The 57,671-nt window shown below is 39.9% G+C and carries 54 protein-coding genes, 1 pseudogene and 2 riboswitches (2 of these 57 cut by a window edge); of the genes and pseudogenes, 38 read left to right on the top strand and 17 right to left on the bottom strand.

The annotated features are described in order from the left end of the window. Positions 1 to 794, bottom strand: the 5' portion of a protein-coding gene (locus JOC34_RS16130) for a PstS family phosphate ABC transporter substrate-binding protein (protein WP_205137808.1). Its footprint begins 172 nt before the window's first position; the window shows 794 of its 966 coding nt (coding positions 1-794); its start codon is at positions 792 to 794; its stop codon lies off the left edge, out of view. Between the two features lie 888 nt (positions 795 to 1,682). Between JOC34_RS16130 and JOC34_RS16125 the strand changes: the two genes are divergently transcribed. From JOC34_RS16125 to JOC34_RS16095, 7 genes are all read left to right on the top strand, one after another. Next, entirely contained in the window at positions 1,683 to 2,300 is a 618-nt protein-coding gene (locus JOC34_RS16125) for a DUF47 domain-containing protein (protein WP_205137807.1), read from the top strand. Between the two features lie 13 nt (positions 2,301 to 2,313). Further along, complete coding sequence (locus JOC34_RS16120; RefSeq protein ID WP_205137806.1) at positions 2,314 to 3,312, top strand: inorganic phosphate transporter; 999 nt, start codon at positions 2,314 to 2,316, stop codon at positions 3,310 to 3,312. Between the two features lie 140 nt (positions 3,313 to 3,452). Continuing rightward, a complete protein-coding gene (locus JOC34_RS16115) occupies positions 3,453 to 4,619 on the top strand; it encodes a TraB/GumN family protein (protein WP_205137805.1) in 1,167 nt (388 codons plus the stop codon). Positions 4,620 to 4,655: 36 nt separating this feature from the next. After that, positions 4,656 to 4,937 (top strand): hypothetical protein, encoded by a 282-nt coding sequence (locus tag JOC34_RS16110; RefSeq protein ID WP_205137804.1) that lies wholly within the window; start codon positions 4,656 to 4,658, stop codon positions 4,935 to 4,937. Between the two features lie 515 nt (positions 4,938 to 5,452). Further along, entirely contained in the window at positions 5,453 to 6,070 is a 618-nt protein-coding gene (locus JOC34_RS16105) for a TetR/AcrR family transcriptional regulator (protein WP_205137803.1), read from the top strand. Positions 6,071 to 6,116: 46 nt separating this feature from the next. After that, a complete protein-coding gene (gene spx / locus JOC34_RS16100; protein ID WP_205137802.1) occupies positions 6,117 to 6,536 on the top strand; it encodes a transcriptional regulator Spx in 420 nt (139 codons plus the stop codon). Between the two features lie 234 nt (positions 6,537 to 6,770). After that, positions 6,771 to 7,670, top strand: a complete 900-nt coding sequence (locus tag JOC34_RS16095; RefSeq protein WP_338062691.1) for a putative RNA methyltransferase — start codon at positions 6,771 to 6,773, stop codon at positions 7,668 to 7,670. Between the two features lie 56 nt (positions 7,671 to 7,726). On the opposite strand, the gene uraA is transcribed toward JOC34_RS16095, so the two are convergent. Beyond that, positions 7,727 to 8,992 carry a uracil permease gene (uraA, locus tag JOC34_RS16090; RefSeq protein ID WP_205137801.1) on the bottom strand — a complete coding sequence of 422 codons (1,266 nt, stop codon included), beginning with the start codon at positions 8,990 to 8,992 and terminating at the stop codon, positions 7,727 to 7,729. 340 nt (positions 8,993 to 9,332) lie between these two features. Between uraA and JOC34_RS16085 the strand changes: the two genes are divergently transcribed. Together JOC34_RS16085 and JOC34_RS16080 are read left to right on the top strand one after the other, a co-directional pair. Continuing rightward, entirely contained in the window at positions 9,333 to 9,893 is a 561-nt protein-coding gene (locus tag JOC34_RS16085; RefSeq protein ID WP_205137841.1) for a chromate transporter, read from the top strand. Next, positions 9,890 to 10,417, top strand: coding sequence for a chromate transporter (locus JOC34_RS16080; RefSeq protein WP_205137800.1), 528 nt, complete (start codon positions 9,890 to 9,892; stop codon positions 10,415 to 10,417). Before JOC34_RS16085 ends, JOC34_RS16080 begins: the two co-directional genes overlap by 4 nt. Positions 10,418 to 10,459: 42 nt before the next feature. On the opposite strand, the gene JOC34_RS16075 is transcribed toward JOC34_RS16080, so the two are convergent. Continuing rightward, positions 10,460 to 11,080: a TetR/AcrR family transcriptional regulator gene (locus tag JOC34_RS16075; RefSeq protein ID WP_205137799.1), complete on the bottom strand. Its 621-nt coding sequence runs from the start codon at positions 11,078 to 11,080 to the stop codon at positions 10,460 to 10,462. Positions 11,081 to 11,307: 227 nt separating this feature from the next. Between JOC34_RS16075 and JOC34_RS16070 the strand changes: the two genes are divergently transcribed. From JOC34_RS16070 to JOC34_RS16055, 4 genes are all read left to right on the top strand, one after another. Then, a complete protein-coding gene (locus JOC34_RS16070) occupies positions 11,308 to 13,506 on the top strand; it encodes an MMPL family transporter (protein ID WP_205137840.1) in 2,199 nt (732 codons plus the stop codon). 284 nt (positions 13,507 to 13,790) lie between these two features. After that, positions 13,791 to 14,690: a LysR family transcriptional regulator gene (locus JOC34_RS16065; protein ID WP_205137798.1), complete on the top strand. Its 900-nt coding sequence runs from the start codon at positions 13,791 to 13,793 to the stop codon at positions 14,688 to 14,690. 164 nt (positions 14,691 to 14,854) lie between these two features. Then, complete coding sequence (locus JOC34_RS16060; RefSeq protein WP_205137797.1) at positions 14,855 to 15,373, top strand: acyl-CoA thioesterase; 519 nt, start codon at positions 14,855 to 14,857, stop codon at positions 15,371 to 15,373. 24 nt (positions 15,374 to 15,397) lie between these two features. Then, on the top strand, positions 15,398 to 15,769 hold the full coding sequence (locus tag JOC34_RS16055; protein ID WP_205137796.1) for a hypothetical protein: 372 nt from the start codon (positions 15,398 to 15,400) through the stop codon (positions 15,767 to 15,769). 511 nt (positions 15,770 to 16,280) lie between these two features. Here the strand turns inward: JOC34_RS16055 and JOC34_RS16050 are convergent. From JOC34_RS16050 to JOC34_RS16030, 5 genes are all read right to left on the bottom strand, one after another. Beyond that, complete coding sequence (locus JOC34_RS16050; protein ID WP_239544498.1) at positions 16,281 to 17,375, bottom strand: sensor histidine kinase; 1,095 nt, start codon at positions 17,373 to 17,375, stop codon at positions 16,281 to 16,283. Continuing rightward, the gene (locus tag JOC34_RS16045; RefSeq protein ID WP_205137794.1) at positions 17,362 to 18,045 is read right to left on the bottom strand and encodes a response regulator transcription factor; all 684 of its coding nucleotides are present in this window, start codon (positions 18,043 to 18,045) and stop codon (positions 17,362 to 17,364) included. The genes JOC34_RS16050 and JOC34_RS16045 overlap by 14 nt, the downstream gene beginning before the upstream one ends. A gap of 39 nt (positions 18,046 to 18,084) precedes the next feature. Further along, on the bottom strand, positions 18,085 to 18,699 hold the full coding sequence (locus JOC34_RS16040) for a peroxiredoxin family protein (protein ID WP_205137793.1): 615 nt from the start codon (positions 18,697 to 18,699) through the stop codon (positions 18,085 to 18,087). An 88-nt stretch (positions 18,700 to 18,787) separates the two neighbouring features. Further along, positions 18,788 to 19,546, bottom strand: coding sequence for a cytochrome c biogenesis CcdA family protein (locus JOC34_RS16035; RefSeq protein WP_205137792.1), 759 nt, complete (start codon positions 19,544 to 19,546; stop codon positions 18,788 to 18,790). Further along, positions 19,546 to 20,169 carry a hypothetical protein gene (locus JOC34_RS16030; RefSeq protein ID WP_205137791.1) on the bottom strand — a complete coding sequence of 208 codons (624 nt, stop codon included), beginning with the start codon at positions 20,167 to 20,169 and terminating at the stop codon, positions 19,546 to 19,548. Before JOC34_RS16030 ends, JOC34_RS16035 begins: the two co-directional genes overlap by 1 nt. A 422-nt stretch (positions 20,170 to 20,591) precedes the next feature. Here JOC34_RS16030 and JOC34_RS16025 point away from each other — a divergent pair, with 422 nt between their 5' ends. Next, complete coding sequence (locus JOC34_RS16025; RefSeq protein ID WP_205137790.1) at positions 20,592 to 21,308, top strand: hypothetical protein; 717 nt, start codon at positions 20,592 to 20,594, stop codon at positions 21,306 to 21,308. A gap of 134 nt (positions 21,309 to 21,442) precedes the next feature. On the opposite strand, the gene JOC34_RS16020 is transcribed toward JOC34_RS16025, so the two are convergent. Both JOC34_RS16020 and JOC34_RS16015 read right to left on the bottom strand, forming a co-directional pair. Next, positions 21,443 to 22,201 carry an HAAS domain-containing protein gene (locus JOC34_RS16020; protein WP_205137789.1) on the bottom strand — a complete coding sequence of 253 codons (759 nt, stop codon included), beginning with the start codon at positions 22,199 to 22,201 and terminating at the stop codon, positions 21,443 to 21,445. A gap of 12 nt (positions 22,202 to 22,213) precedes the next feature. Continuing rightward, a complete protein-coding gene (locus JOC34_RS16015) occupies positions 22,214 to 22,549 on the bottom strand; it encodes a PadR family transcriptional regulator (RefSeq protein WP_205137788.1) in 336 nt (111 codons plus the stop codon). Positions 22,550 to 22,768: 219 nt separating this feature from the next. Between JOC34_RS16015 and JOC34_RS16010 the strand changes: the two genes are divergently transcribed. From JOC34_RS16010 to JOC34_RS15930, 18 genes and pseudogenes are all read left to right on the top strand, one after another. Beyond that, a complete protein-coding gene (locus JOC34_RS16010) occupies positions 22,769 to 23,809 on the top strand; it encodes a lactonase family protein (RefSeq protein ID WP_205137787.1) in 1,041 nt (346 codons plus the stop codon). Positions 23,810 to 24,057: 248 nt separating this feature from the next. Beyond that, a complete protein-coding gene (locus JOC34_RS16005) occupies positions 24,058 to 24,963 on the top strand; it encodes a hydroxymethylglutaryl-CoA lyase (protein ID WP_205137786.1) in 906 nt (301 codons plus the stop codon). 183 nt (positions 24,964 to 25,146) lie between these two features. Next, positions 25,147 to 25,338: pseudogene (locus tag JOC34_RS22015) on the top strand (helix-turn-helix domain-containing protein); the annotation flags it as partial. A 3-nt stretch (positions 25,339 to 25,341) separates the two neighbouring features. Then, positions 25,342 to 25,713 (top strand): cupin domain-containing protein, encoded by a 372-nt coding sequence (locus JOC34_RS16000; RefSeq protein ID WP_239544496.1) that lies wholly within the window; start codon positions 25,342 to 25,344, stop codon positions 25,711 to 25,713. 178 nt (positions 25,714 to 25,891) lie between these two features. Further along, complete coding sequence (locus JOC34_RS15995; RefSeq protein WP_205137785.1) at positions 25,892 to 27,208, top strand: DUF5068 domain-containing protein; 1,317 nt, start codon at positions 25,892 to 25,894, stop codon at positions 27,206 to 27,208. Positions 27,209 to 27,396: 188 nt separating this feature from the next. Next, complete coding sequence (gene tnpA / locus JOC34_RS15990; protein ID WP_205137784.1) at positions 27,397 to 27,792, top strand: IS200/IS605 family transposase; 396 nt, start codon at positions 27,397 to 27,399, stop codon at positions 27,790 to 27,792. 11 nt (positions 27,793 to 27,803) lie between these two features. Further along, entirely contained in the window at positions 27,804 to 28,919 is a 1,116-nt protein-coding gene (locus JOC34_RS15985) for an RNA-guided endonuclease TnpB family protein (protein WP_205137783.1), read from the top strand. Between the two features lie 439 nt (positions 28,920 to 29,358). Next, positions 29,359 to 30,408, top strand: coding sequence for a 2,3-butanediol dehydrogenase (locus tag JOC34_RS15980; RefSeq protein ID WP_205137782.1), 1,050 nt, complete (start codon positions 29,359 to 29,361; stop codon positions 30,406 to 30,408). A 268-nt stretch (positions 30,409 to 30,676) separates the two neighbouring features. Continuing rightward, positions 30,677 to 30,997, top strand: coding sequence for a nucleoside triphosphate pyrophosphohydrolase (locus JOC34_RS15975; protein ID WP_205137781.1), 321 nt, complete (start codon positions 30,677 to 30,679; stop codon positions 30,995 to 30,997). A 70-nt stretch (positions 30,998 to 31,067) separates the two neighbouring features. Beyond that, positions 31,068 to 31,170: riboswitch (SAM riboswitch) on the top strand. Positions 31,171 to 31,305: 135 nt separating this feature from the next. Then, a complete protein-coding gene (gene metA, locus JOC34_RS15970; protein ID WP_205137780.1) occupies positions 31,306 to 32,214 on the top strand; it encodes a homoserine O-acetyltransferase MetA in 909 nt (302 codons plus the stop codon). 83 nt (positions 32,215 to 32,297) lie between these two features. After that, entirely contained in the window at positions 32,298 to 32,849 is a 552-nt protein-coding gene (locus JOC34_RS15965; protein WP_205137779.1) for a DJ-1/PfpI family protein, read from the top strand. A gap of 137 nt (positions 32,850 to 32,986) precedes the next feature. After that, positions 32,987 to 34,498, top strand: a complete 1,512-nt coding sequence (locus JOC34_RS15960) for an FAD-dependent monooxygenase (protein ID WP_239544494.1) — start codon at positions 32,987 to 32,989, stop codon at positions 34,496 to 34,498. A gap of 33 nt (positions 34,499 to 34,531) precedes the next feature. After that, positions 34,532 to 35,389 carry a Cof-type HAD-IIB family hydrolase gene (locus JOC34_RS15955; protein WP_205137778.1) on the top strand — a complete coding sequence of 286 codons (858 nt, stop codon included), beginning with the start codon at positions 34,532 to 34,534 and terminating at the stop codon, positions 35,387 to 35,389. Between the two features lie 248 nt (positions 35,390 to 35,637). Next, positions 35,638 to 36,558, top strand: a complete 921-nt coding sequence (locus JOC34_RS15950; protein WP_205137777.1) for a hypothetical protein — start codon at positions 35,638 to 35,640, stop codon at positions 36,556 to 36,558. A 49-nt stretch (positions 36,559 to 36,607) separates the two neighbouring features. Then, a complete protein-coding gene (locus JOC34_RS15945; protein WP_205137776.1) occupies positions 36,608 to 37,225 on the top strand; it encodes a DUF4129 domain-containing protein in 618 nt (205 codons plus the stop codon). A 97-nt stretch (positions 37,226 to 37,322) separates the two neighbouring features. Beyond that, the gene (locus JOC34_RS15940; RefSeq protein ID WP_239544493.1) at positions 37,323 to 38,465 is read left to right on the top strand and encodes a DUF4350 domain-containing protein; all 1,143 of its coding nucleotides are present in this window, start codon (positions 37,323 to 37,325) and stop codon (positions 38,463 to 38,465) included. Continuing rightward, the gene (locus JOC34_RS15935; RefSeq protein WP_205137775.1) at positions 38,462 to 39,391 is read left to right on the top strand and encodes an AAA family ATPase; all 930 of its coding nucleotides are present in this window, start codon (positions 38,462 to 38,464) and stop codon (positions 39,389 to 39,391) included. Before JOC34_RS15940 ends, JOC34_RS15935 begins: the two co-directional genes overlap by 4 nt. Next, positions 39,342 to 40,700 carry a DUF58 domain-containing protein gene (locus tag JOC34_RS15930; protein ID WP_239544491.1) on the top strand — a complete coding sequence of 453 codons (1,359 nt, stop codon included), beginning with the start codon at positions 39,342 to 39,344 and terminating at the stop codon, positions 40,698 to 40,700. The genes JOC34_RS15935 and JOC34_RS15930 overlap by 50 nt, the downstream gene beginning before the upstream one ends. On the opposite strand, the gene JOC34_RS15925 is transcribed toward JOC34_RS15930, so the two are convergent. Next, positions 40,678 to 41,658, bottom strand: coding sequence for a stage II sporulation protein M (locus tag JOC34_RS15925; RefSeq protein WP_205137774.1), 981 nt, complete (start codon positions 41,656 to 41,658; stop codon positions 40,678 to 40,680). The two genes, JOC34_RS15930 and JOC34_RS15925, sit on opposite strands and share 23 nt — an antisense overlap. Before the next feature lie 492 nt (positions 41,659 to 42,150). Between JOC34_RS15925 and JOC34_RS15920 the strand changes: the two genes are divergently transcribed. From JOC34_RS15920 to JOC34_RS15895, 6 genes are all read left to right on the top strand, one after another. Next, positions 42,151 to 42,939, top strand: coding sequence for an RDD family protein (locus tag JOC34_RS15920; protein ID WP_205137773.1), 789 nt, complete (start codon positions 42,151 to 42,153; stop codon positions 42,937 to 42,939). Positions 42,940 to 43,174: 235 nt separating this feature from the next. Further along, positions 43,175 to 43,318 carry a hypothetical protein gene (locus tag JOC34_RS15915; protein ID WP_205137843.1) on the top strand — a complete coding sequence of 48 codons (144 nt, stop codon included), beginning with the start codon at positions 43,175 to 43,177 and terminating at the stop codon, positions 43,316 to 43,318. Positions 43,319 to 43,425: 107 nt separating this feature from the next. Continuing rightward, the gene (locus JOC34_RS15910; protein ID WP_205137772.1) at positions 43,426 to 44,061 is read left to right on the top strand and encodes an endonuclease III domain-containing protein; all 636 of its coding nucleotides are present in this window, start codon (positions 43,426 to 43,428) and stop codon (positions 44,059 to 44,061) included. Positions 44,062 to 44,236: 175 nt separating this feature from the next. Beyond that, a complete protein-coding gene (locus JOC34_RS15905) occupies positions 44,237 to 47,665 on the top strand; it encodes a hypothetical protein (protein WP_205137771.1) in 3,429 nt (1,142 codons plus the stop codon). Positions 47,666 to 47,737: 72 nt separating this feature from the next. Further along, positions 47,738 to 47,843: riboswitch (SAM riboswitch) on the top strand. A gap of 79 nt (positions 47,844 to 47,922) precedes the next feature. Beyond that, on the top strand, positions 47,923 to 49,038 hold the full coding sequence (locus tag JOC34_RS15900; RefSeq protein WP_205137770.1) for a 5-methyltetrahydropteroyltriglutamate--homocysteine S-methyltransferase: 1,116 nt from the start codon (positions 47,923 to 47,925) through the stop codon (positions 49,036 to 49,038). A gap of 389 nt (positions 49,039 to 49,427) precedes the next feature. Continuing rightward, positions 49,428 to 50,537 carry a glycerol dehydrogenase gene (locus JOC34_RS15895; RefSeq protein WP_205137769.1) on the top strand — a complete coding sequence of 370 codons (1,110 nt, stop codon included), beginning with the start codon at positions 49,428 to 49,430 and terminating at the stop codon, positions 50,535 to 50,537. 50 nt (positions 50,538 to 50,587) lie between these two features. Here JOC34_RS15895 and JOC34_RS15890 read toward each other — a convergent pair whose 3' ends face one another. The 6 genes from JOC34_RS15890 to JOC34_RS15865 all read right to left on the bottom strand — a co-directional run. Further along, complete coding sequence (locus JOC34_RS15890) at positions 50,588 to 52,018, bottom strand: cytosine permease (RefSeq protein ID WP_338062690.1); 1,431 nt, start codon at positions 52,016 to 52,018, stop codon at positions 50,588 to 50,590. A gap of 191 nt (positions 52,019 to 52,209) precedes the next feature. Next, a complete protein-coding gene (locus tag JOC34_RS15885; RefSeq protein WP_205137768.1) occupies positions 52,210 to 52,914 on the bottom strand; it encodes a cysteine hydrolase family protein in 705 nt (234 codons plus the stop codon). A 439-nt stretch (positions 52,915 to 53,353) separates the two neighbouring features. Further along, positions 53,354 to 55,066, bottom strand: a complete 1,713-nt coding sequence (locus JOC34_RS15880; protein WP_205137767.1) for a GMC oxidoreductase — start codon at positions 55,064 to 55,066, stop codon at positions 53,354 to 53,356. 23 nt (positions 55,067 to 55,089) lie between these two features. Then, positions 55,090 to 55,836, bottom strand: a complete 747-nt coding sequence (locus JOC34_RS15875) for a gluconate 2-dehydrogenase subunit 3 family protein (RefSeq protein ID WP_205137766.1) — start codon at positions 55,834 to 55,836, stop codon at positions 55,090 to 55,092. Positions 55,837 to 55,941: 105 nt separating this feature from the next. Beyond that, positions 55,942 to 56,472: a hypothetical protein gene (locus tag JOC34_RS15870; RefSeq protein WP_205137765.1), complete on the bottom strand. Its 531-nt coding sequence runs from the start codon at positions 56,470 to 56,472 to the stop codon at positions 55,942 to 55,944. A 179-nt stretch (positions 56,473 to 56,651) separates the two neighbouring features. Then, positions 56,652 to 57,671, bottom strand: partial view of a GMC family oxidoreductase gene (locus tag JOC34_RS15865; RefSeq protein WP_205137764.1) — the 3' portion only. 720 nt of this gene lie beyond the right edge of the window; only the last 1,020 of its 1,740 coding nucleotides appear in the window; its start codon lies beyond the right edge, outside the window; the stop codon is at positions 56,652 to 56,654.

The following is a 57,671-nucleotide window of genomic DNA, read 5'->3' as shown; positions in this document are numbered from 1 at the left end:
CGAGTAAATGGCCCATAGTCACCATCTTCGGCAATGGTATCGAGCGTTGGCTCAACCGGTTCGTTACCGAAGTCCACATGAACTGCTTGCAACTTTTCTTTATTGTTTACATAATAACCAAATCCGAAAAACCCAATTGCATTTTTATCTTCTGCGATGAGATTAACGAGTGTTGAATATTCCTGTTGCAGGTTGATGTTACTTACTAAGTCTTTTTCCTCTAGTATGTTTTCGTAGAAGAACTCATATGTTCCATGGTTTTCATTTGGACCATACGTATTGATTGCTTCATTTGGGAAAGCCGGATCAATGTCCGACCATTTTGTAATGTTGCCATCAGCAAGGAAAATTTTCTTTAAATCATCCTCTGTGAGCTCGGTCGCCCAATCATTATCTGGGTGAATAACAAAAGTTAATCCGTCTAAAGCTACTTTCAATTCTTTTACCTCTATTCCAAGTTCTTCAGCTGTAGCTTTCTCTTCGTCCTTCATTTGACGAGAAGCATCGTTGAAGTCCGTTCCATCTTCTACAAGGAATTTATCAAAACCAGCACTTGTACCTGCGCGACTTACTTCAATTGACACATTTTCCTGCTCGTTTATCATATATTCTTCAGCTAATCTTGCCATTAACGGGTATACGGTTCCTGAGCCATCAATCGTAACATTACCTTCCATTTTTTCATCCGATTCTCCGCTCTCTGTCTTTGTTTCCTTTGCATTTGCCCCACATGCCGTCATTACAACCGCAAGCATAGCGATTACTAAAAACATGAAATACCTTTTGAATGTCATAAAAAATTGCCCTCCCTTTAGGCGCTTTTTAGTTGTAGAGAGTGTCTCTCTCAATTGCTATTCTAGCAGTTGATTATTAAGCCAGTATGAATTGATTGTAAAGGTTTTGTAAATTATGATAATGGTAGGAAATAATCACAACAGTAAAGCAAACCAGCGAAAATAAAAAGCCATTCTAGTAAATGGAATACGCGAGACTCCAGCGGGGTGAAAGGCGAGGCCGCTGAAGAAGTCCCTTACATCAGATTCTATTGTATAAAACGTTGATTTCCACTCCAGGCGGACGCTTTCCGTGGGCAATGCCTCAACTTCCTCGGAAGCATACCCCGCTTCCTGCGGGATTTTCGGACTATTGCTTTTCCCACTGGAGTCGCCGCCTTACGTTCCAATCAACCAGACTTGCTCATAACCATCGTTTTTCAGTGGCTTCGGTGAGACCCCGCAGAGCGTATGGTGAGGGCCGACTAAAACCGTTCTTTGCGAACAACGTCGGCATACCCCTTGTCGGGGCAAGGAGACTCATTAGCCGCTCGCGGAAAGCAAGTGTATTCCATTTGCGGTAATCGGAGCGTTATTTTGTCTCCACACCTTTTTCCAACCATACAATTGTTCATTTCAAGGTTGTAGAAAAAGACTTTTGTAACGTTACACTTGTATGCATTATTTCCCCTTATTAAAGCAAACTAAATATGATATATTAGCAAATAGGATAGGAAAATCTCTTTTGGGAAAAGAAAATGCACGGTAATAAAGGTAACTTTCATAGCACGATTGATGAAATGAAAAAAAGTCATGATTATGCTTTGTTGTTTGTGCAATATATGATAAAAAGGTATATAATTGTGAAATGCTCTATGTATTTCTTAGTTACAAAACGGAGGGTTTAATATGTTCAAGAAAAAGCCGGATAAATTTTTGCTTTATCTCGTCGATTTTGCGCAGCATTTGGATAAAACGGCAGATTATTTTATCCACTTTAAAGTTAAAGATACAGAAACGCTACATGAATTCGCAAGTACGATTAAACGTTATGAATCGGAAGCGGATGATAAGGTACATATGATTATAAAGGAATTGAATGATGCCTTTATTACACCGATCGAACGGGAGGATATCCTTCAGTTAACGATGAATCTTGATGATGTCATTGATGGCATGGAGGAGTTTACAGGCTGGATGGATATTTACGAAATTATGTCCTCCGATAGTTATATCGATGAATTTACGCATTACATATCGAAATGTGCAAAGGAAATTTTAACTTCAATTGAACTAATTGCAAAAGGTCGGTTAGCTGACGTTGAACCACATGCAATCAAGATTAAGGATCACGAAAGCAAATGTGATGATTTATATCGCAAATCAATGAAGAACCTGTTCAAAAAAGAAGATAATCCAATTAAAGTCATTCAATATAAAGAAATTTATGAAACACTGGAGGATATTGCGGACTACTGCCAAAACGTAGCCAGCACACTGCAAAGTATCATCATGAAAAATGCGTAATGAGGGGTAAGTTATGGACGGTTTATTTATAGTCATTCTATTAATAGTTATATTTGCATTGATATTTGATTTTATCAATGGTTTTCATGACACAGCAAATGCAATTGCTACATCGGTTTCAACAAAGGCGCTAACACCAAGAAGGGCAATTATACTTGCTTCCACAATGAATTTCATCGGAGCTTTAACATTTACAGGTGTTGCCCAGACCATTACAAGTGGTATCGCAAATCCATTTGAATTGAATAATGGGACTACCGTTATACTTGCAGCTTTGCTTGCGGCAATTGCTTGGAATTTGATTACTTGGTATTTCGCGATACCAAGTAGTTCTTCCCATGCCCTTATTGGAGGGATCACGGGTGCAGTTATTGCATCTGCTGGATTTGGAGCTATTCAATACAAAGGCTTCATTTCAATTCTTGAAGGCTTATTAATTTCTCCATTTTTAGCTTTTGCAGTGGGTTTTATTGTATATAGTATTATCAAAGTGATTTTTAAAAATAATAATTTGGCTAAGACAAACAAACGATTTCGGATGGTGCAGGTGCTGACTGCAGCAGGCCAATCCTATGCACACGGTACAAACGACGCACAAAAGTCGATGGGGATTATCACGATGGCATTAATCGTTGGAGGTATGCATGAAACGACGGATGTGCCGTTTTGGGTACAGCTTTCTTGTGCGACTGCAATGGCGCTAGGTACCTCTATTGGTGGTTGGAGAATTATTAAAACCGTTGGTGGGAAGATCATGAAAATTCGCCCAGTAAACGGTGTGGCTGCAGATTTAACCGGTGCAGCTGTTATATTCGGTGCAACGCTTTTTCACTTGCCTGTTAGCACGACCCATGTTATTTCGTCTTCCATCCTTGGGGTTGGATCATCACATCGGGTCAAAGGTGTGAACTGGGGTGTAGCTAAGCGAATGGTTGTTACTTGGGTTATCACTTTACCAATTTCAGCATTACTTGGCGGTGCGTTATATTTTGTACTGCTTCCATTTTTTTAAATATCTAAACAGAAAGATCTCCTTCGTGAGGTCTTTCTGTTTATTTGTCTGGGAATCGCTTTTTGTTTATCGTATAATAAACGGTGAGGCTTGTATCAATGTTTTTTACTGAGCTAAGACTTAAAAAAGGAAGGTAACCTATGTCTGGAGAAACGATTACAAGAATCAATATAGATGGCAAAGAAATTATCTTGATCGGAACGGCACACGTCTCAAGACATAGTGCAGAACAGGTCAAGGAAGTAATCGATTCTGAACGTCCTGACGCTGTTTGTATCGAACTGGACAAACAACGATATCAATCGATTATGGAAGGAAGCAAGTGGAAGGACATGGACATTTTTAAGGTCATTAAGGAAAAGAAGGCGACATTGCTTTTAATGAATCTTGCTATATCTTCTTTCCAACAACGAATGGCCAATCAATTTGATATTAAGCCGGGTCAGGAAATGATTCAGGGGATTGAATCGGCAAATGAAACAGGCGCCACGCTTGTGTTAGCTGACAGAGATATCCAGATTACTTTCTCCCGTATTTGGAACGGCATCGGACTGAAGGGAAAGGCTACACTCCTTATGCAGGTTATTGGTAGTATCTTTAGCAGGGAGAGCATCACAGAAGAAGATCTGGAAAAAATGAAAAATGAAGATATGATCAATGCCATGCTGCATGAATTTACGGAATCGTTTCCTAAATTAAAGGTCCCATTAATTGATGAGCGGGATCAGTATTTGGCACAAAAGATAAAAAAAGCACCAGGGGATAAAATTGTTGCCGTTCTTGGGGCTGCACATGTTCCAGGTATTAAAAAGCAAATTCAAAAAGAGCATGACTTAGAACGAATATCCAAGGTGCCACCTAAATCAAAGGTACCTAAGATGATTGCCTGGATCATTCCCATTCTTATTCTTGCAGTGATTGTTTATACCTTCATCGCCAATCCTGCTGCAGGATTGCAGCAGACCATTAGCTGGGTACTGTGGAATGGATCGTTTGCAGGGCTTGGTGCGTTGATTGCGTTAGGGCATCCACTCACCATTATTACTGCTTTTGTTGCAGCACCAATTACTTCTTTAAATCCACTTATCGCTGCAGGGTGGTTTGCGGGAATCGTACAAGCATTTATTCACAAACCCAATGTTGGAGACTTCGAAAACCTGACACAGGACGTTTTCAGTGTAAAAGGTTTTTGGCACAACAAGGTAACCCGTATTTTACTTATTGTTGTTTTGACAAACTTAGGAAGTACAATAGGAACGCTAGTAGGTGGAGCTGACGTCATTCGTTTATTTATAGAAAACTTTTAGTATAACGTATTGGATTGCAAATACTGGAGGGTTTGTATGGAATGGATCGCTAGGCAACAGTATGTAAAAGTACAACGGGAAGTAGACAGTATAGCGCAAAGAGATATTGAACAGGAACGTCTTATATATTTGTATCCAGATAGTGTTGTTACGGAGCATCGAAGCTTTCCAATTCAAGATGTGTTGGATATGTCTTACCGGAAAATTGCCGGTGAAGGCGGATTGCTTTATCTTCATACTGTTGGGGGCGTTTTTTCTTATACGGTGAAGACATCTCCGGCAAATTTTGTTAATGCATTTCGGAACAAATCAAAATAGAAATTAGGGGGCGTATGCAGATGGATGCTGCGCTCTTTTTTGTGTCTGGAGATTACAGATTTCATATGATAGTTTTCTTGATAATAACGTACAACACAGAACGATAGAAGCAAAAGTATTGTCAGCAATTCCATTACAATAAAATTTCCAAATAAATGGACATAGCACAAAAGTCATTTTATTTAAATTGATATTTCCCCAAAAAGTTCATATTGCGTTCATAATTTTATTATATACTGCTTTATGTTAGCCCAGAGAAGTGGGGTTCTGGGTTTATGAGGCATCAGCCAAAATAAATGCGATATATTTATGTTTGTTGGGAATTATAAAGGGAATTGATTATCACAGATTAATGGGCAGTAAAATGAACACACAGCATGGACACCCTTTTGACAAATTTAGAAAAGGTGTTATCGTTGATCACACTCTGAAGCATTGACAAATGACACGATGTCACTTATGATAAGGATAGTAATAAGTGACATCATGTCATTTGTGAAATTGGGGGAAGAGAATTGCCGAAGCAAACATTTTTTAATTTACCTGAAAGTAAAAGACAAACATTAATACAGGCAGCTCAAAAGGAATTTTCTAGGGTGCCAGTTTATCAGGCTTCTATATCTAATATTGTTAAATCAGCTGAAATAGCAAGGGGTAGTTTTTATCAATATTTTGAGGACAAAGAGGATATCTTCTTCTTTATATTAGAAGAACGTACAAAAGAAATCCAGACAAATTTTATGCTTAGTTTAAAAAAATATGATGGCGACATTTTTGACGCGATAACAGAAATGTTTCAATTGTTGATAAAGGGATTACCAAATCAAGAAAAAGGAAAATTTTATAAAAATGCCTTTTTACACATGACACACAAAATAGAAAGTTCATTCTCCATGATCTTTAGTAACAATGAAGAAGAGAATAACTTAGAGGAAATAAGCAAATTAATTAACCGTGAGTGTTTGAACATTACTAACGATCGGGAACTGTATCATATGATGCAAATTCTTACGACAGTGATGTTCCGAAATCTTGTTGAAAGATTTGCAAAGGAGCTTACCCAAGAAGAGGTGATCGCAAGCTACACAATTGAAATGAAACTGTTGAAAGAAGGCCTATATAAAAGGGTATAAATAAATTCGTACCAAATAATTTCCAAATAGGAATGGAGTGCTTTAAATGACAGTAACAGTTTATGGAGCAACTTGTGCCTCGTCAAGGAGATCAAAAGAATGGTTAACAAAAAACGGGATCAATTACATTGACCGCAACATCATCAAAAATCCGCTAACAGTAGATGAATTGCAGGAAATTCTTCGTATGACAGTAGATGGAACAGATGAAATCATTTCAACACGCTCAAAAACGTTTAAGGAACTGGATCTGGACATCGAGTCGCTTCCCTTACAAGAGTTGTTAGAGTTAATACATCAACACCCCAGATTATTGCGTCGTCCTATTATTATGGATGAAAAAAGATTACAAGTGGGCTATCATGAGGATGATATCCGACAATTTCTTCCTAGAACAACCCGTAGAAATCAGATTCTGGAATACTTAGGCTTGACACCGAATTATCTGCAACCAGCAAAAGGCTAATCGAATTTGCTTTTCATAGCTAGCGAGGTACATGGAGTTTACAACAAAACCGTGATTTGCGAATCAGTCACTAAATTCCCAAGTCTGGCAGTCGCTTAAACTGCTGGATATGCCGGGAGTGATTCGTTTTGAGCGGTATTTACTGGTTATCAGTTTATGTGTAAATTGATTATATTTATTCTGTTTTTTGCATACATGTGCTATGCTTGTTTCGGAATAAATGAGGTGTTGTTAATGTCGAAAATGAACAAAAAGGTAAAAAGTGCAACGTATGTAAGTAATTTTGAATCGGTGTTTAAATGTCCTGTTTGCAGTGCTTCAATGCATGTTGTTGCATTGGAAAGTCTTGTGTGTGAAAAAAATCATACATTTGATTTTACCAAACAGGGATATATCAACTTAATGATCAAACAATCGAAGACAAAATATGGTAAGGATCTCTTTACAGAGCGACATAGTCTCATTGCTGAGAAAGGCTTTTTTAAGCCGTTGATGGCCGCCATCACTGATATTATTAATACGCAAAAGAAACAGGGAAATGAGCAACTCTCCCTGCTTGATACTGGTTGTGGAGAAGGTTCTCACTTGGCAGACATTTGCGAGCGGATTTCTATTGGAGAAGACAGCTCGGTCATGGGTGCAGGGATTGATATAGCAAAGGAAGGTATCCTTAGCGCCGCAAAACATTACAGTAATATGATTTGGGCGGTTGCTGATCTTGCACACATACCATTTAAAGATCAGCAGTTTGATGTAATCCTTAATATTCTATCTCCTTCAAACTATACGGAATTCAATCGACTATTGAAAAAGGATGGACTGGTCGTTAAAGTCGTTCCCCGTAGCGGGTATTTAAAAGAATTACGAGAAGCTTTCTTTGCTGAGCCTGAAAAGCAGAACTATTCGAATGCAGAAACGGTTGCCAGGTTTCGTGAATACTTTGAAATAGTTGCTAGTTCAAGGGTTTTTTATAGACAAACGCTTGACCGTTCATCCATTCAATCTCTTGTTAAAATGACCCCGCTTGCTTGGTCTGCTTCAGAAGCACGTGTGGCTTCCTTTTTAGCAAAAGAAACGGCGGAAATAACAGTGGACTTAGAGGTGCTTGTTGGCCGGGAAATGGTACATAAATAACTGTCCTGCGATTTCCGGGTGGCACTGTAAGCCCACTGTTTGTACGCTGTTCAGGTCTACTCGTTTGATAGTTTCAAGAGATCGAGGAGCTTGAAAAATAAGCTTAGAATAACTGCAACAACGGTGGCGAGTCCCATACCACTTAAATCGACTGTGCCAATTTTAAGCGCGGCACCGCTAATTCCAATGGCTAGCACCACGCAAGTCAAAATTAAATTCTGCGAGTTACTGTAATCTACTTTTGCTTCAACAAGCATCCGAATACCACTGGCAGCAATAATCCCGAACAAAAGCAGGGATATCCCGCCCATGACAGGTGTTGGGATGGAGGAAATCAGAGCAGCTAACTTTCCACAGAAAGAGAGAATAACTGCTAATACTGCAGCTCCACCGATAATCCAGGTGGAGTATACACGCGTTATCGCAAGTACACCGATGTTCTCACCATATGTTGTATTTGGTGTTGAACCGAGGAAACTGGAAATAATCGTTGAAATCCCATTTCCGAATAAGGAACGATCAAGTCCAGGATCTTTAATCATATCCTTTTTTACAATATTACCTGTTACGACCAGATGACCAATATGTTCCGGTATTAATACAAGGGCGGCAGGTAAAATAATCAACATGTCGGAAATGTTGAACTTAATTTGGTAGTAGGTTGGGACAGATATCCAAGCTGCTTCTTTTACATTGGTAAAATCGACAATACCATAGAGAAAGGCAATCACGTAACCAGTGATAATACCGAGCAAAATTGGAATTATTTTTAAAAAGCCACGCATGGTAACCCAGTAAATAACAGTGGTTCCGAGTGTAAGCAATGAAACGGTTATCGCGATTGTATTCGGATTTGTTCCCTCTGCTTGTATTAACCCCGCCATATCTGCTGCGGTAGGTACAAGCTCAAGCCCAATAACAGCAACGATTGCACCCATTGCAGCCGGAGGGAAGATCACATCTATCCATGCTGTTCCCGCTACCCTGACGATGAGAGAAATAATCACGAGCGTTAGCCCAACAAGAAAAAACCCGCCCAATACATATCCATAGCCACCACCAGCATGGTTGGCCAACACCGCAGTAACTGGTGAAATAAAGGCGAAGCTGGAGCCAAGGTAGGCAGGGATTTTCCCTTTTGTAATAAAGATATAAATGAGGGTTCCAATCCCGTTCATCAGTAGAATGGTTGCAGGATCCACTCCGAACAAAATAGGCACCAGGACCGTGGAACCAAACATGGCAAATAAATGCTGGAAACTTAATGGTAAACTTTGTAAAAACGGTAGACGTTCATGAACTTGAATTTCACGTGGCTTCATTCTTTTCTCTCCTCGTATAAATAATAGGTCACTATAAATAAAAAAGCATCCTGCCATGTGAGACGGCAGGATGCTTCGTTGTATACAAATATAGATAGAGTCTATCCAACTGCTATGCAATGGGCACAACATTATTTATACGCGCACGATCCTTACCAGCCTCACGGGACTGTTTTAAAGGTCAAATGAATAACTTATTGCTATTATTATTACAAAAAAAGTTACAACATGTCAAGTTATTTCGATCCAAACTATTTAGTGAATTTGTTCTTTTTCTGGTAGACTGTAAGGAGAAACGAAGCGTATAGAATACTTGTAAACTATAAAGGAATGTGATTTTATCATGCAAAAGGATTTATTTATGGCCTTCTTCCGTGCGGGAATGCTCGGATATGGTGGGGGACTTTCAGCGATTCCGCTCATGCATAAAGAAGTCGTGAAAACATATCAGTGGATGGATGATGATGAGTTTGCGGATGTATTAGCACTTGCCAATACGCTTCCCGGACCAATTAATACAAAATTGTCGGGGTATATCGGCTGGCGTGTTGGTGGATTTTGGGGTCTGCTTAATTGTATTGTTGCCACCGTGATACCGACTGCATCGCTAATGATATTGTTGCTCACCGTGTTAAATGCTTATAAGGATGTATCATGGGTCCAAGGAATGGCCAAAGGTGTGTTGCCGATCGCAGGTGTCATGATTGGTGTATTGGCCTGGGACTTCATTAAAAAGTCCAAAACATTAATGGGCTGGACTTCTACCATTATATTTACGGCGATTAGTATCGTAGTCATGCAAGTGTTGGGGATTCATCCAGCATTTTTAATTATCGCACTTATCCTGTCCGCGTTATTTTCTAAGGAAAAGAAAGCAGAAAGTCAGGCGGGTGAATCATGATTTATTGGAAAATATTTCTAGCCAATTTCACATCGAATATATTGGGATATGGCGGTGGGCCAGCAACGATTCCATTGCTTGAGCATGAAGTTGTCAATCGCTATGGCTGGTTTACAACGAACGAATTCAGTGAGATGGTAGCGCTCGGTAATGGATTACCTGGACCGATTTCTACCAAACTAGCTGCTTATATTGGCTTTGAACAAGGCGGAGTTTTAGGATCCTTCATTGGTCTATTTGCATCTGTTGCTCCATCATTAATTATGATGATCGCATTGCTTGGACTGTTGTTAAAATTTAAGGATTCGCCGAAAGTGAAAAGGCTGACGCAAATTGTTCGTCCGACCATCGCAGTACTGTTAGGTGTCATGACATATGACTTCTTTTTTGATTCCTATACGCAGGTTGGCTGGCTTCACACAGGGGTCCTAATTGTCTGCGGATATTTCTTATTGGAAAAAAAGGGTATCAGTCCAGCCTATGTTGTGCTTGGGGCGCTCGTATATGGCGCTATATTCCTCTAATATGTTTGTATTGGAGGATTTGCGCCCTTGATGCATCTCGTATTATTCTTTGGAGATACCTCGCCAGAAGAAATCAATGATGTTTTCTGCAGTTTCCTCAATCGGCGGAGAAATAAATGTGCCCTCTTTCGTATTTCGATCGGTGTCGATTGTTAGCAGTGACATATAAGCGTGGGCTGCAAATATAGGGTCAATCTTTCTTACTTCACCCATCTTCATGGCGTCCTCTAATACATTTGCAATGACTTGGTACATTTGATCCTCTTCTTTTCGTATGGCTTGTGTTTGCGATTCAGATAATGTATTTTTTGTTCCGCGCATGATGCCATCGATATCGATGCTAATTGTTTCGGTTAAATAGGTGATTGCTAACTTTAAGAGTCGAGACTTAAGTGGCTTGTCTTCTACTAAGATTGTCATGATATGACCTCGAATGCGTTCCATCATTTTAATCATGGTCTCTGTATATAACACTGCTTTGGTGTTGAAGTAGTAATATACGGTAGCTTTTGTGATATTGCATTCTATTGCAACATCATCCATGGAAACTTCTGAATAGCTGTGATTAAGAAAAAGCTGTGCAGCCGTTTGCAAGATCAATTCATTGGTTGGTTGTGTTACTTTATGTGAAGGCGGTCTTCCTGGTGAGCGATTTTTTTTCATGCTAATATTCTCCTTGATCTTATTCGACCACAGTATATCATATTTTGTTAGAAAAATTATTTAAAGGATACCCATTGAATATTAACCTTCCAGTATATATAATTATAGTGAAAATGAGATACATATAAAATTTCCATATGTAAAAGCGATTTAAACTTATTTTTGATCATACAATAGTGATGGTTAAAAGTGCTGTTTCATTAGAAAGGATGATGGCATTGAGAAAAATGATCTCGCGCTGGGGTGATATCGTTGCAGGCCCAAAAACACGTTGGGCTAGCTTATTTATTTGGATTCTGTTGGTTGCAGTTGTATCGTTTATCTGGCCACAGGTGAATGATACGGAAACAGAATCCAATCAATTGCTACCGGATGACGTAATGTCAGTCGAAGCTTCGAAAATTTCTAAAGAACAATTTTCCGATGATGCGGGTACGCCATTACTATTGGTTTGGTACCGCGATGGTGGCCTGAAAGAAGACGACTTCAAAAAGGTTCAGGATTTATATGCACAATTGCAGGATAATCCACTGAAACAGCAAGCGTTTATCCCGCCTTTAGATAAAGCTCCTGCTGAAGCATTGATGGAATCTGCATCTGAGGATGGTGAGGCATTAACAACGCCGGTATTTTTTGAAAAAGATGCTTCAACCGAGCAGCTCGGACTGGCATTGGACCAATTACAAGACAGGATTGAAAGCAATGCAGGAAAGTCTATATTAAATGAGGATCTATCTGACGATGGATTACATTTGCGCTTTACAGGGCCTGTAGGAATTCAAACAGATGCTGTTTCTTTGTTTAGTAATGCAGATGTAACGCTATTGGTTTCAACCGTTCTTATTGTATTGGTATTATTGATTGTATTATACCGTTCGCCATTGCTTGCCATTGTTCCACTTGTTGCTGTTGGAATCGCCTATGGGCTGATTAGTCCGCTACTTGGATTAATGGCAGATAAAGGGTTGATCGTTGTGGATGCGCAAGTGGTTTCGATTATGACGGTGCTGCTATTTGGCGCCGGAACGGATTATTGTTTATTTCTTGTTTCTAGATATCGGGATGAACTGCGGATGGAGCCAAATAAATATGTGGCGATGCAAAAGGCAATTAGTGGAACTGGTGGGGCCATTTTGATCAGTGCCATGACAACAGCGCTAGCATTGCTTGCACTAGGGTTAGCGTATTATGCATCGTATGACAGGTTTGCTGTTCCGTTTAGTTTAGCCATATTTATTATGGGGGTTACCAGTTTAACGTTATTGCCCGCCATTTTGGCATTACTCGGTAGAGTTGCATTCTTCCCTTTTATACCTCGTACAGAAGCAATGACAAAAGCATTAGAGGAAAAGAAAGGCAAGCCCATACGTCGTTCTAAGTCGAAAAACAGATTTGGTAAATTATTGGGACGATGGGGTACGGAAAAACCGTGGATCATTATTATTACCTGTGTCGTGTTATTTGGTGGACTCGGTACATTTGTTATGAAGATGGAATTCACCTATGGGTTACTCGATTCGTTCCCTGAAGATATGCCTTCAAGGGAAGGGTTCTCAATCGTCGCGGATCATTATCCACCGGGAGAAGTGGCTACATCCCAAGTAATTGTTCAGACGGACGGAAAGGACATTTCGCTACAGGATGATCTAGCATCCATGTCAATGGTAGAAAAGGTAAGTGATCCACGAACTGGGTCAAAAGACGAATCCTTTCAGGAGTATGAAGTAACGCTTGCAGCGGATCCATATTCCAGTGAAATGGTTGAAAAGATACCAGATTTGAAAAATACAGTATCGAAGCAGCTTGCAAAATCAGGTGTTGAAAATGCAGACGATAAAGTGTGGATCGGTGGGGAAACAGCAACGCTATATGATACAGAGGAAGTAACTAGCCGTGATCAGACACTGATTATTCCAGTCGTGTTGATCGTTGTAGGTCTTTTATTGCTTGCTTATTTACGCTCGATTGTTGCGATGATTTATCTTTTACTAACCGTTATATTATCCTATTTTGCCGCACTGGGCTTAGGCTGGATTATTATTCACTATGGAATGGGAGTACCTGCAATGCAAGGGTTAATTCCGCTTTACACCTTTGTGTTCCTTGTCGCGTTAGGGGAGGATTACAATATTTTCCTTGTTTCAAACATCTGGAAAAAACGTGAAACCATGCCATTGAAACAGGCGATTTCGCAAGGAGTAGCAGAAACGAGCAGTGTGATTAGTTCGGCAGGATTGATTCTAGCCGGAACATTCGCAGTACTGGCCACAATGCCGATGCAAGTGCTTGTACATTTCGGAATGGTGACTGCGATTGGTATTTTACTGGATACATTTATTGTGAGACCCTTACTGGTACCTGCGATAACCACTGTTTTAGGAAGGTATGCTTTCTGGCCTGGACGGCTATGGAAGAAACATGATTAGTTACTATCTCTCTGAAATATATTCCCGATTGTGACGTGAAAAGAAAAAGTGTGATGATGGATTTTCTTTTTGACCACCGCAAATGGAATATACTGTTTGAAACAGATTGTCCTCGATTTTAGAGAGCAATCTGGTTTCTTTTTCTTGGCAGTTAAGAAAGCATAAATACTTTCTTACTGCTTTAGTTTTCTAAACAAACGGTGTATTTTCTTTCAAGCGCTTCTGTATGGTAAACTGTTATCAAGTATCTAAAGAGATAGCAGGATAAAAGGCAGGTGATTTTGATGGAAATCAGGCATTTGCAATATTTTATGGAAGTAACACGAACGGGCAGTTTTACACATGCTGCTAGCCAATTATACATAACACAACCCGCTATTAGCAGAATCATTAAGTCCTTAGAGGAAGAGGTTGGTGCAGCCCTTTTTCATCGATCACGAAAGCAGCTGACATTAACAGAAGCTGGACATGTGCTTTATAAATATGCGCAGGTCATTGAAGAGCAGCATCAGGAGATGCAAGCTGAGTTGGATGATTTGAAACATTTGAAGAAGGGACATATACGAATTGGGCTTCCCTCCATTGTTAATTCGTTTTTCTTTTCCCGACTGATGGCTTCTTTTCATAAGGAATATCCAGAAATCACTTTTCAGTTAGAGGAAGACGGATCAAAGCGCGTGGAAGAAAATGTGATGAATGACAAACTAGATTTTGGTGTAGTTGTGCTCCCTACGCAGCGTGATATTTTTGATTATTATGCCTTTGTAAAAGAAAAATTAAAATTGATCGTCCCGGCCTCGCACCATCTCGCTGATCAACAATCGATCCCCTTATCAGCCTTGAAAGAAGAAGCGTTTATTATGTTTGATAAAGACTTTGCCTTACGGGACAGTATTATGACAGCATGCAAGCACGTAGGCTTTGAACCAAGTGTCATATCAGAGACCTCGCAACTGGATTTCATCGAGGAAATGGTAGCTTCAAATTTGGGCGTATCTTTACTACCTGAAAGCACGTGCAATGCATTAACGAGCAATGTGCAGGCCATTAGTGTATCGGATCCAATGATTGACTGGGTGCTTGCGATTATTTGGAAAAAGGATCATCATTTAACCTATATGAAGAAGGAATTTATCCGCTTTGCCGAGGAAAAACTTGCACAAACAGCAAAGTGGAATGAATAAGAAGGTTTTCTCCGTGATTAAGGAGAAAGCCTTCTTTTGTAGTTAAGACGCTTTCATAACACTTTGTTATGTATCACATGTCGGATCGGCATTGTACTTCACACTGTTGGAGGGGCTATACTAATTGATGTAGTTAATGTCTATAAAGATAAGGTGAACGATATATGGAAGCAAAAAAAACGAAAGAAACAAGGATTATACAAAATGACCAAGTACTCATTAATGATTTAAATAATTATCACACATTATTCGGTGGTGTATTAATGCGAAAGCTGGATGCTTGTGCAACGCTTTCTGCCCGTAGACATGCGAGAGTGAAAGAATGTGTGACAGCATCAACTGATTCCGTCAATTTTATTGAACCGATTCGAGTAGATGATTCTGTTTGTATCGAGTCATTTGTTGCCTATACAGGAAGAAGTTCAATGGAAATATTTTGTAAAGTAATTGCTGAAGATATGATCACTGCCAAACGCAGAATCGCCGCGACTGCATTTCTGACTTTCGTAGCATTGGGTGAAAATAAGAAGCCTATTGCAGTGCCAGGTATTATTCCAGAAACAGAGGAAGAAAAATATTTATATGAAACTGGTGAAGAAAGAGCGAGGATTCGCAAGCTGAAACGGGAACAGCATAAATCACTTGTAGCAAAACTTACAGTTAAAAAGCCATGGGATGTATAAGCATAAATGAAAGGAGATACTAGTATGTTAACAACAACAAGTTTTAGTGAATTAATGCATGCGAAAAATGATATTAATGAATTGAAGGATACGAAACCATCGTTATTTAAGCAATTTATTCATATTATCCATCTTACAAGACAAATGCAATTTAAAATTCAATATATGGGTAATTTAATTATGGATGAAGATGCTAGTAAATTTCGTCCTACGCTGAAGGATGAATATGTACTAACTGTCTATCAAAAGGAAATTGCGCAGTTAAAGTCAAATGATCAAGCTACAGATTTGAAGCAATTGCTGTCAGATTACCGCGATATGGGATATGCGACATTAAGTGATTTGGCATTAGGTGTTAATCCAGAAGTGTTGGTTGGCCCGGCAGTAGTACGTTAAAATGATTCATAAAAAACCCCGATTGGTGCAGACCAGTCGGGGTTTTTTGAAAGGAAAGAAAGTATAAACGAGAGGTGTTATCTAGTCCCTGTCGCTACAGAAATATACTACGCTTTCCGCGGGCTTGCACTGAGCCTCCTCAGAAAAAGAAGCCCCCTTTTCTTGCGGGGTCTCAGCGACTACGCTTTTCCCGCAGGAGTCTACGTATATTTCTTTCGCTCTGGTGATAGTTGGTTCTTGATGGTTATCTATGTATGATTAAAAAGGTAAACAAGGCAAAAATCATCGCTTCTGCCTTTTTAGAGAGGGAAGGTTACCTTGGATTACCACGTGATGGTCGCGGAAGGTAGTCGACTCCTGCGGGAATAGCACGTGTCCGAAGACCCCGCAGAGTGGTTTTCTCGAGGAGACTGAGGCCGTGCCGCGGAAAGCGGCTACCTGGAGCGAACATCCTACTTGACGGGAGATCTATAGGGACTAAGTACCTTTCTTGGTTTTTCTAATGTATTGGTTAATTTTCTACATCATAAGGCAATTCCACCCAAAATATATTGTGATCTACAGTTGTATCAACGCCAATTTTACCATGATGGTGCTCTACAATTTCTTTTGTAATCGCAAGCCCTAATCCTGAACCGCCAGTATCGCGGCTGCGCGAGGTATCTAGCCGATAAAATCGTTTAAATACATGATCCTTCTCATTATCTGGGATGGGTTTGGCAGGACCTGTAATAGACATATAGTAACCATTAGCTTGTTTCCTTCCCGTCAACACAATGGGACCTGTTCCCTCATAATAGCGAATGGCATTATCAAGTAAGTTGCTGATGACCTGTTGCATACGCTCGACATGGATAGGTAGATGACAGGTATCCGCATCGATTTGTATTGAAATATGCTTCTGTTTCAGTGTCCATTCAAACATCCTGGCACACTGATTCAATAATTTCGATATCTCTGTGGCTTCCTTTATGACAATCGATTGGGCAGATAAGTGATCCCATTCCTTGATTTGCTCCAACTGCTCCACCATTTGCGACAGACGTTCAGACTCTTTGTGTAGAGAGGTAAATAGTGCTGCATCACCTACAATATTTCCATCTCTTAATGCCTGCAGATAGCCATTTAAGTTTGCTAAAGGCGTCCTGATTTCATGGGATAAATCGGTAACGAGCTTTTTTCGTTGTTGTTCATTTGAATGCAGTTGTTCGATTAGACCGTTATACTGGATAACCAATTGACCGATTTCATCCTGCTTGTACACTTCCACTGGATTAGGAAAATGTCCGCGCTTCAATTGTTTCGTTGATTCAATCAGTCCGTGTATCGGTTTAATCAGCCGCTTAGTCAGATAGAAGTGAAGCATGCTGCCGGCAATAACTGCAATAATCATGAATAGCCATAAATAGTAGAGAAGCGTCGTGTTAAATTGTTCCTGTCGCTGTGCGTCAAAATTGCCCACTCCCGCCGCAAGGAAGCAAGCCGTATTATAAATAGCCCAACCACTGATTGCGGTAGCTGTGATAATAATTAATGTATTCAATAAAGTTAAACGCCATAAAAGTCCTGAAGGTAATAGAGACTTCACACGTTTACGCGGTGACAAATTTATACCCCATTCCCCGAACAGTTTGGATGCGCTGTGGCTTAGCTGGATGATCTTCAATTTTTTCACGAAGTTTTTTGATATGCGCATCAATCGTTCGATCCATTACAGTATGTTCCGCATTTGGATAAATTTGCCCAACGAGCTGTTCCCGAGATAAGACCATGTTAGCATGTTGCATCAAATAATAGAGAAGATTGAACTCATATTTTGTAAGTTTTACATGTTGATCATAAAGTAAAACTTCTCCTTTTCTTGGCTTAATACATAAACCTTCATGTACGACCTTTTGACAAAACTGGCCTGTACGTCGTAGGACAGCTTCGACGTGTGCCATCAATTCATTCGGATCAAAGGGCTTTGTCATATAATCATCGGCTCCTAATTTTAATCCGGATATTTTATCATCAATTTGTACTTTGGCTGAAAGCATAATAATGGAAACTTCATTTCGCTCTTGCTCTCGGACCCAAATACAAAACTCCTCCCCACTAACCTTGGGAAGCATAAGATCCAATATAATTAAGCAGGGATGGTATTGGTGAAATACAACCTTTGCCTCATCACCATCCCTTGCCTCCACGACATCATAATTATTCTTTTCCAAGTATATCCGTACCAGATCGCGAATCATTTTATCATCTTCCACAACCATAATGGTTTGTTTCATTACGATCACCCCACCACCAGTTTACGCGATATCCGTGTCTTATTGCATCTTTTCGAATTCCTGTACCATCAGATCGTAATTCAGTGCGCCAAATGCTTTGTTATGAATCCGTCCATCAGAATCAATTAGGAATGAAGATGGAATCGGTTGAATCTGATATTGATCTGCTACAACCGTTTCCTCATCCAAAAGAACTGGAAATGTCAGATCGCGTTCATCAATAAATGCTTGCACTTTTTCTGTGTTGGACTCTGTTTCACGTAGGTTGACCGCTAAAATAACAACATCTTTATCCTCGTGGAATTTTTGCATGTCAGGCATTTCTGCGCGACATGGCGGGCACCATGTTGCCCAGAAATTCAGCATAACACGTTTACCTCTATAGTCTGACAGTTTTACGGTCTCCCCATCTAGTGTCGTTAGTTCGAAGTCCGGAGCGATCTGACCTTTATCAAGTCCTACCACATCTGATGCTACGACATCTTCCTCTTCCTCTTCAGGTGGTGGAGAAGTTATTTTATTGTCTGATGCCTCTTCTTCACTTTCTTGCTCCTTTGTAACAGTCGATTCTGATTTATCGGATGAACTTACAAAATCATACACTGCAAAGCCAAGCATTCCCGCGACAATTACAATAAGTATTGCCTTTTTCATTAACATCTACCTCCGTTATTATCTTCGTGGCGTTATTTCACCTCTAAAGACGATTGATAAGTGCTTCCAAGCCTCAACCAAGCCCATATTATCCTAATTTGGTTAACCAAGTGTCCTCGACAAGTTCTAATAAGAAAGCAGAGATTCGTGGCATTTGACCAGAAAATAAGACGAGACCCATCACAATCATTATGACTCCGCCTATTTTCATAATAATTTGGCTGTGGCGAACAATCCATCTCGTTGATCCAAGGAAAAAGGTCAGAACTAGAAAGGGCAATGCGAAACCCACGACATACATGGCTGTATAAAATACACCTTGTCCTGGATTACTTGCTGCCAGGAATAAGATTGACCCAAAGATGGGACCAATACAAGGTGTCCAACCAGCGGCAAACCCCATTCCAACAAAAAAGGTTCCTAGATAGCCAACAGGTTTATTGGAAGAATGGAAACGCCGTTCTTTCATTAATGCAGTAATATTTATCCAACCCCCAACAAAGAGTCCCATAAATATAATGAAGATGCCTGCAATACGTTGAATCAATAATCCGGAATCACCAACTAGTAAATTTTGAATCCACTGTCCTAAGAAGGAAGCTCCGACACCAAGGCTAATAAAGATGAGCGAAACACCTAGCAAAAAGAATACAGAGTGGCTCAGTAACTTACTGCGGATTTTAACATGCTTATTACCTTGTAGTTCTTTCACACTTATACCGGTTATATACGATAAATATGCCGGGAAAATCGGTAGTACACAGGGAGATAGGAATGATAATGCTCCCGCTCCCATTGCCAGGAACATGCCTACAACTAACATCGTATCTGTCTCAATTCCACCCATTAAGTGACCCTCTTTCTCTGATTAATAGTCAGTAATATTATATTCGTTATTAAAAGTAATCCTATAAACCATGAATCCATGATATAACCAAATACCGTCGTCAATGGCAATATAAAAGTTAATAAAAGCATACCTGTGCTCCAACCGATTATCATTATTGTTGTCACGATGGTGGATCTAATTCGATCCCGTATCAGTAAGCCTACAATAATGAGCACGGTCAATAATATCAGGTTCCCAATTGCATATGTATGGTCATACCAAACAAATTGAATAAATTCATAAACAAACGATGCTGATAAAAATACCGGTATACAGGCAGGGATGAAAGAAACCATATCCACTTTCCGGTAAAACTGTTTATAAGCAAGCGTTAGTACGCTAAATAAAACAGCCAGATAAAAGGCATGCGCATTGCTTGGATAGGCCAATATTGCCAGCGGATCTTTTACAAACAAAGCAAGATCTAATATGATTTTCCCTAACCAGATATAAATAACGAAATTAATCAGCTGAGAAATCATTTCTGAGATCATTTTTTTCTTATGTGACTTTGGTAAATCACTGATAACAAAGAACACGATAAAACCTACTGCCATGATAAGTATTCGAGCTGCTGCCATCGATCCCCCTCCAATTACAATGCTTTGTCCAATCTATTATATAGGAGCAATGTGAAGATTTGATGAAAATTTACTGTTTTTAGCCGACGAATCACGGGATATCGCATATTCTCTCTGCTGGCGAGCATTCATATATCATTTATAGATGCTCTGAGCGGCACGAATACACGTAGACTCCTGCGGGAATAGTGGCCAGAGTGAGACCCCACAGAACGGAATTCGAGGAGGCTCACGGGTCACCCGCGGAAAGCGAAGTGTATTCGTGCCGCGGACTAAATAGCAACAATCTTTTATAAAACAGTCAAATAAAACAGGAAAAATATGCAACAAACGTTAAAGCATACCCACCATCAAACGAATGTCCCATGCATGAGAAAACTGCATAGGATAATAGCATAATACAATGAGGAGATGTAATCAAAATGGGATTATTTATCAATAGCCTGGAGCATCCATATGTTTATAAAAATGAGGAAAAACTAACAGAACCCAATCAAGGGTACTTAAAAATAGATTATTTCTCAGAACTGCTAAAGAGACAGGAAAATGTGAACCATACTTTATTTTATTCTTACCATGACTTGAAAATGAAAAATCAATTACAGGAAAATGCACATCATCAGCAATGGAAAGAAATAAATAGCCAGCTGCAAAGGTTAAATAAAACTAATTTGCAGTATCAGCAATTGGCTGGTGATACGATTCATTGGCAAAATCAGTTAGATCAAAAAATGATAAAGTTGAATGAAACCTTGGAAAAGGAGGAACTGTTAAAACAGGACATTCTTGCTCAATTAGGAGAGCAAGCTGCTTTCAATAAACAAATGGCATCACAAGTGAATGAAGTTCATGGACTGCAACAACAAATTACCGCTCAAGACACTGATCAGGAAAGCATGCAAAAAGACGTGTTAGAACGACTCGAGAAACAAGAAGCAACAATGGAGAAAATCACAAGACAAATCGATCATTTCCGTTCCATCCTTTTCGAGCGAACGAACCATCTTGTAGAAAAAATGGAAAATAGCTATGATCTGACCGCCACGTTTTTTTATAAAATGATGACTGGATCCGATCAACCATTGACCCTCATGATGATGAAAAAAAGACAGAAGGAAAAGCAAGAAAAGCTGGAGTAAATAACTTTGATAATGAAAAAATAGAAGGATAGATAAAAGCGAAGGATTTTGCTATTGTCTATCCTTTTCGAGATGTCATGTCTATAGATGTAACGGTTAACCTCGCATACGGGTATCTAGTTGGAAATAGGCAATTAATCTTTACTCATTTTAAAGCTAATGAATAAGAAAACCGCAATGCCGCCGAGGGAAATAAACGAACTTAATAGTAATTGGGTATTTTCCTGCAACGCAGTTTGGTTTAAGATAACATCGGGCAGCGCAAAAAGTGCTGGAATGATGATTAATATCCATGTTTTAGCCCAGATAGATACAGCGATGATGAGAATCAGTGCCATGACACCAATTACAATCGAGCCTGCTAAGCCAAAATGAATGGTCGGTGTTTCAACCATGCGATTTAAATAAATCAAACCCACAAACAGAAGCATCGGAAAACCGCCCAAAACGCCAAAAATAAGTGCCTGTTTACGTATAGAAAAGTGATTTCCAGAAACATATTTTAGGCCAGTAAATGTAGCAAGAAGGAAAAGCCCTGCTATCAATAAATAACCAACTACTTCCAAAACGGAGTAGATAAGCTTACCTCTGCCAAGGTCGCTTAAAATGGTAATTGAAAAGCCTACCAATATAATAATCGGAATATATTTAAACCAAGCCATGTAGTCCACAGGCATTTCATTGGAAATTTGCTCCATGTATTCCTTCGGTGATTGACCAATAATACCTTCAATCGATTTTCCCTTTTTCTCTGCTTCCAGTAAATGATCTGTTAATTCTTCCACAACCTCTTCAATCTCATCTGTATTTTTTCCACTGGAAAATAAATAGACACGCAAATCTTCTAAAAATGTTTTGCTCTGTTGTGAGAGCGGTGTGTTGTGAATGTTCAAATGATCATCTCCTTATTTATCCGTCCCGTATTCGTGTGTAAGGACTTTATTTACATTGGATTGTAAATAATCCCAGCGTGTTATAAAGCGTTCTAATTCCTGTTCTCCCTTTTCAGTCAGTGAATAATACTTTCTCCGTGGTCCAGCTGTTGATTTCTTTAATGTAGAAGTTAGCAGTTGCTCTTTTTGCATGCGCATTAGTAATGGATAAATGGTTCCTTCGCTAAAAGTGTTAAATCCATAATGCTCCAGTTTCTCGGCTACTTCATAGCCATATACCTCTTTCTCTTTGATGATTGCGAGTAAACAGCCATCGAGTATTCCTTTCAGCATCTGTGTTGTTGACAAATAAATTCCACCTCATTTATTTACCTTGTATTACATAGTATACAGTCATAACCTATGTAATACAAGGTAGTATTTAAAGTTTTTTGCAGACTCATCTGGGATCGTTCACTAAGCGTTAACGGCCCATTTCAAAGCGCCCTCATATCTAAACGTTCGTATCCTCAACTGTAAATGCTATAATGGATACTATAAGTATTAATTTAGAAAGGAAGGGTACATATGGGAAAAAAATATATCGGTTATGCGGGCACTTACACAAGGGAAAATAGTGAAGGGATCTATTCTTTTGTCCTTGATACAGAAGCGGGAAAAATCAGTAAGGCAGAGGTTGCTGCAAAGGTTGGCAGTCCAACCTATTTGACAATCAGTGCGGATAATCAATATCTCTACGCTGTCGCACAGGAAGATAAGATGGGCGGTGTACACGCTTACCAGATTAATAATGAAACTGGCGTACTACAAATGATTAACGGACAACTCACAGAGGGCGCACCGCCGTGTCACATAAACGTTCGAAATAATGCAGTGGTAACCGGTAACTATCATAAAGGGACAATTGGATTGAATGCTGTCAATGAGCAGGGAGGCATTGAACCAATTACCACCATTAAACATGATGGAAGCGGTCCACATGAACGACAAGAAAAACCACACGTTCACTATGCCGGACATACACCAGATGGGAAATATGTTGTTGTCGCGGATCTTGGAACGGACGAGCTTGTAACGTACCAGATCAAGGATAATGAATTGAATCGGGTTCAAACACTTCGCGTAAAGCCTGGAAGTGGACCGCGTCATATCGCGTTTCATCCAAATGGAAAAACTGCCTATTTGATGACGGAATTGAGTTCTGAGGTGATGGTGCTGGACTACGATTCAGAACAAGGTTGTTTTACAGAAAAACAAACCATAAGTGCACTGCCAGAAGACTTTACAGAAACGAATGACGCGAGTGCGATTCATATTTCATCAGATGGTAAGTTCGTTTACACTGGCAATCGTGGTCATAATAGTATTGCATTATTTAGTGTTGATGACAGCAGTAATGAACTGACTTTTATTGAACATACAGCAACAGGTGGAAAATGGCCACGAGACTTTGTGCTGGATCCGAGCGAACAATTTATTGTGGCGTCCAACCAGCACTCAGGGAATCTTGTCTTGTTTGCCCGCGACGGGGAGACAGGCAAGCTAACAAAATTGGATTCGGAAGTACAAGTTCCTGAAGTAGTGTGTGTTAAATTCCGTAGTAATTAACAGCATATATGTAAAAAAAGTCTATCCCGGGAGAAAAATTGTCCGGGGTAGACTTTTTTTTGCTCAGCGGTTATTCTCAAACATTTGACATATTAACAATTTTTGTTATATATTGTATTCAACAAGGTTGAATTAAAATAAACACAAGTGAATACAATGATAAAGGTAAGTAATTCAGCAATCATGGGATCTGAATTTTTAAATAAGGTTAATTGAAAGCGCGTTCAAAAATGGATGGAGGGTTAAAGATGAGACGTTGGCCAGAATTTGTTCAGGTTAAAGAGGTCGGACCGCGAGACGGTTTACAAAATGAATCAAAAATGGTAGCAACCGCGGATAAGATTAACTGGATTAACATGTTGTCTGAAACAGGGGTGAGGGAAATTGAGTATTCGTCATTTGTTCATCCGAAGTGGATTCCAGCACTTTCTGATGCATATGAAGTCGGAAAAAAGATTAAACGTAACCCAAACGTTCGTTATTCAGCGCTCGTTCCCAACATGAAAGGTTTGGAGCTGGCACTGGAGGCCGGAATTGATGGTGCATCCGTATTCATGTCCGCAAGTGAGACGCATAACAAGAAAAATATCAACAAAACAATTGCAGAAACGTATCCGATACTCAAAGAAGTGATCGAGGAAGCAAAACAGTCAGGAAAACATGTTACAGGTTATGTTTCTACGGTCTTTGACTGCCCGTACGAAGGAGCAATTTCAACGGAACAGGTGATGCGCGTTTGTGACCAACTACTAGCGCTCGGTGTGGATGATCTTTCCCTCGGCGATACGATTGGTACAGCGGTTCCTTCGCAGGTTGTTCAGCTACTAGAGTCGGTGCTTAAGCGTTTGCCAGAAGAGAAGATTATTATGCACTACCATGATACTAGAGGAATGGCGATTGCAAATATCATGGCATCCATGGAACTGGGGATTACTCGGTTTGATAGTTCGATCGGTGGACTTGGTGGCTGCCCCTATGCGCCCGGTGCAGCAGGAAACGTAGCAACAAATGATGTGCTTTATCTGCTCGATGGTCAAGGAATAAAAACAGGGATTGATGAGAAAAAACTTCAAGAAGCAGCTCTTTTTATCCAGAACAAACTGGGAAAGGCACTCCCTAGCAAGGCGCTCGCCTATACTGCTGCAATACAGTGAATGCTATCATAGGCTTGCATATGAGATGAAAACGTCGTTGCTAGGTTTTTAAGATATACCATCATTTTCTGCTGGAATAGAAAATGATGGTTTTTCATATGGACATCTGCTCCATCTTGACGAAAAAGATACGCTAAACTATGCTATAAAGACCGATAAGCGAATCACCGGGAAAGGGAGGGAATAGCAATAGATCTACAACATATAGGGAAAAAAGTAAAACAAGCCCGTTTAGGAAATAAGAAAACGCAACAACAAATCGCAGACCAATGTGGCATTTCCAAAAGTCTTTTATCCAAGATTGAAAACGGCCAAACATCTTCTGCCGTAGCAACGTTATCTAAAATCAGTGATGCATTGGAAGTTTCTCTTTCCTGGTTGTTGGACGATCACCCCGAAACAGATCTTGTGATCCTTCCGAAATCGAATAGACAAATAAGTGCAGACGACGATAACATGGGTTATTCGTACGAATTGCTCGCAAATCGATCCAAGTTTTCCAATATTGAACCGACGATTGTGCATGTTACACCAAAGGATACCAATTTGCGAAACGAGCCATACACTCATTCCCAAGATGAATTTATCTATATTCTAGAAGGTGCAATTTATCTGCTATATGATGGCGAGGAACATTATATGGGAAAAGGGGATACCTCCTATTTTAAGGGAACAAAGACCCATCTGTTTGTTCCGGTAGATAATGAAGGTGCAAAGGTGCTGACAGTGTTTATTGATCATGAGGAATAGTAGTAAGTATTTTTAAATAGGAAAATAACAACGTCCTGGTAATTACCAGGACGTTGTTGTATAAAAAACCAGTTTGTATCAATGGAAAAAACCAATACAGGACCTTGTGCCTATATGAATAATTATCTGAATACGGTAATATTGTACTAATTGTATAATCTTGGAGGTTGGATGTAAAATGTCAAAAAGGTGGATCATGCTGTTCACTACAATGATTTTTGCTGCATTAATTGTAAGTGGTTGTGGCAGTGATAAGAAAGAATCAAAAGAAGAAAAATCTGCTGAGGCTGAAGAGACTGCCGCGGAAAAAGAAACAGAGGAGCCTGAGGCGGAAGAACCAGAAGAGGAAGATAAAGAGGAACCGGAAGAAAACGTAGAAGAAGACGCCGAAGGAGAAAGTAATGAAGAAGAAAGTTCGAATGACTTTTCAGAATTCATTAGCTATATGGAAGAAGAAACCGAAGGAACAGCTAAGGTGCTTTATGAGAACGATGAGCAGCAAGTGCATGAAGCGGATGACTTCTCTGTATCGCTGGATGGTTATACACTCGTTGAATTAAAAGATTTCCATACTGATTTTGAAATTCCTTTTAATGATCAAACAGATGGCGGGGTTATTATCGCCAAATATACTGTAACAAATGACACGGATGAAGATGCTTACTACATGCCAGCGCTTTATATGTCCTATACAGGTGCACAGAAGGATTATAACAATAATCAGTATTTGGTTCCTGAAGAAGAACAGTTGCCAACAAAATTGTCACCTGCCAACGACTATGCTATTAAAGCGGGTGAATCCATCACAGGCTATTATACATATCCATTTGGAGAAGATCATTTGAAAGAAGTATTAGATGCATCAACTGCAACAGTAGCAGTACCTGCACCGCATTCTAAAAAGGGTGACGTTAACTCTAATTTTGGAAAAGAGGGTAAGTTCACGTTAAGCCTGAATGAAGATGGTGCTGAAAAAGTAGAGGGAAATAAAGACTTCTACGCGGATGCTGTAACAGCGGAGGATATGGGTGATAAAAAGATGCTGAAAGAAAAAGATGGCATCGACGAAAGTGAAAAACTAGGAGACATTACTGTTACATTGGACGGCTACCAATTTACATCGTTCACTCCGAACGAAGTAGAAGCACCAAGATTTGAAAGCTTTGAAAATGGCATTGTCCTATTAACATTGAAGTTTGATCTTGATAATAAAAATTCATCAGTGATTGGTAAAAACTCTATAAGTTCAAAGCTAACAGTCAATGATGGTTCTCAGTACATGCTTCATGAAGGTATGCTGCTTAATTATAGGAACGATGATATCATTAAAGATGGAGAGTCTGGTGAGTTATTACAGATCTTCATTTTGGATCAAGAACAATATGAAAAGATTTGGAAAAATAAATCCTTTGAGGTAGAAATCGGTCCAATGAGGGATGATGATGCAAAAGATATATCTAAAGGTAAGCAAGCTACCTTTACTTTACCAGAATAATAGACTTATGAATGACTCCAGTATACTTGTTCTGGGGTCATTTTTTAACAGATTTCCGAAAGAAGTCTCCCATCTCAAGGAATGTGAAGGGCAAAAGCCCAATGAGTAGGTGGGAGACGAATTTCAGTTGGCGTAAGCCAAATCCCATGATATAATCAGTCTTAGATAGATAAAGGACTGATAGCTAAATGAAATTAGATAGTAATAATCATTCGGTGTTCCTGATGTACTATCATCTTGTGCTTGTTGTAAAGTATCGAGTAAAATTTTTGACGCTAAATTATCTTACTCTTCAAAAAATGTTTGTTGAAATTGGGATTAAGTACAATATCACATTAGTGGAATGGAATCATGATAATGATCATGTCCATATCCTATTCAAAGCACATCCTAATTCAGAATTATCGAAGTTCGTCAATGTTTATAAAAGTGCTAGTTCTCGATTGATAAAGAGAGACTTTCCATACATTAGAAAAAAACTTTGGAAAGAGATGTTTTGGTCAAGGGGTTTCTGCCTGCTTACAACAGGCGGTGCTCCAATAAATAACATCAAAAAACATATTGAAAGTCAAGGTCGAAAGTGAGGTGAATTGATATGACCAAACAAAACAAAGCCTTCAAATTTCGGTTGAAGCCAAATAAAAGCCAAGAAATATTATTATCGAAAACTTTCGGTTGTGTCCGATTTGTCTATAATAAAATGCTGGCAGAACGACAAAAGACTTACGAAAAATACAAAGCTGATAAGGAAATGCTTAAAAGGCAACAGTTTCCGACTCCTGCTAAATACAAAGGAGAATTTCCATTCCTAAAAGAAGTGGACGCCTTGGCTTTGGCAAACGCACAAATCAACTTACAAAAAGCCTATACAAATTTCTTCCAGGGACGTGCGGCAATTCCAAAGTTCAAAAGTCGAAAATATAAACAATCTTATACGACAAACATGGTAAACGGGAATATTCAATTGAAAGACGGTCATATCAAATTACCAAAACTAAAACCTGTAAAAATTAAACAGCATAGAGAAATTCCTGCTGATTATAAAATAAAATCCTGCACTATTTCTAAAACAAAATCTGGGAAATACTATATTTCGATTTTGACAGCATATGAGAAAGAAATTAAACCTGTAAACATTCAAAAGGCTGTTGGACTGGACTTTGCTATGGATGGTCTATATGTCGAGAGTGAACAAGGTAAGAAAGCCAATTACCCTCGTTTCTATCGACAGTCATTAGACAAATTAGCAAAAGAACAGCGTATCTTGTCTCACAGAAAGAAAGGTTCTTCACGGTGGGAAAAACAAAGACTGAAAGTAGCTCAACTACAGGAAAAAACAGCTAATCAACGTAAGAATTTCCTTCATCATAAGTCTAAAGAATTGTCGTCAAACTACGATGCTGTAATTATTGAAGATTTAGATATGAAAGGGATGTCGCAAGCGCTTCATTTTGGTAAAAGCGTTCATGACAATGGTTGGGGTATGTTTACCAGATTCCTCAAATATAAGTTAGAACAACAAGGTAAACAACTTGTCAAAATAAATAAATGGTTTCCATCTACTAAAAGGTGTTCTCGTTGTGGTGCTGAAAAACCAATGACACTATCTGAACGTACTTACCAATGTGCTTGTGGCTATGTGGCAGATCGTGACTATAATTCCGCCATCAACATCAAGAACGAAGGATTATGCTTATTAGCATTAGCATAAAAACAAAACTCATGGAACAAGAGGGTTAGCTCGGTCATTTTTCGTTAGCTAGTAAAAGTAACGATAAGTCGAGAAGCTCCCACTTCAATCAGCTCGTAAGCGTGATAAGTGGCGAGTAGTTCACACAATCATACATTTGGTAAAGTAGTTATGGTGTTGTTTTCTGAAGCGGATTTACAGGTGTATGGGGAAGCGTTGGATCGAGAAGAAAGAACAGGAAAACATTCTTAATTGATCGTAGTACTTACGTTTCCTACCGAAAACATTTATGACAACCCTGTACTAGCACGTCCTATGCGTCGAAAACCTGCCCTGAATAAAGTTTCACTTTATTATAAACACCGATAAAGAAATGCTAGAGCATACAAACTAGAATTAAAAAAAATAACGGCGTATAATAGACTTGTAAGCATATTAATTCTATTAGGAGGAATTTCTAATGAAGGCTGCTGTATGGCATGGTGAAAAAGACATCAGGGTTGAAGAAAAAGAATTGCAACCGTTAGAAGATACAGGAGTTAAGGTGAAGGTTGCCTGGGCGGGGATTTGTGGTAGTGATTTGCACGAATACCAAGAGGGACCCGTATTTGTTCCTGCTCAGAAAGCAGATCCATTAACAGGTGAGACCGCTCCATTAACAATGGGACATGAATTTGCCGGTGTAGTTGAAGAAGTTGGATCTAAAGTTACAGGCATTAAAGTTGGAGATAGAGTAACTATCAATCCTACGATAACATATGGAAATAAGCCGGAAGACCTCGATCCTTATGACGGGTTTAGCTTTATCGGCTTGCATGGAGATGGTGGTTTTACGCAATATGCGAATGTTCCAGAGAAAAATGTTTATCTTCTTCCAGAACCATTAACATTACAGGATGGAGCTTTAGTAGAGCCTACTGCTGTTGCTGTTCAAGCAGTAAAAGAAGGTGGTCTTCAGTTTGGTGATACGGTTGCTGTATTCGGTGCGGGCCCAATTGGATTGTTAACCATAGATGCTGCTAAGGCTGCTGGTGCTAGCAAGATTATTGCTTTGGATTTGTCCGAAACACGACTACAAAAGGCTAAGGAAATGGGAGCAACTGACATCATTAATTCAGGCGAACAAGATGCTGTAAAAGCAATTAAAGAAATTGTACCAGACGGCGTGGATGTTTCATTTGAAGTTGCCGGTGTTGGCCCGACATTTAAACAAGCGATCGATGCAACAAGAGCGCGTGGAACGATGGTCATTGTTTCTATCTTTGCGAGAGCGATAGATTGGAATCCTATTCAACTTACTAATACAGGCGTGAAAGTCACATCAACGATTGCATATACACCTACTAGCTTTCAGCAAACGATAGATTTAATGTCAACTGGACAATTAAAACCACAGGGTATTATAACGGATCAGATTCAATTGGATGATATCGTTGAAAAGGGATTTGAAACATTAACAAATGATAAATCCCAAGCAAAAATATTGGTTGAATTAAGTGGAGAAAAGTAAAAATATAAAACCTTGTTTCATAAAGATGACTTGGTTCAATGGCGTTTTATCCCCATCCAAGCCATAGCCGAAGTTAACTCGAAACTAGGGCGTTACCAATACCCTCGAATAATGGAGGAATCTATTATTCGAGGGTATTTATTTTGGCTAAGAATAAGATTATTCTAGTTCATGCAAGTTATTGTATATCTAAAATGTTACGATGAATAAATATGGTGTGAGATTAGAAGAATAGATTGAAACGAAAATAAAAAAGGAGATGATTTAAATGCCTACGTACAATAAACTAATCCGTGATAAAATCCCGGAGATCATTACAATGACTGGCAAACAGGCAAAGACTACTGTTTTGTCTGATGAAGATTATGTAAAAGAACTTCAAAAGAAAACGAAAGAAGAATTGCAGGAGTATTTAACTTCGGCAAATGACCAAGAGGCATTGGATGAATTAGCCGACCTGCTTGAACTCATTCACGCACTCGCAAAAATTCATGGCAGTTCTATAGAGGAAGTAGAAAAGGCACGTGAGGCTAAAGCAATCCAACGCGGTGGTTTTGATGAGAAAGTATTTTTAACAGAAGTTGAATAGGCAAGTCTGGAGTAATCATATAATTCACACCCCATAATCGGAAATATCTGTTATAATAAGACTAATTAAATAATTATCAAGAGTGGTTGAGAGTTCTGGCTCATTGAAACCACAGCAACCTACATAACGAAAGGTGCTACTACCAGCAAGGCAAAAGCTTTGAATGATAAATCGGTGAAACTCCTTTTTGCAATTCAAAGCGAAAAGGGGTTTTTTAACGTTGGCAATAGCTTCTACCAATTGCTCAATGGTTAAATAATCTCTATAGTGGATGCTATTATCTGAAAATAGTGAAAGGGGAGCTGTCAGTGCCTATTAACATACCGAAAGCACTACCTGCAAGAGAAGAATTAAAACAAGAGAAAATCTTTGTGATGGATGAGGATCGGGCAAGAACGCAGGATATTCGTCCGATGAGTATCCTTATTTTAAATTTAATGCCGGAAAAAGAGAAGACTGAGCTACAGCTTTTGCGGTTGTTGGGGAATACACCGTTACAAGTGAATATTACATTTTTAAGAATGGCGACACATGAATCGAAAAATGTAAGTAAATCTCACTTGGATACTTTTTACACAACGTTTGATGAGGTTAAAGATCGTCGTTTTGATGGTATGATTATTACGGGAGCCCCAATTGAACGTCTGCAATTTGAAGAAGTAAATTATTGGAAAGAGTTAACGAAAATAATGGATTGGACGAAGCAAAACGTTACTTCCGTCTTGAGTATTTGCTGGGGAGCACAAGCTTTATTGTATTATTATTATGGAATTGATAAATATGAGCTGCCGAAAAAGTTAACAGGTATCTATCAACATCGTGTTTCCGATCCAACGATCAAACTGGTGCGTGGCTTTGACGAGATATTCAATGCGCCACATTCACGGTATACAACGGTTTCAATGGAAGAGATAAAGGCAGATTCTCGATTACAGCTACTCTCTACCTCAGATGTGGCGGAAGCGTTCATTATTATGTCCACAGATGCGAAGCACATTATGGTCACAGGTCATTTAGAATATGACGCGACAACACTTGCCGAGGAATATATAAGGGATTGTGATAAAGGGTTGGATGTCGAATTGCCAGAAAATTATTTCCCGAATAACAATGCAGATGAACAGCCGATGAACACATGGCGGTCCCATACACACCTGTTGTTCTCTAATTGGCTCAACTATTATGTCTATCAGCAAACGCCTTATGTATGGGAGTAAGCAAGGTAGATTTACATGTTAAAAAAGAGGGAAATGCCAGTCCCGTATAGAATAGAATATAAAATGAATAGGGAGGAATTTCAATGTCTAAAAAGATTTTGATTCTTGCTGGTGATGCGGTAGAGGCTTTAGAAATTTATTATCCTTATTTTCGCTGTTTGGAGGAAGGCTACGATACAACAATTGCTGCATCTTCCGCGAAAAAGCTTCATACAGTGATTCATGACTTTATTGGTTGGGAGACGTATACAGAAAAGGAAGGCTATCTGATCGAGGCGAATGCTGGATTTGAAAACATTAACCCCGAGAATTATGATGGATTGATTATTCCGGGTGGACGTGCACCTGAACATGTTCGCCTAAATGAACATGTGCCAGGAATTGTTAGCCACTTTTTTGAAGCCAATAAACCAATCGCAGCTGTTTGTCATGCAGCTCAAATTTTAACGACTGTGAAAGAACATATGAAGGATCGGGAATTAACTGCCTATATTGCCTGTAAGCCAGAAGTGGAGGCAGTAGGATCTACTTATGTGGATGAGCCTTTGCATACCGATCGTAACTTAATATCCGGCCATGCATGGCCAGATTTGCCGGGATTAATGAAAGAATTTGTGAAACAAGTGAATTCGTAAATAAGTTAAACATGTAGAAGTAATTACCCTTTACGTATGTGGTGATTACTTCTTTTTTTATCTCATATATATCTGGTGGTGTTGACTGCTTATATTCAGGGAATAATACATGTAACAGATACAGGGGGGGATAAATAATGAATCCACAAGTACTTATTATAGGTGCTGGTCCAACAGGATTAGTGTTGGCAATTAGTCTTGCCAAACAACAAGTACCATTTCGAATCATTGATAAAAAAGACGGGCCAGGTCAAGCGTCAAGGGCGATGGTTGTCATACCGCGAACGCTAGAGTTTTATGATCAATTTGGATTTGCGAAAGACTTTATTCAAGGTAGCATTAAAATAGAGGATCTGTCTATTCGTGTGGAGGGCAAGGAGAAAGCGAGCTTCCATATTGGCAATTTAGGCGATGGATTGAGTCGTTTTACATCACCTGTTACATATCCGCAAGATGAGCATGAGCAGTTTTTGCTGCAACAATTGAATGAACTTGGCGTTCGTGTAGAATGGAATACAGAACTCCTTTCATATCAGGAGCAAACAACAGGTGTTGAAGTGACACTGCGCCAGAACGGGGAGCAAACGACATCCGTATTCCAGTATATTTGTGGTTGTGACGGGGCGAGCAGTGTCACACGTCACCAGATGGAGGCTGAATTTGAAGGGGGCACTTATGAACAGGAATTTTATGTAATGGATTTAAAGGGGGAAGGGGCCCCAATTGGGTATCATAAAATTGGAATGAGCATAGCGGCGGAGGAATTTACAGTGTTTTTGCCAGTTCGAAGCGGTGATACAACAAGGGCAATTGGTGTGTTGCCTGCCTATTTAAAAGAGAAGGAAGATGTAACTTCCGATCAAGTGGTATCCTTTATGGAGGGAGAATACCAGATAAAGGTTACACAGGTGAATTGGTTCTCTACCTACAAGGTGCACCACCGGGTGGCTGAAAGGTTCCAGCAAGGTAGAGCCTTCCTTGTTGGGGATGCAGCGCACGTGCATAGTCCGGTTGGTGGGCAGGGAATGAACACTGGGATCGGGGATGCAGTGAACCTTGGCTGGAAGTTGGCAGCTGTCTTGCAACAGCGGGGGAATACTTCTCTTTTGGATTCTTATGAGATCGAGCGGAAGAAATTTGCAAAAGTACTTGTGGATACGACTGATCAGGCGTTTAAACGTATCGTTTCAACAAGTGTCGTCAACAAAACGCTTCGCAAGCGGATTATCCCGTCCTTGATCCCATTGTTGAATCGTTCAGTAAAGGTGCGGGAAAAGTTATTTAACCTCATTTCGCAAATAAGGATAACGTATACGGATAGCCCGCTAAGCAGTGGAGATGATAAGCACAATCAGGCAGGAATTCGCCTGCCATATACAGCCTTGAATGTTGATACACTTCGTAGTCTGGATTGGCAGGTCCATATTTATGGGGAAGCCGACACGGAGCTGCAATATTTTTGCGAACAACAGCACTTACTGCTTCAAGCGTTTAACTATGATAAAGCTACTAAACAGGCAGGATTGGTGAAAAATGCATTGTATCTTGTACGTCCCGATGGACATTTGGGTTTTGTCTGCCAGAACCAAGATGTTCAGTTGCTTGGGGAATATTTGAACTTGTGGGGAATCAGTTCTTTTCGAAGATGATAAACAACATATTTTAATAGTAGGAGCGATAAAATGAAACTTATTGCAATCGATTTGGATGGGACATTATTGTCAGACGATGGTTCCATTAGTCAGGAAAACATACATACAATTCATGCAGTACAAAAGCAAGGGGATATGATTGCTATATCGTCTGGCCGTTCCTTTCAGGATACAGCCCAAATACTCCAACTAGCGGGGATTGACTGTCCGATTATGACAGGGAATGGGGCGAAATCATACCATGATGGGAAGCAGCTACAAACGCTAGCATTAACTGTTCCTGTTATTTCCGAGATGATATCCATTTTGGAACAGCGAGGATTGTACTATGAAATCTATACGAAAGATGGCGTTCTGATAGAAGAAGGCAAAAAGGAAATTTTAAATAATGAGATCGAACAATTGAAAAAGCGCACAACAGAATCTTTACAGTGGGCTGTCGATATTGTAGATATTCAGTTTAATCAGCATGGGTTAACATTCGTTTCTGATTACAAGGCGATAGATTTTACCAATAGTGAAGTATATAAACTTTTTGTACTATCCTTTGATACGCAGAAGCTCCGTAAGCTCAGGTCCGATTTAACAGAAAAAAAAGATATTTCTTTAACCTCCTCTGGCAATCAGAAGCTTGAAATCGGGCACGTAGAAGCAAGTAAAGGAAATGCACTAAAGCTGATGGCTGATTATTTGAAAGTCCCGTTGGAAAACACGGTGGCAATTGGTGATAATTTAAATGACCTGTCGATGTTTCAGGTAGCAGGTCAAAGTGTTGCAATGGAGAATGCAGAAGATGAAGTAAAGATGAAAAGTACCTATACAACAAAGGCCTATTATGAAGATGGTGTTGCTTATGCTTTGAAAAAGTATATTTTAAAAAATGAATGATTGACTGGAAAGCGAACAGCTCTTTGCACTGTTCGCTTTCATTGGCCGGTAGGAAAGTTCAGAAACATCATGAAATATAACGTGAATAATGATAACATAGCAAATATATACATTAGAAGACTTGGCATTTACCAAGTCTTTAGGTGAATGCCTTAGTTGCACTTTAGCAGATGACAGTTTTAAGCCATCTGAACAGGTGTGTTTTCATAACATCACGAAGATAATATAGAAGATACGGGGGTTTTGAAATGAAAGAAGAATTTAGTAAGCCAAAAGGATTTGGGGAAATATTGGATCATACATTTCGCTTATGTAAGAATCGATTTCCTGATTTCTTTATGATCGTACTCATTGTAATGGGTCCTATTTATTTATTACAAGCTATTATATTGTTATTATCCGGAACAAGTTTCGTGAGGGAAGTTGGCAGTGGCGAAATGTGGTTTGAACAAATCGTTTCCACCTTTGATGAAACGAGAGGTACTATTAATAACTTTGGTGCAGAGATAGGGAATTCTATTTCGATGCTATTGCTACTGGTGTTTTATCCGATTGCAGCAGCGGCTGTATTATTTGCGATCCAACGTCTGAGAAACGGAGAGGACTTTACCGCCGGAATTGTCATTAAAAAGGCATTCTCTAAATTCTGGGGAATCTTCGGTAGTAGTCTACTAGTCGGAATCATTGCGTTTGGAATGATCTTTGTTTCTATATTAGCCGTTATATTTATCGGTGTATTTGGCGCATTTATCGAACCGGTTACAGCTATTATCTTATCGATCATCCTGTTTTTAGGTGCTTGGCTTGTAATCGGACTGTTGTTCTCGCGCTGGGGTTTTTACCTTGGTCCTGTCATATTCGAGGGGGAAATTCCTGGAATGGGAAAAAGCTGGCGTTTAACAAAAAAACGCACATGGAAGGTACTGGGTCTTTTTCTGATGTTATTGCTTATTACTGGTATCATTGGTTATGTTGTTAATATCATTTTTGGGTTGTTTTTAGGTAATAGTGTATTATTTACTGTCATTGCGGGTGTCGTAAGCCTGTTTACAGCTATGATTTTCATGGTAGGTTATGCGGTCATCTATTTTGATTTAGTGACAAGACATGATGGTTCCGATTTGAAGGAAATGATCGCCGATTATCATAATCCAGATCATGTAGAGTAGTACGTAACCAATTTTTTATAACGTGTAAAACACGAATGGGTGATAAGGCATGGAAAATATAGATGAAACAAGAGAAAAGCTGGAAGGTATTCTAAGTAAAAGAGAATACCAGGTTTATTATGAAGATAATAGAAATTTCTTGGAAATAGGCTGGGATAAAGCAAAAAATTGGTTCATGGAACTGTTATCGAAATTGTTTTCTTCCTATGAACCATCGAGTGGTATGGTGGAGATAATCATGATTGGAATCATCGCCATTGTCATTATACTCGTTGGCTTGGGTGTATTTCTTGTCGTCCGTAGTAATAGACGAAAGCGGAAATTCCGCGATCGTCTACCACTGACGTCCAGGAACGAAATGAGCTGGTCATGTCACAATCATTTATCCGCGGCAGACGAACAAGAAAAGCAACAAAACTATCAATTTGCAACACGGCATATGTTTTTGGCACTTTTGCTTTATTTTCATGAAAAAAGCTGGTTAGAGGCAAGAAGCTGGAAAACGAATTGGGAGTACTATGCTGAACTAAAAAAAGTTAATCAGCAAAGCGCAGACCAATTTTATAATCTTGCACTGCTATTTGACGAAGTGGTTTACGGGGAACGGGTGATGCAAAAGGGTGAATATATCAAATACCGGGAAGCGGTAATGACATGGTTAAACTAAGATGATCTAAGGGAACCCTCAGAAGGATAAAGTGAAACTTCGTTCAGTGGGAGTTTTATGCCCGCCAAACTGCGATAAAAGGAGGTAGGAAACAAACTTGCAAACATCGACAACGAGCAGGAAAGTATGGCTGTGGTTGGTCGTACTGCTGCTGTTATTTATGGTAATGACTTATTTTACAGTTTCAAAAGAACCCGAGGAATACCCTGATTATGTTTCCGAATCGCCTTCTCCTACTGGGGTTAAAGCAATGTATACATATTTAGACAGTGAAAATATTCCTGTTAATAGATGGTCAGATTCGCCATCACTTTTAACCAAGCAGGATGAAGATCAAGTTCTCATTTTAATAGAACCCTATTTTATTCCTGACAGGCAGGATATGGAGGCGTATGAAACCTTTATGGAGGCCGGGAATACGATTTTGTTATTGGCAACGAATCCAGACGGTATATTTGGCTTAAAGACTTCTCCCGTTACAGCGGAACTTGATGAAGAAGAAGCGGTATATAATCAAGCGGGAAGGGAATTTCAGGCAGAAAAGAATTCACCGGTTCGGATTCAAATTAATGATGGTGACGAAGAGCTGTTATACGATGAGGTTGAAACGATGGCATTGAAGCGGCCCATTGGTAATGGAGAATTGATTGTTGCGAATGCACCAGAATGGATAACCAACGATAGGCTTTTATCTAAGGATCATCTGCCCCTCATCTCCATGCTTTTACCTGAAGATCTGCAAGACGGGTATACGGTGTTAATTGATGAGTATAGTCATGTAACAGGGAATGCGTCAACGATGAATGAACTATATCCAAAATGGTTGCTGACTTTTGCCTTGCAGGGAATATTATTCATCATCATTTTACTTGTGCATCAAGGTAAACGTTTTGGCCCGATCCGGGTAGCGAGGGAAGAGACCGTTCGATTTAGCGATGAACGAATCAGCGCACTTTCAGCCTGGTATCAGAAAGGAAAAAGGTACCATGATTCTTTGAATCTACAGGCTGATTATGTGAAGTTGTTACTGCAGGAGCGATGGGGTATTCCTTATCGTAAAGCATGGGTGGATACTGCGGAGCAACTGGAACGAAAGTGGAAAACAACCTCCCAAGCTGATATTGAAACATTTCTGAATGGGTTGTACCGTGTCTTAAGCAATGAACGGGTAAGTAAACAAGAATATCTAGTATGGTCGAAACGAATAGACGTGTTAAGGAAAGGGGTGGAGGAAGGATGAGAAGTGAATTAACATCCTTATTGGAGAAATATGAACAAAAAATTCTTGGTCAAACATTCAATTTGAAGCTCCTGCTTTCTGCTGTTTTAGCGGATGGTCATGTATTGATTGAAGGCGTTCCAGGTACAGGAAAAACACAAATGGTAAAAACGTTGGCAAACTTGTTGGGTGGAAAGTACAATCGTATCCAGTTTACACCTGACTTACTACCAAGTGATATTACGGGAAGTACGATTTACAATATGCAGGATAACACATTTCAAACCTTTAAAGGACCGATCTTTTCCAATATATTGTTAGCGGATGAAATTAATCGGACACCAGCAAAGACACAGGCGGCACTCTTGGAAGCAATGGAAGAAAAACAAGTAACAATCCAAGGGGAAACATATCCATTATCAGATGTGTTCTTTGTTGTAGCGACACAAAACCCAATTGAGTTTGAAGGGACATATCCATTACCGGAAGCGCAACAGGATCGGTTTTTATTTAAGCTTTATATCGATTTTCCTTCTTTTGAAGCGGAAAGGGATGTATTGAAACAGGTGATTGCGAACAGTACTGTTCTGGAGACATTGGATGCATTGATGGATATAGAAACATTTCGGTCGATTAGAGACGAAATCGAGCAGGTTACACTAAGTGATGATATCCTCAACTACATCATGCAGATCGTGAGAAAAACAAGAGAGTCAGAATCCATTCGGTTTGGTGCCAGTACAAGAGCTGCTATCTCTATTGGGAAGGCTGCACGCGCCTGGGCTTATTTGTCTGATCGTGATTATGTGACACCAGATGATATTAAGATTGTTGCAAAGCCAGCGCTGAGACATCGCATTCAATTATCTGCCCATATGGAATTGGAGGGTGTAACCATTGACCAAATCATTGAAGAACTTGTGGGCGCGGTTACTGTTCCGAGATAGGGGGATATTACCTTCAAGCAGGTTACTGGGTCTTTTTCTAGTTTTTTCGTTCGCTGTTACACTGGTTACAATTACTGGGGTATCATGGATGTGGGTGTTTATCGTAAATGGTCTTTTTTTACTTTTGACTTTCTTGGATTTATTGTATGCACCGAAGAAGCAGCAACTAACCTTTCATCGAACGATCCCCATGGAGTTGGAACGTGGGAATGTATATACTGTCAAAGTTGATATTCATAATTTGTCAACCTATGCTGTAAAATTCAAATTATTAGATGGTCTACCACAATCCTTCCAGACCGCTTTACCTTTGACTGGGAAGGTAGATAGACAAGCGACGCTGACCACATTCTATGAAATTACTGCCCCGATTAGAGGGAAATATGAGGTGCAGAAGCTGTATGTTCGTTATACCAGTTTATTAGGTTTGTGGGAAAAGCAAATAACGGTGGATATGGTGGATGAAGTAAAGGTGATTCCAGATTTAACTGATGCAAAGCAATACTTGGAAAGTGCACAGCAGTTTTTAATGTATGAAGGGTTGAAAATCCGCAAACAGAAAAGCGCGGAAGGGGAATTTTCCCAGATCAGAAATTATGTTGTTGGGGATGACCCACGTAAGATTAATTGGCGACAGACAGCGAAGTTGCAAGAGATAATGACCAATGAATATGAACCAGAGCACGGGAAGTATATTACGATATTAATTGACTGTGGGAGAATGATGGGGGCAGAACTGAAAAAAGGAAACCTGCTGGATAAGGTGCTAGAGGCTGCATTAACCGTAACGGCAGCGGCACTTAAAAACGGTGATTATGTGGCAGTACTTGCGTTTTCGAGGGATGTAAAGGTATTTGTCCCTCCCGAAAAGGGAATGGACCATATGCAAAGGATCCTACAAGCAATCTATCATCTTGAAGTGGATGCAAGTGAATCCAATTATCCAGCGGTTCTAAACTATTTGCAAACAGTTCAGAAGAAGCGGAGTCTCGTCCTCTTATTTAGTGATGTACATACCTTTCTTCATGAAGAAAGTGGTTTGTTGTATTTAAAGCGATTGCGCAGGCGGCATTTGTTTCTTATGATCGGTATTGAAAACAGGGACCTGTTGGATAAAACGAAGTTGGAACCAAACAATGTTCAAACAGCAATGATGAAAAGTATTGCCCAACAGCAAATACAAATAAAGAAGCGGGAAAAAGCGAACTGGGAAAGACAAGGTCTGTTAATGGTGGAGGCAACGGAAGAACGACTGGCAACCGCAGCCGTTTCCCATTATATCCATATTATGAATCAAGGCTTGCTTTAGTGTTGTGCTTCCGGAGTAACATGCTGCCAATCATGATATAAAGTATTAAACCGATAACGGTTAAAAAGGCAACGATATATTTTATTTCCAAGCTCAAGTTTGTTGGTGTAATGAACCCTTCAATGATCCCAGCAATAATGAATAGTGGAATGGTACCAAGAAAAAGCTGGACGGAGCGTTTCGCTTGCTGCTTTAATTGATAGCCTCGTGTGTAAGGACCAGGGACAAATAGTTTGTATCCCATCAAGAGACCTGCGCCTCCGGCAATGAAAATGGCAGTTAGTTCAACGATTCCGTGCGGTACAATGTATGCCCAAAACGCATAAGACTTCCCGTAATGCCAAAAGAACCCAGCAAGTGCACCGATCATGATTCCATTGTAAACCAATAGATAAATGGTTAATATCCCAAATGTAATGCCACTGGCGAAAGCTAGAATGGCTACCTGAATATTGTTTGTCATAATTTCGGTAGACATCAGTGCGGAATCTATCGACCCACTATTTGCGCCCAATTGATCCGGGTCAACAGATTGGCCTACATCTGTCGGAAGTATCGCGTAAAGATGGAGTGGATCGTTAAGCACAGAAATAAAGCTGGCAACCCCTCCAAACAGAAAAAGCAGCATGGCAATCAGGATAAACTTCCATTGCTCCAGCAACAGCCCGACAAATTTTGTACTGAAAAAATAGCGGACTTGCTTCATACTGGAAACCTGATCTTTATACAGTAGATTATGCGCTTTCCCGACTAATTCATTTAAATAGTCCGTAACATCTTCGTCGGGAAAATAGGTCTGCGAGTAGGATAGGTGGTGTGCTGCTTTTTGGTAAAGCGCATGAAATTGATCGATATCATGGCCTGTTATGTGCTTCCTGCTTTTAAGTAGTGTTGTAATGTAAGTTTCAAGCTGCTTCCAGCTGTCACGATGTTGTTTAACAAACTGTCTGATATTCAAATAGGCACCTTCTTTCTGTTAGTGGAACATCCCAGAAGTTCTTTACTCCTATTCTGCCTGAACGATTCATATATGTGCTAAAGACAGTTGATTTCCACTGCAGGCGGACGCTTTCCGCGGGCATGGCTTGAGCCTCCTCGTTCGCTTCGCTCGCTGTGGGGTCTCAAGGCTCATGCTATTCCCGCAGGAGTCGTCGCCTTCCGTTCCAATCAACGAGGTAGTGCTTTGAATTAGCGAATGATAAAATCATATATATTATGATTGAAATAATTCGATAGAAAGCAACCCGTTAAGAATATAAGAATGAAAACCTAGCCCAGCAACTGGAATACGCGAGACTCCAGCGGGAGAACAGGCCTCGATGAGATCCCGCAAAGCGAGCGCTTGAACGGAAAGCAATAGACTTGGCTGTATCCTAAGTTCAACTTATATATGCATTATACTTTGTATAGCTTAAAATAGAAACCGCTATAATAAAATGGGGTGATTATCATGAATGAGGAACAAATCGATATAAAAACACCGGAGTTCGTTTCACTAAAGTATAAATTAGCAGGGCTAGGGAGCCGAGGAGCAGCGATTATTATTGATCAACTGCTACTAACCATTGCGACTGTCGGAATTGTTCTTTTTTTATTTTTCTTGACGGATACATTCGAGACGACAGGGTCAACGATTCCTTTGGTGATTGCGCTTATTGCTATATTTATGCTTAATTATGGGTATTTTTTTATTGCAGAATATTTCTTTGGTGGAAAAACAATTGGTAAAAAAATGATAGGGATCAGGGTTATTCAGGAAAATGGACACAGTATTACATTGCTATCCAGTTTTATCCGCAATTTGTTACGGATCGTGGATATGTTACCGAACTTCTATGTTGTAGGAATGATTCTGGTCTTCTTTCACTCCAAGCATAAAAGGCTAGGAGATCTTGCCGCAGGTACGATTGTTGTACATGAAAGCAGAGCTAAGGGAAAGATAAAACAGACAGCGATCGAAAAGGAAATTGCATCACGCGGTCTTTCTGAAGATAGCTTGGAACTCGAGGAATGGGCACTAAGATCCCTTGGAACGAAGGAATGGAGGTTGATCAAAACTTATACGGATCGATTGTTGCAATTGCCGAACATCGAAGGCAGAGAATTAACAAATCAAATGGCTACCTTACTCTTTCCGAAAGTAGGATTGGAAATCGAAAACAGGACTAATGAGGAATTAGAAAATATGCTTTTGGTTTTGTATCTTAAACTCAAAAATGAATGGGAGTTTGAACTGTAGGATGTATTATTTATCGCAGTTTGGCGGGCAGTAAAATCCCCACCTCCAAAATATAGGGAACCGAAAATTTTAGGAGGGGGATAACTGCCCGCACAAGCCCGATTGGTTCAACTAACATTCAGTGGGAAGAAAACTCCCACTGAATGAAGTTTCACTTTATCGCAGCTGGTGCATAAAAAAGTAATATTTCCAGAAACTAACTTCTAACCTGTAAAGGGGAGGAGGGATTTTTTTGGTGAATAAGGAAAAAGAATTCAATAACCAATTTAAAGAAAATAAAAACAGTGGAGAGCAACGGAATGGGCGTAAAAGCCAATTCAAAAATCACAACGCCGAAAGCGGCGAGGAACCAAACGAATACATTAGTAAAAAAGATTGAACATAGACCGGGTGGTGTAAGCCCGGTCTTACTAATTTTATGAGAGAATATAACCGGTTGTGCTTAAACATTTACGCTGATCATGTTTTAGGGATGGGGGTTATCTTATGAATATCCAAGAGATATATGATAAATTATATGACCGTTACGGTCCACAACACTGGTGGCCCGCAGAATCGACATTTCAAATGATGGTAGGAGCAATACTTGTGCAAAATACGAGCTGGCGCAATGTTGATAAAGCGTTGATACAAGTGAATCCTTATTTAACGCCGGAGAGCATTGAAAATTTACCGACAGATCAATTGGCGCAGCTTATCCGATCTAGCGGCTTTTTTAACATCAAGGCGAAGCGAATTAAAGCATATTTAACATGGTTCAAAACATATGATTATGATGTAAATAAAGTGAAAGAGATAGATCAGCAGCAGTTACGGCGTGAATTATTAGAAGTTAATGGAATCGGTCGTGAAACGGCGGATGTGATGTTGCTGTATGCCTTTGATAAACCGGTATTTGTTGTTGATGCTTACGCAAGAAGGATATTTTACCGAATGGGGTTTGAGATGCCATCATCCTATGATGCGTTTAGAAGTCTGGTAGAAAAGGAATTGCCTGATAATCTAGCAATATATAATGAATACCATGCACTGCTCGTAGAACATGCAAAAGTTCATTGTAAAGCAAAACCAGTTTGCAACGGTTGCCCGTTACTGGCTATCTGTGAAAGAAGACTAGATTAATTGGTGGAAAAGCTCTTTGTCATGAAACCCGAAGTACATAAGGAAAAGCCATCTATTTATAATTAAACATAAAATACTTTTGTAATATATCGAAATCGGGGTGAATATTTGTTTCGATACTGATAGAATGTGCGTGAGATGTATAAAGATTCCCACTTCTGATTGGAGGGATTGAATGGACCGCCTAATGATGGAGACAAGGCAGCGTATATTGGAAGAAGAGTTAAAACGACTGGAGAAGGAAGGATATATTTCAACGGATGTTTATCAATCGGTTATGGAGGCGCACAATCAGTTTTATAAACAACTTGCAGAAAAGGAAAAAGTAGAACAGATAAAACAGCAGGAGACCATGAAGAAGCCTGTTGAACATTCGCCAGCCACTGCGAAAAAAGCTGAAGCGGTAAAAGAAAAGAAAAAGTTATCCCCGCAGGCAGTGCGTGAGCGGAATATTACGTGGTCACTGAATATCGGTGTCATTCTATTACTCATTGGCGGACTGGTCCTAGCGACAAGTACATGGGATACGCTTGTGAATTGGGAAAAAACAGGATTAATTGCACTTGTTTCGCTCCTGTTCTTTGGATTGGCTTATGTTACTAGACGCATATTGAAAATAGAGAAGACGGGATTCGCCTTCCATGTTTTAGGTAGTTTATTTTTGCCAATCGCTATTTTGTCAGCAGGCTACTTTGAATTGTTCGGCTCCTATTTCTCCTTTTATGGAGAGGGGCGCTATTTGTATGGTGCGGTTGGATGTTTAGTTGTTGCACCGGTTTATCTATTACTTGCAATCAGACTTGCTTCACGTTTATTTGTTTGGTTTACCTATATTACAATCAGTATATTTGCCAGTTTTATGATTGCAGCATTGTATTTGCCTGTAGATGGCTTTTACCTGGGCATTATGTTGTTTAATGTCGTGTTGATCATTGCCTATAAGTATTTGAGAACAAAGCAAATTTTTCAGCAATTTACGAGGGAATTTGTGGTATATATTCAGGCAAATTTAATTTTATCTACGCTATTAATGCTTGTTTTTTATAATCATGAATTGATGCATAGTGTGAATTTACTCCTGACAGCAGCATTGTATTTTGCCATGATGTTTGTCAGCCGACAAAAGGAATATCATTTTGTGTTTAGCGTCATGCTCGTTTATGGTGCTTATCAGCTAATTGAGTTCTCCGTTCTGCATGAGGTGGGTGCTATTGTATATGCATTACTTGGTTTTTCCTTTATCGTGATTCCAATGATGATACCCGAAAATGCATCCTTAAAAAGAGCGTTTAGGTATACCAGTGCCATCGTTTCTGTTTTGGCATTTTTCTATATTAGTTTAGAAGGTTTGCTGTTACGAATGAACGAGCCTTCGTTTGTTTTGCTGCTTGCTTATGTGATTATTTCCCTGAATTTTACATACCTTTCAGGCGTTGTTAAACAGCGGGTTTTTAACTATTTGAGCCCCGTTTTCTTTATCGTTGCCTTATATGAGCTGATTCTGCTTGGGCAGAAGTTACTTGACTATGGGTCATTGCATTTAGCTTTGTTTATTGCTGCCCTTTTGTTCTATATTGTTTTTGGTGGTCTGATGAAACTGGCATTTTTCCAACAAGTAAAGGAAAGTACACGAGACGTCGCTACCGCTGTTATGTTTGGGTGCATTTTCTTTGCGTTCGTGCTTTTTGATTGGTGGCAGACAGGTACCATGCTGCTACTTGTCAGTGTACTTGCGCTATTTAGCCATCGCTTGGAAACAAGAAAGGCCTTTGCGGTCCAACCTGTAGCTGCATGGGTGCATGCGGTGAGTTTGGGATCAGCTGTGACCGCTTTTTATGCAGCTACCCTGGAAAATGACTGGTCACTCGCATATGTTGAACCGATCGAAGCAGAGAATTTTGTTTTGGCCGGTGTCGTTGTCTTAGCAGCCAGTTTTTTATGGAAACAATTGAAACGAGAGACTTTTTATGAAGGCTCCTTTTTTACAGCCCAAGTTTTTTATGGCTTAGGTATTCTCCTTGTATTTACAGAAGGGGTCGATGCTGTATTACGTACTGCCGTTGTACTTGGTGGCGTGGGGATGACCTATTTACTGTATCAAAAAACAAAACAGATTTGGACGGCATACCTTATCAGTACGCTTTCCTTGTTATTCTACCTGACTGTCCTATATGCGGTTTATATCAATATGAATGTGCCGCTTGCTTTATATCACCAATTGCAATTTGTAATTGGTGGCGTACTGTTATTGGCGGTTGGATATCTGATCGGACAAAAGGATGCGGTATTAAAAAGTAGTTTCTGGTGGGTTGGTCATCTTTACTTACCCTTTGCACTCATCTATACTTATGTGTTTTATGGATCTGACGCGATCTGGGCATTTGGCATTGCAACGATTCTTTATGGATTCAGTTTGCGGTACGTGAAGCAAGAGGGATTGCTTAAGACGTTTCTCTATGCCTCCTTTACTTCCCTATGGCTGACGGTTTATTTAGCGATGATCGCTCTGGAAATGGTGGAACAACAGTACTATTCATTTTTAATCGCGAGTGCTGTGATCGCTGTGCTTTGGTATAAGAGTAAAGCCGACTGGCATTTAAGAATTGCCTATTACCTTGTCCCCTTTTCGATGGTTGGTTTAACCGCCTTTGTGCTAGCAAAACCTTATGAATGGGGATTATTTATTGTCATCCTGCTTTATGCTGTTGGATTACTATTTATCATGTATAAGCAAAAATGGGATGTATTATCTGTTGTTCCGCTCGTTTTGGTTTATTATGCGCTAAAAACGGTAAGTCAGACGGATCCATGGGCATTGGTTTATATCGCGTTATTCGGCATCTTGCTTACTGTGATCGGTTATTATCTCTATGCATCTATTTATCTGGAAAGGGAGGAAAAGGGTAGCCTTGATGTCATCGATTGGTATGCTGTGATTGGCTTGATTGTGTTTTGTAATTTGTATTTCCTAATGGAAGAAGCGTTATGGACAAAACTATTACCTGGCATTTTAATCGTATTGTATTTAGCCTTACAACGTAAGCGAATTCCATATGTTGCAAATAAATGGGTGTTATTTGCAGCCTGTGCTTATACGCTTCAGCCGTATTATGCATTGCTCGGTCATTTGCAAATCCCGAATCTGATTGAAATGGATTTGTATGTGTTGCCATGGATTATTCCAACTATTTTCCTTAAAAAAATTACCGATCCGCAATATAAATTGATTGCGAATCGGGTGCAGTGGATTGTCCTGCTTGTTGTTTCCCTGCTGCTTGTAAAGGATGGGCTGGAAAGTAATACGATCTATGATGCACTGATTATAGGTGGACTATCACTTGCATCGTTGCTTGCTGGCATGGCTTATCAAATAAAGTCATTTTTCTTCGTAGGTGCAGGTGTGTTATTGTTAAATGTATTTCTGCAGACGAGACCCTATTGGGGTAATCTGCCGTGGTGGATGTATCTCCTCCTTGCCGGTTCGATCTTGATTATTGTGGCCAGCTATAATGAATGGCACAAGCAGAAGGCTTCTGACGGTAAGGACACATTTATTGCTATATTTAATAAAAAGGTAGTACAAAAAATAAAAAAATGGAATTAGGGTTTTATTTTGAATTTTATCCTATCAATGTTATGCTTATAGCAATCAATTTTCAAACAATTAAATAAAGTGTTCTTATCAAGAGAGGTCGAGGAACTAGTCCTGTGACACCTCAGCAACCTGTATAAAACAAGGTGCTAATTCTAGCAAGTTGATGATAAAACTTGAAAGATGAGAAGATGACATCGTTTGTAACCGGGTCTCTTCTTATTGGAAGGGATCTTTTAGTTTAATTAAATTCGAGGGAGAAGATATGAATGACAGAGACAAAGACAATTCAAAAAGCACCATTTAAAGGAGATCATGTTGGTAGTTTTCTAAGACCGGAAAGGATTAAACAAGCCCGGATTAAAAATAAAAATGGTGAAATTACAGCCGCACAATTACGTACAATTGAAGATGAGGAAATTGTTAAATTGGTAGCCAAACAAAAGGATGCGGGACTGAAGTCCATTACAGATGGAGAGTTTCGCCGTGCCTGGTGGCATTTTGACTTTTTGGAAGGGTTAACTGGTGTGGAAGGATATGATTCGGGAAGTGGGATTCAGTTTAAAGGGATTGAAACAAAATCACGTGCGATAAAAGTTACAGACAAAGTTGCTTTCAATGATAACCATTCCATGCTGGCAGATTATGCATTTTTACACCAACATGTTGGGGATGATCATGTTGCCAAAATGACGATTCCAAGTCCGAATATGCTACTGTTGCGCGGTGAAATCGATGAATCAGTGTATGAAAATATCGAAGCATTGCTACCGGATCTAACGAATGCCTATAAGCAGACGATTCAAGCCTTCTATAATTTGGGGTGCAGATACTTACAGCTGGATGATACCTCTTGGGCTACTTTTTTATCAGAAGAAGGCGAGCAGTCGATTCGGGAAAAAGGATATGAACCAGAAGTACTTCGCCAGTTATTTTCCCGTGCAATCAATGACTCGATTGCAGATCGACCAGATGATTTGTTAATTACGATGCATATTTGTAGAGGGAATTATCGTTCGCACTTTTTCAGTACAGGCTCCTATGATGCCGTGTCAGAAACAATATTTAGTGCGTTGAATGTAGATGGACTTTTCCTTGAATTTGATGATGAACGTTCAGGCGGATTTGAGTCGCTCCGACATGTAAACCGTGATGATCTGCATGTTGTTCTCGGTTTGATTACAACCAAATCCGGCGAGCTGGAAGATAAAGACCAGATCAAGAAGCGAATTGATGAGGCAGCCACCTATTTACCTTTAGACCAGCTTTGTCTCAGTCCACAGTGTGGTTTCGCATCGACAGAGGAAGGAAACAATATCACGGATGAGGCACAATGGCGTAAAATCCGTCATGTTGTGGAAATTGCGCAAGACGTATGGAACTAAAAAATAGGCGAACAGTACCCAGTGCTGCTCGCCTGTTTTTTGTTTTACAGCAGTAAATCCCAACTATTGGAATATGTGCCAAAACTGTTGATTTCCACTGAAGGCGGACGCTTTCCGCGGGCATGGCTTGAGCCTCCGTGTGCTTCGCACTCCGGGGTCTCAAGGCTCATGCTATTCCCGCAGGAGACGCCGCCTTCCGTTCCAATCAACGATACAGTGGCTCGTTTTAACGAAAAACGGCATATCTTATTGTTCGGATTAAGATTATATTACCTTGTCTCTTGCCATAACATCATATTTAAGAAAGAGGATCAGATTGATTTCAGTGATTATGGGGAATAGTTATAAGGTGAACATGATATAGAATGTAAGAGAAAGGAAGTCTTGATATGACTGAGAGAATTTTCATTAGTCCAAGTAAATATGTACAAGGTAAGGATGCGATTGAAAAGATCGGCAGCCATTTAAAAGGAATAGGTGAGCAGGCAGTCGTCATTGCAGATAAAATTGTCTGGGATATAGCCGGACATAACGTAGTAAATGAACTAAAAAAAGGTAATATCTCCTCAGAAGAGGTTGTTTTTAATGGAGAAGCTTCAGAGAATGAAATGAAACGAATAGCAGAAGCTGGTAAAAAGGCAAATGCAACGATTGTAGTTGGCGTTGGTGGGGGTAAGACGCTTGATACCGCGAAGGCCGTGTCTGATGAACTGGATGCGTATACCGTTATTGTACCAACAACAGCCTCAACAGATGCTCCGACGAGTGCCCTATCTGTTGTCTATTCCGATGAAGGTACCTTTGAAAAATATCGTTTCTATAAAAAGAATCCAGATTTAGTGCTTGTTGATACAAAAATTGTAGCAGGTGCGCCACCTCGTTTTATGGCATCAGGGATAGCGGATGCCCTTGCCACATGGGTTGAAGCCCGTAGTGTAATTAAGGCCCAAGGAAATACGATGGCAGGTGGAACAACAACGATTGCAGCACAAGCAATTGCAGAAAAATGTGAGGAAGTTTTATTTGAATATGGTCATCTTGCGTATGAATCGGTTAAGGCAAAGGTCGTTACACCAGCATTAGAGGCTGTTGTGGAAGCAAATACATTGCTGAGCGGATTAGGATTTGAAAGTGGTGGACTAGCCGCAGCCCACGCCATCCATAATGGTTTTACAGCGCTTAAAGGAGACATCCATCATTTAACCCATGGGGAAAAGGTTGCCTTTGGTACGCTTGTTCAGCTTTCTTTAGAAAAACATTCCTTACAAGAAATGGAACGGTATATCGCGTTTTATATTAGTTTGGATCTTCCGGTTACGTTGGAGGATATTAAGTTAAAAGATGCCTCGCGGGAAGATATTATGAAAGTAGCTAAAGCAGCAACAATCGATGAAGAAACGATTCATCAAGGCTTTAACATAACAGCTGAGGAAGTGGCAGATGCTATATTTGCTACAGATCAGTATGCGAATGCTTATAAAGAGAAACTTAAAGGATAAAAAGTGGAATGAAAAAATGCCTGGAGTGCTGACTCCAGGCATTTTCTCGTTTATTTTTTTCTTCCGTAAATGGAAATGATGCTATAAAGGATACCCGTCAAGAAGATGGTCGGATACACTGCACCGGTTGTGTTTGTGAATAGTGAAAGTTTATTGGCCAACAAGTAAAAGATAACCCCAATGACCCAGACAATAATAGCTTTTAAATTGACGCCTTTATAATACCAGTACTTTCCATCTACCTTTTCCAAGCTTTCTATATCATATTTCTTTTTATTGACAAAGAAATAATCGGCAATCAAGATACCTAACAAGGCGCTTAAGGCCATGCCGATATAATCCAGGAAGCCCATAAAGGTATCGAGGAAGCTGGACATATAGAGTGGTACTAGCATGAGAAATCCTGAAAGAATCGTAACGAGCCAAATAGAATGCAATGGTTTAATTTTTTTAGTGATATTTGTTATGGAGACACCTGCAGCCATTAAATTAACCACATTGGTTGTTACACAAGCAACGATAATCATGAGTAATGCGACCCAACCAAGACCCAAGCTACTTACGAGAGAACTGGGATCTGAATTTTCCGGGTTAAACTCTCCTGTCGTTAATGCGACTCCGATCGTAGCAACAACACCGACAAAGACAAACCAGATCAATGCCGTAGTGGCCCCGAGTAAAGGAGCAACGGTTGCAGCTTTAGGTGTTCGGGTATAGCGTGTAAACTCTGCAACGCCTAACACCCATGCAAGGCTGAAGGCTGCCATTAAATCGATGGCTGTTCCAATTGGCATTTTACTTTCAGCAGGAGGCGTCCATTGCATGATTTCCGTAAGTGGATTTGTTTGAAATACAATCACTGTCATCCATATTCCTAGAAAAAGAATAATAACAATACCAATCCGCTCAACGATCTTAATCGATTTCCGACCTAGCGAGACGGCAACTAAATTTAAGATACTCATGAGAACAATACCTAAAATCATAGGTCCTGAACTACCAGGTTCTCCAAACGCTGGCCATCCAAATAAATCTTCAAAGATAAAGCTGATTGATATGACTGCAATAAAGGTGTTTACGACTGCCCAACCGATGAATACAATAGTGTTTAAAATAGTGGGCAGGAAACTGCCTCTTATCCCGAAGGCAGGCCTGGTTAATGCCATTGTCGAAACGCCGAATTTATATCCCATGTACCCTACGATTGCAAGCACTGCGTAGGCGATTGGATTGGCGACCAATGCAACGATTATCGCACCGCCAAAGGCTGCACCGGCAACGGATCCGCCTAGGTACCAGGATGCATTATTGGAATTCGCTCCGATCCATAAGAACACCATGTCCCAAAAGCCCATATTTCTTTGTCCTGCAGGGACTTTTTCTGTTGCATAGTATTCGATGGAATCTTCATCAAGATTATTTGTTACTTGGTCATGCTGTTCGGTTGACCTGGGGGGGATATCTCCCTTACTTTCGTTCACGTTTCCACTCCTCTATTTGTTTGCAAAATTAGTTTGATTTATTTGATCTTCGTGACGTCGCTAATACACGCACCTTTAAAAGCGTGCGCTTAGCTTCGAACGCAGAAGTCTTACCTTGTATTTATCTGCACCGGCCAGTCCAGTGGCAATATCTACCTAGGCTAGGAGATCTGTTGTAATAACGATTAAGATCATGGTTTCTTATGTGTCGAAATCCCATCTGAACCAGATCTTCTTGATGTTAATGTTGCAAATACTTCCCGAATGTTTTCTGGGGAAAATTGTAATTGATCCGGGGCAGTTGACTTCCAATTCGTGTGTTGCTCATCATGTAGTTTTTTTATAATTTGACTAGATTCATAAACTTCTAGATCATAAATCCAATTGGCCATCATCAACATGGCAGCCATATGTGCACCTTCTGTTGTTGTACCACAAATATCTTCGACAATATTAATTTGGTAATCGCGGTAGTAAGCATCAAGCGCGGTTGATAAAACACAAACATCAGTAAGTACCCCACCAATAATCAGATGTTTAATACCTAAACTTTTCAACATAAGTTCTAAATTGGATTCAAAAAAACCACTGTAGCGATATTTATCAATAATAATATCATTTGGTTTCGGTTTTATCATATCTGCAATTTCAATCGTGTGAGAATGAGCATGATAATAGAGTGGCTCTCCTGCTTCATTGACAGGCTCGCTGTTAGCAAGTCCAATTGCGTCTGCACGATTGATGTGGCGTGTATATATAATCGGGATATTTTCCTTGCGACACGCTTCTATCAGTTCTGCTGTGTGCTTGAGAATTTTATCCATGCCCGCTACATCTGAAGTACCGCCTTCTTTTTGTAAATCAATTAACAGTAATGCTGTCTTATTTACATCCAATATGCTTTTCTCCCCTCGCAAAGTTCCATATGAAGATAATGTGCTTCTTTTCGGAAATGAATACAACGTTTATGAGCATAACGTAAATCGACAATTAGGGCAAATGATCTTATGAAAAAAGAAGTGTGATCCGGGGATCTTTCTGTAGGTTTTGTTTTTTTCTCGCATTTAATAGAAACTCTACGTATGTGCTTGATTGTTTTCCACTGTATAGTATTGTTGCTAAATACCATGTTAGCGTAGTGTATTTCCAGAGCGGTGCGTTATGTCGCAGGTTTATAGATTTTGTGTTTTGAACTCGGCTTATCACCTAGTCTTTCTCATGTCGAAAGCCTTAGTTGCACTTATATTGGTTTCCTATAAAGTACTTTCCAATCAGTATAAAAAACCGGATGATACTTGGTTGTATCATCCGGTTTTCAGGATTATAGCTCTATTGTCAGACCAAGGAGCCTCCATTTTTTAAGTACTTTTCAATTCCTTCTGCTGATCGATAGGACAGTGCTCCAAGCGTTCCTGTAGGATTGAAGCTACTATTATGTGGAAATGCCGAAGCACCTGCGACAAATACATTTTCTGCATCCCACATTTGCAAATAAGAGTTAACCGCAGATGTGGCTGGGTCCTCTCCCATAATAACGCCACCTGTATTGTGTGTATTAATATAGGGTGCTACGTCCAATGGTTCTAAGCTACCAGTTGTTTCAATGATTTCCGCGCCCATTTCCTCCATGATTGGAGCTGTTTGCTTAGCCATATATTTTGTTAGGTTATGATCCTGTTCTGTGTAATCATAGGTCATTCGCAATAATGGTACCCCATATGTATCTTTATACGTAGGGTCTAAATCGAGATAGTTGGTTCGCCACGGCATACTGGCACCTTGTACAGCAACCTTCAGCCAACTGTTGGCATATTTAATGGATGTTTGTTTGAATTCCTTACCCCAAGTTGCTGTTCCGTCCGGCACAAAGTTGTTTGAAATAGGACGATTTCCATATTGGAACATACGAATACCAGCACCATGAATGAAGTCAAGATCGGTGTGGTCGAAGTTGTCCCCCGTGTATTCGGGAATTTCCATTCCAAGTGCACCTGCACCGGCATAGAGATTGAATTTATCTTTGAAAAAGCCAAGCGAGCTTTCTCCGGTTATCTGGTAGGCATAATTTTTGCCGATGACTCCCTGACCAGTTTTGGAATCATAGGCTTTGCCTAAATTAGAAGCAAGTAATAGTTTTACATTGTTAAATACATAGCTGGACAGTACAACAACGTCCGCAGGTTGGATAAATTCTTCGCGTGTAACGGGATTTACATAACGAACACCAGACGCCTTATTTCCGTCATGGAGAATTTCAATAACATTTGCATGTGTGCGTAGATCAAGTTTTCCTGTCTTTTCAGCTACCGGCAGTACGGTGACAATAGGATCTGCCTTGGCACCATATTCACAACCGAACCGCTCACAAAATGCACAATACTGACAGGCACCTCTGGCGATGCCGTCTGGGTTTGTGTAATTTTCTGACAGGTTTGCGGATGGAACCATATAAGGATTGTAACCCAGTTTTTTCGTCGCTTTCTCAAACATCTCTAGAACAGGCGTTTTTAGCATCGGTTTGGTAGGATAAGGGGCTGAACGTTTGCCATAAATGGGGACCTCTTCGCCGGAAATGCCAGCCATTTTTTCATATTTATCATAGTATGGCTCTAGCTCGTCATAAGTAATACCCCAATCCTGGAGCGCCATGCCATCAGGAATTTTATTTTTTCCGTATTTCTCCACTGTTTTACTGGCAATCTCGAAGTCATAAGGTAAAAACCGATAGTTTTGTCCATTCCAATGTGAGCCGGCACCGCCAACCCCCGTTCCGTCGAGAAAGGTACCATACGTACGCATTGGGAGTGCGCGCATTTTCTCCGTATTTCGGAATGTAAGTGTCTCTTTAGACAAATCCTTCATCATTTCATAGCGGAGCGCGTAACGTAACTCGTCATGGACCATATAGTAATCACTCGTTTTTCTTTCCTTACCGCGCTCAAGCCCAACAACTTCAATGCCGGCTTTTGTCAGTTCGGAGGCAATAATTCCTCCGGCCCAGCCCATGCCGACGATGACAACAGGAACTTTAGGTAATTCATTCGCCACTTGCGTTCATCCTTTCTAATACCTTAACCCATATGTTCTCTTAAGCTTTGTGGTTCTATTTTTACAAACTCTTTATTCATGATTGCCTCTGTGTAGCCCATTTGACTGCCAGGGAAATCACGCATTTTCCAGCCGGCCATGTTTTTATTTCCGCCGTATAAAGGATCTGAATAAGCTCCTTCAATCGTCATACTTCTTAAAAGCTCAAAAAATTGCTTGGTTGTAGCGCCTGAAAGTTTAAACTCCTTCGCTACGTCGAATACTTGCAGTACGTCATCTTGTTCTTCCGCTGTCAGTTCTGTAAATTTGTTTTCATATTTCTTGTTGCTGTAATCATCCAATCCCTTTAATCCAATGGCGAAAACATCCGCGCGCCTCATTAGTGTTTGGGTGCCCTGGGTTGCCTCCGCATTGTATGCAGGTCCTTCCATATAATCCTTTGCGTTCATTCCCCATGGACCGGCAAGCTGGTGATCAATGTAATAAGCAACACCTAGCCCCTTGGCGCCGGGGCCAAGTTCATCTTCAGGGAAAATCCGCTCTGTGGCAGCTTCCGTCGTTTGAAACTGTTCCATTGTAAAGAACATTAATGCATCATTATAATTGATGGGTTTTTCAGCGTTTGATTGATCTTTGTCCTTTTGTTTTGTTGGAATCAGGCTACCTAAAGCACCGCCAACGACAATGCCACCAACGGCAATACCAGAATTTCTGATAAATTTTCTGCGAGAATGATCCTCTGGACCCTGTGGTTTGTTTGAATCAACCATATGGCATACCTCCCTCATTTTTAATAATTTTAACCACTTTTCAATGTGACTATACGTCTTCACTAATCCAAAAGATGTGTGAAAAGGAAAGTCCAATGATCGTCATTATGAACCTTTTTCCGCTGTCATCTCAATAAGTTGCTGAATATCAGTGGTTAATTGGTTATACGCTGGCGATTTTTCTGTGATATTACGCTTTATTTTTTCGATTAATGCAGGAGCTTCAGAATTGGTTGTCGTTAACACTTGGGTCTTATCTCCAAAGGAAACGTGCATAATTTCCTTTGCTTGCTGCAAATTGTTACCTTCCCCTTCACCTGCTAAAATTACCGTGTCATCGATTACAAATACCTTAATGCCATTGATATCAGAATTTGCTAAACGATATTCTAGGTGTGAAGATATTCCTTCATCCTGCCTTTTATTATCCTCTGTTAGCCCGTAAACATTAGAGTCCTCTCCTTTTGTTTCCGTTCCATGATTATTTTCATTGTTAATATGTTGAATTTGTTCTACATCGTTTTCGGATCGGGTATCATTTCTCGGCGCGGCGCCTTCATTTTGATTCATACATCCAGTTAGAAGAAGCATTACACCAGCAAAGGAAGTAAGCCACTTTATACTTGTTTTTTTCATTACTAATCCTCCCAAACAGTTAATAACTTTTAGCGTATCCAAGAACATGTAATCTATGAACAAATTATTGTTTTTCTAATAAGAATAGCCACCATCTGATTTACTACCAAAAAAAGGAAACCCATTTTAAATTGAATGGGTTTCCTTTTTTCAGTTATTTCTCTTCCTTTTTGTTCGCCTTATACTAATTGTCTATCTTTATTTGCTTTCACAAGCTGTTTATCTTCATCCATGAATTTGATAATACCTTCCGCAGCGCGGTATGCTAAAGCACCAACCGTTCCAGTCGGATTATAGCCACCATTATGTGCGAAGGCAGATGCACCGATAACAAATAGATTATCGACATCCCACATTTGCGAATAATTGTTTACAGCTGATGTTTCAGGATCGTCCCCCATAATAACACCACCAGTATTATGGGTGGATTGATATGGCACGATATCATAATGCTCACTGATTTCTTTCGCTTCTACCTTATCTGCTCCCATTTCTTTTAAAATATCTGCTGCTTGTTCTGATAGATATTTATGCAGATTACGATCTTGGTCTGTGAAATCGTAGGTTAATTTTAACAATGGGTTACCATAAGCATCTTTATAGTTCTCATCCAGGCTTAAATAATTATTACGGTGTGGCATAGAAGCACCCTGTGCACCGACAGATAGAGAACGGTTAAAATAGTGTAGGGATTTTTCCTTGAAATCTTTACCCCACTTTGGTGTATCTTTTGGGACGGGGTTATTTTCGATTGGCCGTTGCCCAGTCTGTGTGATGGATAAAGAGCCCCCATGTATAAAATCTAAATCTTTATGATCGAAGTTATCGCCATTGTAGTCATCTACGGTGGCGCCCAAGGAACCAGCACCCATGAAGGAATTGAATTTTTCATCTTCAAAGAACCCTGTAGCACCTGCAGTGATTTGATAGCAATAGTTTTTGCCGATGACGCCTTCTTTTGTTTTCGGATCGTACGGTTTTCCAAGCTTCGATTGTAATAACAATCGTGTGTTATTCAATACGTAGCTGGTTAAAATGACAACGTCAGCTGGTTGCACAAATTCCTCACCGGTTTTCACGTCAACATAACGCACGCCTGTTGCCCTGCCGCCTTCATGTAACACTTCGACAACATTGGAATCAGCTCGAAGTTCAAAGTTTCCAGTTTTCTTGGCTGTCGGGATAACAGTAATATTGGG

It is taken from the genome of Virgibacillus halotolerans (assembly GCF_016908515.1).
In the GTDB taxonomy this organism is placed as follows: domain Bacteria; phylum Bacillota; class Bacilli; order Bacillales; family Amphibacillaceae; genus Virgibacillus_M; species Virgibacillus_M halotolerans.
The sequence above is the reverse complement of the archived record's forward strand: the minus strand, read 5'-3'. Positions and strand labels throughout refer to the sequence as shown.

What these genes read in the sequence shown, in the direction of transcription:
- JOC34_RS16120 (WP_205137806.1), top strand. Translation starts at nt 2,314, where the DNA reads ATGGACGGTTTATTTATAGTCATTCTATTAATAGTTATATTTGCATTG.
- JOC34_RS16045 (WP_205137794.1), bottom strand. Translation starts at nt 18,045, where the DNA reads ATGAAACAAACCATTATGGTTGTGGAAGATGATAAAATGATTCGCGAT.
- JOC34_RS16075 (WP_205137799.1), bottom strand. Translation starts at nt 11,080, where the DNA reads ATGAAAAAAAATCGCTCACCAGGAAGACCGCCTTCACATAAAGTAACA.
- JOC34_RS16070 (WP_205137840.1), top strand. Translation starts at nt 11,308, where the DNA reads ATGATCTCGCGCTGGGGTGATATCGTTGCAGGCCCAAAAACACGTTGG.
- JOC34_RS16025 (WP_205137790.1), top strand. Translation starts at nt 20,592, where the DNA reads ATGGGATTATTTATCAATAGCCTGGAGCATCCATATGTTTATAAAAAT.
- JOC34_RS16110 (WP_205137804.1), top strand. Translation starts at nt 4,656, where the DNA reads ATGGAATGGATCGCTAGGCAACAGTATGTAAAAGTACAACGGGAAGTA.
- JOC34_RS16040 (WP_205137793.1), bottom strand. Translation starts at nt 18,699, where the DNA reads ATGAAAAAGGCAATACTTATTGTAATTGTCGCGGGAATGCTTGGCTTT.
- JOC34_RS15875 (WP_205137766.1), bottom strand. Translation starts at nt 55,836, where the DNA reads ATGGTTGATTCAAACAAACCACAGGGTCCAGAGGATCATTCTCGCAGA.
- JOC34_RS15950 (WP_205137777.1), top strand. Translation starts at nt 35,638, where the DNA reads ATGAAAGAAGAATTTAGTAAGCCAAAAGGATTTGGGGAAATATTGGAT.
- JOC34_RS16115 (WP_205137805.1), top strand. Translation starts at nt 3,453, where the DNA reads ATGTCTGGAGAAACGATTACAAGAATCAATATAGATGGCAAAGAAATT.
- JOC34_RS16055 (WP_205137796.1), top strand. Translation starts at nt 15,398, where the DNA reads ATGTTAACAACAACAAGTTTTAGTGAATTAATGCATGCGAAAAATGAT.
- tnpA (WP_205137784.1), top strand. Translation starts at nt 27,397, where the DNA reads ATGAAATTAGATAGTAATAATCATTCGGTGTTCCTGATGTACTATCAT.
- JOC34_RS16065 (WP_205137798.1), top strand. Translation starts at nt 13,791, where the DNA reads ATGGAAATCAGGCATTTGCAATATTTTATGGAAGTAACACGAACGGGC.
- JOC34_RS15960 (WP_239544494.1), top strand. Translation starts at nt 32,987, where the DNA reads ATGAATCCACAAGTACTTATTATAGGTGCTGGTCCAACAGGATTAGTG.
- spx (WP_205137802.1), top strand. Translation starts at nt 6,117, where the DNA reads ATGACAGTAACAGTTTATGGAGCAACTTGTGCCTCGTCAAGGAGATCA.
- JOC34_RS16030 (WP_205137791.1), bottom strand. Translation starts at nt 20,169, where the DNA reads ATGGCAGCAGCTCGAATACTTATCATGGCAGTAGGTTTTATCGTGTTC.
- JOC34_RS15895 (WP_205137769.1), top strand. Translation starts at nt 49,428, where the DNA reads ATGACTGAGAGAATTTTCATTAGTCCAAGTAAATATGTACAAGGTAAG.
- JOC34_RS15975 (WP_205137781.1), top strand. Translation starts at nt 30,677, where the DNA reads ATGCCTACGTACAATAAACTAATCCGTGATAAAATCCCGGAGATCATT.
- uraA (WP_205137801.1), bottom strand. Translation starts at nt 8,992, where the DNA reads ATGAAGCCACGTGAAATTCAAGTTCATGAACGTCTACCGTTTTTACAA.
- JOC34_RS16095 (WP_338062691.1), top strand. Translation starts at nt 6,771, where the DNA reads ATGTCGAAAATGAACAAAAAGGTAAAAAGTGCAACGTATGTAAGTAAT.
- JOC34_RS16035 (WP_205137792.1), bottom strand. Translation starts at nt 19,546, where the DNA reads ATGGGTGGAATTGAGACAGATACGATGTTAGTTGTAGGCATGTTCCTG.
- JOC34_RS16005 (WP_205137786.1), top strand. Translation starts at nt 24,058, where the DNA reads ATGAGACGTTGGCCAGAATTTGTTCAGGTTAAAGAGGTCGGACCGCGA.
- JOC34_RS16080 (WP_205137800.1), top strand. Translation starts at nt 9,890, where the DNA reads ATGATTTATTGGAAAATATTTCTAGCCAATTTCACATCGAATATATTG.
- JOC34_RS15995 (WP_205137785.1), top strand. Translation starts at nt 25,892, where the DNA reads ATGTCAAAAAGGTGGATCATGCTGTTCACTACAATGATTTTTGCTGCA.
- JOC34_RS16060 (WP_205137797.1), top strand. Translation starts at nt 14,855, where the DNA reads ATGGAAGCAAAAAAAACGAAAGAAACAAGGATTATACAAAATGACCAA.
- JOC34_RS15985 (WP_205137783.1), top strand. Translation starts at nt 27,804, where the DNA reads ATGACCAAACAAAACAAAGCCTTCAAATTTCGGTTGAAGCCAAATAAA.
- JOC34_RS15920 (WP_205137773.1), top strand. Translation starts at nt 42,151, where the DNA reads ATGAATGAGGAACAAATCGATATAAAAACACCGGAGTTCGTTTCACTA.
- JOC34_RS15955 (WP_205137778.1), top strand. Translation starts at nt 34,532, where the DNA reads ATGAAACTTATTGCAATCGATTTGGATGGGACATTATTGTCAGACGAT.
- JOC34_RS15945 (WP_205137776.1), top strand. Translation starts at nt 36,608, where the DNA reads ATGGAAAATATAGATGAAACAAGAGAAAAGCTGGAAGGTATTCTAAGT.
- JOC34_RS15910 (WP_205137772.1), top strand. Translation starts at nt 43,426, where the DNA reads ATGAATATCCAAGAGATATATGATAAATTATATGACCGTTACGGTCCA.
- JOC34_RS16125 (WP_205137807.1), top strand. Translation starts at nt 1,683, where the DNA reads ATGTTCAAGAAAAAGCCGGATAAATTTTTGCTTTATCTCGTCGATTTT.
- JOC34_RS15935 (WP_205137775.1), top strand. Translation starts at nt 38,462, where the DNA reads ATGAGAAGTGAATTAACATCCTTATTGGAGAAATATGAACAAAAAATT.
- JOC34_RS15980 (WP_205137782.1), top strand. Translation starts at nt 29,359, where the DNA reads ATGAAGGCTGCTGTATGGCATGGTGAAAAAGACATCAGGGTTGAAGAA.
- JOC34_RS15965 (WP_205137779.1), top strand. Translation starts at nt 32,298, where the DNA reads ATGTCTAAAAAGATTTTGATTCTTGCTGGTGATGCGGTAGAGGCTTTA.
- JOC34_RS15905 (WP_205137771.1), top strand. Translation starts at nt 44,237, where the DNA reads ATGGACCGCCTAATGATGGAGACAAGGCAGCGTATATTGGAAGAAGAG.
- JOC34_RS16010 (WP_205137787.1), top strand. Translation starts at nt 22,769, where the DNA reads ATGGGAAAAAAATATATCGGTTATGCGGGCACTTACACAAGGGAAAAT.
- JOC34_RS15900 (WP_205137770.1), top strand. Translation starts at nt 47,923, where the DNA reads ATGACAGAGACAAAGACAATTCAAAAAGCACCATTTAAAGGAGATCAT.
- JOC34_RS15870 (WP_205137765.1), bottom strand. Translation starts at nt 56,472, where the DNA reads ATGAAAAAAACAAGTATAAAGTGGCTTACTTCCTTTGCTGGTGTAATG.